42 protein-coding genes (2 of these 42 running past the window's edge) are annotated in these 57,671 nt (G+C 31.4%); 9 read left to right on the top strand and 33 right to left on the bottom strand.

All coding sequences use genetic code 11. The annotated features are described in order from the left end of the window. The 4 genes from QPK35_RS07645 to QPK35_RS07630 form a co-directional block, all read right to left on the bottom strand. On the bottom strand, positions 1 to 522 hold the 5' portion of the coding sequence (locus tag QPK35_RS07645) for a beta-1,6-N-acetylglucosaminyltransferase (protein WP_290033356.1). 390 nt of this gene lie to the left of the window's left edge; the window shows 522 of its 912 coding nt (coding positions 1-522); its start codon is at positions 520 to 522; its stop codon lies beyond the left edge, outside the window. A gap of 106 nt (positions 523 to 628) precedes the next feature. After that, positions 629 to 3,718, bottom strand: a complete 3,090-nt coding sequence (locus tag QPK35_RS07640) for a GH25 family lysozyme (protein ID WP_290033355.1) — start codon at positions 3,716 to 3,718, stop codon at positions 629 to 631. Positions 3,719 to 3,844: 126 nt separating this feature from the next. Next, positions 3,845 to 4,873, bottom strand: a complete 1,029-nt coding sequence (locus QPK35_RS07635) for a hypothetical protein (RefSeq protein WP_290033354.1) — start codon at positions 4,871 to 4,873, stop codon at positions 3,845 to 3,847. Between the two features lie 166 nt (positions 4,874 to 5,039). Beyond that, the gene (locus QPK35_RS07630) at positions 5,040 to 5,591 is read right to left on the bottom strand and encodes a hypothetical protein (protein ID WP_290033353.1); all 552 of its coding nucleotides are present in this window, start codon (positions 5,589 to 5,591) and stop codon (positions 5,040 to 5,042) included. 174 nt (positions 5,592 to 5,765) lie between these two features. On the opposite strand from QPK35_RS07630, the gene QPK35_RS07625 reads away from it, so the two are divergent. Further along, positions 5,766 to 8,747: an LTA synthase family protein gene (locus tag QPK35_RS07625; RefSeq protein ID WP_290033352.1), complete on the top strand. Its 2,982-nt coding sequence runs from the start codon at positions 5,766 to 5,768 to the stop codon at positions 8,745 to 8,747. 32 nt (positions 8,748 to 8,779) lie between these two features. Here QPK35_RS07625 and QPK35_RS07620 read toward each other — a convergent pair whose 3' ends face one another. The 4 genes from QPK35_RS07620 to tyrS all read right to left on the bottom strand — a co-directional run bounded on the left by QPK35_RS07620 (position 8,780) and on the right by tyrS (position 13,989). Beyond that, positions 8,780 to 9,805 (bottom strand): glycosyltransferase, encoded by a 1,026-nt coding sequence (locus QPK35_RS07620; protein WP_290033351.1) that lies wholly within the window; start codon positions 9,803 to 9,805, stop codon positions 8,780 to 8,782. A gap of 105 nt (positions 9,806 to 9,910) precedes the next feature. Further along, positions 9,911 to 10,711, bottom strand: coding sequence for an NAD kinase (locus QPK35_RS07615; RefSeq protein ID WP_290033350.1), 801 nt, complete (start codon positions 10,709 to 10,711; stop codon positions 9,911 to 9,913). A 168-nt stretch (positions 10,712 to 10,879) separates the two neighbouring features. Further along, the gene (gene yjeM, locus QPK35_RS07610; RefSeq protein ID WP_290033349.1) at positions 10,880 to 12,466 is read right to left on the bottom strand and encodes a glutamate/gamma-aminobutyrate family transporter YjeM; all 1,587 of its coding nucleotides are present in this window, start codon (positions 12,464 to 12,466) and stop codon (positions 10,880 to 10,882) included. Positions 12,467 to 12,735: 269 nt separating this feature from the next. Then, the gene (gene tyrS / locus QPK35_RS07605; protein ID WP_290033348.1) at positions 12,736 to 13,989 is read right to left on the bottom strand and encodes a tyrosine--tRNA ligase; all 1,254 of its coding nucleotides are present in this window, start codon (positions 13,987 to 13,989) and stop codon (positions 12,736 to 12,738) included. A gap of 340 nt (positions 13,990 to 14,329) precedes the next feature. Here tyrS and QPK35_RS07600 point away from each other — a divergent pair, with 340 nt between their 5' ends. After that, positions 14,330 to 14,677, top strand: a complete 348-nt coding sequence (locus QPK35_RS07600) for a YlbF family regulator (protein ID WP_290033347.1) — start codon at positions 14,330 to 14,332, stop codon at positions 14,675 to 14,677. A gap of 41 nt (positions 14,678 to 14,718) precedes the next feature. On the opposite strand, the gene QPK35_RS07595 is transcribed toward QPK35_RS07600, so the two are convergent. The 14 genes from QPK35_RS07595 to QPK35_RS07530 form a co-directional block, all read right to left on the bottom strand. Then, positions 14,719 to 15,969, bottom strand: a complete 1,251-nt coding sequence (locus tag QPK35_RS07595) for an LTA synthase family protein (RefSeq protein WP_290033346.1) — start codon at positions 15,967 to 15,969, stop codon at positions 14,719 to 14,721. 5 nt (positions 15,970 to 15,974) lie between these two features. Next, the gene (locus tag QPK35_RS07590) at positions 15,975 to 17,702 is read right to left on the bottom strand and encodes a hypothetical protein (protein WP_290033345.1); all 1,728 of its coding nucleotides are present in this window, start codon (positions 17,700 to 17,702) and stop codon (positions 15,975 to 15,977) included. A gap of 2 nt (positions 17,703 to 17,704) precedes the next feature. Beyond that, on the bottom strand, positions 17,705 to 19,030 hold the full coding sequence (locus tag QPK35_RS07585; protein ID WP_290033344.1) for a Na+/H+ antiporter NhaC family protein: 1,326 nt from the start codon (positions 19,028 to 19,030) through the stop codon (positions 17,705 to 17,707). A gap of 289 nt (positions 19,031 to 19,319) precedes the next feature. Further along, positions 19,320 to 20,231, bottom strand: a complete 912-nt coding sequence (locus QPK35_RS07580) for a hypothetical protein (RefSeq protein ID WP_290033343.1) — start codon at positions 20,229 to 20,231, stop codon at positions 19,320 to 19,322. Positions 20,232 to 20,233: 2 nt separating this feature from the next. Continuing rightward, positions 20,234 to 20,848, bottom strand: a complete 615-nt coding sequence (locus QPK35_RS07575; RefSeq protein ID WP_290033342.1) for a hypothetical protein — start codon at positions 20,846 to 20,848, stop codon at positions 20,234 to 20,236. Then, entirely contained in the window at positions 20,845 to 22,446 is a 1,602-nt protein-coding gene (locus QPK35_RS07570) for a cellulose biosynthesis cyclic di-GMP-binding regulatory protein BcsB (RefSeq protein WP_290033341.1), read from the bottom strand. Before QPK35_RS07570 ends, QPK35_RS07575 begins: the two co-directional genes overlap by 4 nt. A 38-nt stretch (positions 22,447 to 22,484) precedes the next feature. Further along, positions 22,485 to 23,741 carry a glycosyltransferase family 2 protein gene (locus QPK35_RS07565; RefSeq protein ID WP_290034273.1) on the bottom strand — a complete coding sequence of 419 codons (1,257 nt, stop codon included), beginning with the start codon at positions 23,739 to 23,741 and terminating at the stop codon, positions 22,485 to 22,487. Between the two features lie 27 nt (positions 23,742 to 23,768). Further along, the gene (locus QPK35_RS07560) at positions 23,769 to 24,896 is read right to left on the bottom strand and encodes a hypothetical protein (protein ID WP_290033340.1); all 1,128 of its coding nucleotides are present in this window, start codon (positions 24,894 to 24,896) and stop codon (positions 23,769 to 23,771) included. 59 nt (positions 24,897 to 24,955) lie between these two features. Beyond that, entirely contained in the window at positions 24,956 to 25,387 is a 432-nt protein-coding gene (locus QPK35_RS07555) for a hypothetical protein (protein WP_290033339.1), read from the bottom strand. After that, positions 25,377 to 26,897 (bottom strand): glycan biosynthesis hexose transferase WsfD, encoded by a 1,521-nt coding sequence (gene wsfD, locus QPK35_RS07550; protein ID WP_290033338.1) that lies wholly within the window; start codon positions 26,895 to 26,897, stop codon positions 25,377 to 25,379. Before wsfD ends, QPK35_RS07555 begins: the two co-directional genes overlap by 11 nt. A 49-nt stretch (positions 26,898 to 26,946) precedes the next feature. Further along, positions 26,947 to 28,143: a hypothetical protein gene (locus QPK35_RS07545; RefSeq protein ID WP_290033337.1), complete on the bottom strand. Its 1,197-nt coding sequence runs from the start codon at positions 28,141 to 28,143 to the stop codon at positions 26,947 to 26,949. Between the two features lie 217 nt (positions 28,144 to 28,360). Beyond that, positions 28,361 to 29,743: a ClC family H(+)/Cl(-) exchange transporter gene (locus QPK35_RS07540; RefSeq protein ID WP_290033336.1), complete on the bottom strand. Its 1,383-nt coding sequence runs from the start codon at positions 29,741 to 29,743 to the stop codon at positions 28,361 to 28,363. A 168-nt stretch (positions 29,744 to 29,911) separates the two neighbouring features. After that, a complete protein-coding gene (locus tag QPK35_RS07535; protein WP_290033335.1) occupies positions 29,912 to 30,652 on the bottom strand; it encodes an amino acid ABC transporter ATP-binding protein in 741 nt (246 codons plus the stop codon). Further along, a complete protein-coding gene (locus QPK35_RS07530; protein WP_290034272.1) occupies positions 30,652 to 32,052 on the bottom strand; it encodes an amino acid ABC transporter substrate-binding protein/permease in 1,401 nt (466 codons plus the stop codon). The genes QPK35_RS07535 and QPK35_RS07530 overlap by 1 nt, the downstream gene beginning before the upstream one ends. A 436-nt stretch (positions 32,053 to 32,488) precedes the next feature. On the opposite strand from QPK35_RS07530, the gene QPK35_RS07525 reads away from it, so the two are divergent. Then, positions 32,489 to 34,207, top strand: coding sequence for an APC family permease (locus QPK35_RS07525; protein WP_290033334.1), 1,719 nt, complete (start codon positions 32,489 to 32,491; stop codon positions 34,205 to 34,207). Between the two features lie 33 nt (positions 34,208 to 34,240). Here the strand turns inward: QPK35_RS07525 and QPK35_RS07520 are convergent, their stop codons facing one another. From QPK35_RS07520 to oxc, 4 genes are all read right to left on the bottom strand, one after another. Beyond that, positions 34,241 to 36,193 (bottom strand): M13 family metallopeptidase, encoded by a 1,953-nt coding sequence (locus QPK35_RS07520; RefSeq protein WP_290033333.1) that lies wholly within the window; start codon positions 36,191 to 36,193, stop codon positions 34,241 to 34,243. Positions 36,194 to 36,300: 107 nt separating this feature from the next. Further along, the gene (locus tag QPK35_RS07515; protein WP_290033332.1) at positions 36,301 to 37,992 is read right to left on the bottom strand and encodes an APC family permease; all 1,692 of its coding nucleotides are present in this window, start codon (positions 37,990 to 37,992) and stop codon (positions 36,301 to 36,303) included. A gap of 417 nt (positions 37,993 to 38,409) precedes the next feature. Then, positions 38,410 to 39,108: a DUF4396 domain-containing protein gene (locus QPK35_RS07510; protein WP_290033331.1), complete on the bottom strand. Its 699-nt coding sequence runs from the start codon at positions 39,106 to 39,108 to the stop codon at positions 38,410 to 38,412. A 145-nt stretch (positions 39,109 to 39,253) separates the two neighbouring features. Then, entirely contained in the window at positions 39,254 to 40,933 is a 1,680-nt protein-coding gene (gene oxc, locus QPK35_RS07505) for an oxalyl-CoA decarboxylase (protein WP_290033330.1), read from the bottom strand. Between the two features lie 400 nt (positions 40,934 to 41,333). Here oxc and QPK35_RS07500 point away from each other — a divergent pair, with 400 nt between their 5' ends. After that, the gene (locus QPK35_RS07500) at positions 41,334 to 42,095 is read left to right on the top strand and encodes a sulfite exporter TauE/SafE family protein (protein ID WP_290033329.1); all 762 of its coding nucleotides are present in this window, start codon (positions 41,334 to 41,336) and stop codon (positions 42,093 to 42,095) included. Between the two features lie 181 nt (positions 42,096 to 42,276). Here the strand turns inward: QPK35_RS07500 and QPK35_RS07495 are convergent, their stop codons facing one another. From QPK35_RS07495 to QPK35_RS07480, 4 genes are all read right to left on the bottom strand, one after another. After that, positions 42,277 to 44,274: a SpaA isopeptide-forming pilin-related protein gene (locus QPK35_RS07495; protein ID WP_290033328.1), complete on the bottom strand. Its 1,998-nt coding sequence runs from the start codon at positions 44,272 to 44,274 to the stop codon at positions 42,277 to 42,279. 313 nt (positions 44,275 to 44,587) lie between these two features. Then, positions 44,588 to 44,812: an MDR/zinc-dependent alcohol dehydrogenase-like family protein gene (locus QPK35_RS07490; RefSeq protein ID WP_290033327.1), complete on the bottom strand. Its 225-nt coding sequence runs from the start codon at positions 44,810 to 44,812 to the stop codon at positions 44,588 to 44,590. A 136-nt stretch (positions 44,813 to 44,948) separates the two neighbouring features. Further along, positions 44,949 to 46,247 (bottom strand): adenylosuccinate lyase, encoded by a 1,299-nt coding sequence (gene purB, locus QPK35_RS07485; protein WP_290033326.1) that lies wholly within the window; start codon positions 46,245 to 46,247, stop codon positions 44,949 to 44,951. A gap of 6 nt (positions 46,248 to 46,253) precedes the next feature. Further along, positions 46,254 to 47,543, bottom strand: a complete 1,290-nt coding sequence (locus QPK35_RS07480) for an adenylosuccinate synthase (RefSeq protein WP_290033325.1) — start codon at positions 47,541 to 47,543, stop codon at positions 46,254 to 46,256. A 321-nt stretch (positions 47,544 to 47,864) separates the two neighbouring features. Between QPK35_RS07480 and QPK35_RS07475 the strand changes: the two genes are divergently transcribed. Both QPK35_RS07475 and QPK35_RS07470 read left to right on the top strand, forming a co-directional pair. Continuing rightward, positions 47,865 to 49,046 carry an AEC family transporter gene (locus tag QPK35_RS07475; RefSeq protein ID WP_290033324.1) on the top strand — a complete coding sequence of 394 codons (1,182 nt, stop codon included), beginning with the start codon at positions 47,865 to 47,867 and terminating at the stop codon, positions 49,044 to 49,046. Between the two features lie 133 nt (positions 49,047 to 49,179). Continuing rightward, a complete protein-coding gene (locus QPK35_RS07470) occupies positions 49,180 to 50,460 on the top strand; it encodes an Ig-like domain-containing protein (protein WP_290033323.1) in 1,281 nt (426 codons plus the stop codon). A gap of 37 nt (positions 50,461 to 50,497) precedes the next feature. Here the strand turns inward: QPK35_RS07470 and QPK35_RS07465 are convergent, their stop codons facing one another. Further along, the gene (locus QPK35_RS07465; RefSeq protein ID WP_290033322.1) at positions 50,498 to 51,856 is read right to left on the bottom strand and encodes a DUF805 domain-containing protein; all 1,359 of its coding nucleotides are present in this window, start codon (positions 51,854 to 51,856) and stop codon (positions 50,498 to 50,500) included. A 269-nt stretch (positions 51,857 to 52,125) separates the two neighbouring features. On the opposite strand from QPK35_RS07465, the gene QPK35_RS07460 reads away from it, so the two are divergent. After that, on the top strand, positions 52,126 to 52,662 hold the full coding sequence (locus tag QPK35_RS07460; RefSeq protein ID WP_290033321.1) for a DNA-3-methyladenine glycosylase I: 537 nt from the start codon (positions 52,126 to 52,128) through the stop codon (positions 52,660 to 52,662). A gap of 105 nt (positions 52,663 to 52,767) precedes the next feature. On the opposite strand, the gene QPK35_RS07455 is transcribed toward QPK35_RS07460, so the two are convergent. Further along, complete coding sequence (locus tag QPK35_RS07455; RefSeq protein WP_290033320.1) at positions 52,768 to 53,946, bottom strand: Ig-like domain-containing protein; 1,179 nt, start codon at positions 53,944 to 53,946, stop codon at positions 52,768 to 52,770. 451 nt (positions 53,947 to 54,397) lie between these two features. After that, entirely contained in the window at positions 54,398 to 56,317 is a 1,920-nt protein-coding gene (locus QPK35_RS07450) for a glycosyltransferase family protein (protein ID WP_492775580.1), read from the bottom strand. A gap of 429 nt (positions 56,318 to 56,746) precedes the next feature. Here QPK35_RS07450 and QPK35_RS07445 point away from each other — a divergent pair, with 429 nt between their 5' ends. Further along, positions 56,747 to 56,992 (top strand): hypothetical protein, encoded by a 246-nt coding sequence (locus tag QPK35_RS07445; RefSeq protein ID WP_290033318.1) that lies wholly within the window; start codon positions 56,747 to 56,749, stop codon positions 56,990 to 56,992. A gap of 104 nt (positions 56,993 to 57,096) precedes the next feature. Beyond that, positions 57,097 to 57,671, top strand: the start of a protein-coding gene (locus tag QPK35_RS07440) for an APC family permease (RefSeq protein ID WP_290034271.1). The gene runs 841 nt beyond the window's last position; 575 of the gene's 1,416 nt are visible here — the first part of the coding sequence; the start codon lies at positions 57,097 to 57,099; the stop codon falls past the right edge of the window.

Raw genomic sequence — 57,671 nt, 5'->3', positions numbered from 1 at the left:
CACATAATGTTGTAAAATACATTGACCAAAATCAATATATTTTAGCCATCGCTTACCTTTGATAAAAGTTCTTCCTTTACCAATATACTTTTGAAAGAAATGATATACATCATAACGTAGCATAAAACGAAAAGCATTTCTGTTCTTTAGTTTATCATTACATTCAACAAAAATTTTGCCATTATGTTCTTCAAAAAATTGCATTATATAATCCATAGATTTAATTGGTAAATCCATTCCTGAAATAAAGTGGAAATAATCATAATCTCCTGCATTAATTGCTTCTTGAAGTAGATTCATTTCTGCCAATTCTTGTGTAAAATCTCCCCATGCAACATCTACACGAGGAATCATTTTTACCTTTGATTTTTTACAAATTCCTGCATAATCTTCAGGATTAAATCCTAAATCTGTTTTATCAGCATGTATAAATATATCTGCATTTTCATGATCTAAAAGTTTTAAAAGTACCTTTAACTGATCATAATGTTTATATGTAAGAATTAAAAATGCGTGTTTCATGCTTTAAAACACTCCTAACTTAAATTTTCTTCTATTTATTTTAATATAGTAATGCGTTGCTTACAATAAAAAAGAGATTGTTTTTACAATCTCTTTTTATTTAATACTAATTTTCTAAAGCACCAGTTTGTTCATTGAAATAATATGTCTTTCCATCTATTTCTTGAACACCATATTGCATTTGACCATTTGCATTATAGTAACATGTCTTATATCCAATGTTTGTCAATCCTGTGGCCATTGCTCCAGTAGATTTATCAAAATAGTACCATGCATTATTTATTTTCTTTTCACCATATTGCATTCGACCGTTTGCATCATAGTAACATGTCTTATATCCAATATTTGTCAATCCTGTAGCTGCTTTATTAGTGCCTTTATCGAAGTAATACCATGAGCCATCGATCTTCTTTTCACCACTTTGAAGAACACCATTTGCATCTGCATAATAGATATTTCCATTATCCTTGATTAATCCTGTCTGCATTGCTCCAGTACTACTATTGAAATAGTATTTCTTTCCATCTATTTCTTGAACACCATATTGCATTTGACCATTTGCATTATAGTAACATGTCTTATATCCAATGTTTGTCAATCCTGTGGCCATTGCTCCAGTAGATTTATCAAAATAGTACCATGCATTATTTATTTTCTTTTCACCATATTGCATTCGACCGTTTGCATCATAGTAACATGTCTTATATCCAATATTTGTCAATCCTGTAGCTGCTTTATTAGTGCCTTTATCGAAGTAATACCATGAGCCATCGATCTTCTTTTCACCACTTTGAAGAACACCATTTGCATCTGCATAATAGATATTTCCATTATCCTTGATTAATCCTGTCTGCATTGCTCCAGTACCACTATTGAAATAGTATTTCTTCCCGTCTATTTCTTGAACACCATATTGCATTTGACCATTTGCATTATAGTAACATGTCTTATATCCAATATTTGTCAATCCTGTAGCCATTGCTCCAGTAGATTTATCAAAATAGTACCATGCATTATTTATTTTCTTTTCGCCATATTGCATCTGACCATTTTGAGGATCATAATATACTGTTTTATTTTGACCATATGAACTTAAATTTTGGAATCCAGTTTGCATTATTCCAGTAGTTTTATCAAATAAATACCAGTGCCCATTATAATGAAGTTGACCATATACTTTTTGACCATTTTCATCAAATCCATAAATATGATCGTCTCCAAACTGTGCCATACTTTGTGGTCCTACTAGCATTGCTCCAGTAGTTTTATTGAAATAATATGTTTTTCCATTAATTTCTTGTTTACCATATTGCATTTGGCCTTGACTATTATAGTAGCAAGTTTTATAGCCAATATTTTTAAGTCCTGTGACCATTGCTCCAGTAGACTTATCAAAGTAATACCATGAACCATTCACTTGTTGTTCACCATATTGCATTTGACCTTGACTATTATAATAACAGGTTTTATAACCAATATTTTTAAGTCCCTTAGCCATTGCTCCAGTAGACTTATCAAAGTAGTACCATGAACCATTTACTTGTTGTTCACCATACTGCATTTGGCCTTGACTATTATAGTAACAAGTTTTATAGCCAATATTTGTAATTCCCTTAGCCATTGCTCCAGTCGTCGTATTAAAGTAGTACCAATGACCATTAATTTGTTGTTCACCATAAACCATGTTTCCATTTCCATCATAGTAACATGTTTTATTTTGACCTGGAATGCTTACAAAACTATTCTTTACAGCTACTCCATTTTTATAATATTGCCAATGTCCATTTACTTGCTTTTCGCCAGTGTATGATGTTTGTAATGGTTTAACGTTAATACTTGAATCAACATTCATACCTTTCCAATTATCAGTAAATTGCCACATTAAAACACCATCCATACTTGGAAAGTAATTAAAATTAGGAGAATCTGTTGAAACTTGTGAACCATTTGGGTATGCCGCTACCCACAAGCAAGTCCCAAACTTACTAATAATTTGTGAAAGATTAAAATATGATGTTAGCATTGATGATGATGCATACAACAATGGAATATAACCTGCATCTTTTATTCTTTGCATAAATTCAATTGCAGCTGCTGTGTTTGCACTAACACCCCAGAAACCTTCTTCAAAGTCTAATGCTAAATAGGATCCTGCTGGTAATCCTAATTGCTTTGCGGCATTAATTGCATAATTAGCTTCTGTGATTGCTTTAGACTTATCTCCACCAAAATGAGCATAATGATAACCTTGAACCATCATTCCATGAGATTTAGCAGAACTAATTTGTCCTTTTGCATTAGGGTTAGTATAGTTTGTACCTTCAGTTAATTTAACAATTGCAAACTTAGCTCCAGCATTTGCATACTTAGTTAAATCTGTACCTTGATAACTTGATACGTCAACACCCATTGATCGATTAGGAACATAAGTTGCTTCTGAACGACTAGTATCACCAGCAGTCATCACCTTATCTTCAGCAACTACTCCATTATTATTTTCCAAAATTTCTTTATTTTGTTCTAAAACCTCAGATGTAATATCAGTTTTTTCTTCAGTAGAATTGCTTTCTGATGAAGTATCTGATTGATCAGCTTTATCTACAGTTGAAGAAGATGATGATTCTGTTGAACTACTTTCATCTGAAGTTGTTGCTGATGATTCAGCACTTTGACTACTACTTGATAAACTTGATGAATCAGATGGTGATTCATTTTTATCACTTTGAATAGCTGAATTTTCACTTGAACTACTACTTACTTGACTATTTGAAGAGCTACTATCTTGACTACTTTCAGCCGCCTTAACTGATGAACTTTCCTTAGTAGCATTTGAGGAACTTGAATCACTTACTTGTTCACTTTGTGATGATGTAGCTGATGATGAGGAAACAGCTACAGATGAAGAAACTTCGCTTGATGAACTTGCAGTTTCTTGCTTACTTACACTTGAACTATCTTGACTACTTGAGCTTACTGATTGACTTGAACTTGATAATGTAACTTCACGTTGTTGCAAACTACTTGCAGATGTAGCAGATTCTGTTTGAGCAGAACTGCTTGTTGATACTAAATTAACATTATCTGCTTTTACAACATTTGCATTACCATCTAAAAAAGTTAAACCAAAGAAAACAATTGGTGCAAATACCCAATTTTTTCCAGCTTTGTACATCTTATATCTTTTCTTACGTTCCAATTTTTTTTACCTTTCTAATTTCTATAAGCAATTCCTTTAATATTTATCTATTCTCACACAAATAATATCTAATATCTAGCAATTAACTTAAAATTTGAATTGTCTTAATACTATTCAAAAAAGGTCTTAATAAATTAATCTATTTTTAACATTCTTAACTTGATAAAAAATAACTCCAAACCAACTTAACAACGCAATAAACATCATTACATAGTATAACACTATTGGTTTATAGCTCACTTCTATTCTATTGACATTCGTCCTTGCCAAAATTTCTACAGTTCCTCGTTTACTTTGATTGAATTTTACTTTTTTACCATTATCACTTACAGAGGTAAGTTTATACGCTATAACTGGTAAATCAATCTTATCTCCCTTTTGAGCATGTATCATATAAATAATCTTATTAGGTTTATACTCTGCTATTAATTTTGATTCTTTTCCATTTACGTACACAATATTATTTATAATTGATGTAGCATTATTATATGCTTTTTCAGAATAATAATCTGTTTCTCCCGTTTGAGTTAAATAATCAAAAATAGCATTGTAATTATATTTATCTATAACCACATCATCTGGAATGGTTTGTTTACTTTCAGTCTTTTTCAAATACTTCTCAGAAACATTTTGAGTAATTCGATCAAGTGCTGGTTGCACTGTTCCAAAATATCCACAAACACTTATCAAGACAAATGAAATGATTACTAATATTTGTTTATAATTATTGCTTGTAATGCCATCTATAATATTACAAATAACAAATGAAGCAATCACTGACAAAAATAATCCTGCGTATGGAACCAGTCTAAATGGAAACTGTATATTTCCAATTGTATTCATTATTAATTCGTTATGAGATAATGATGTCCAATCAATAAATGTTGTAGAACAAAGAGCTAAAGTTACTCCCAATACATAAATTAAGAGATTTGTTGCATCATTTTTTACAAATAACCATCCTACAAATAATGTGATTATAAGTAAAATTCCTAATGATCGCCCATTTAAAACATCTCCACCACATACATTCTGAAATGAACTAGTAACTAAATCACTAAAATTATTCAAAAACCAAAATTGTTCTTGAGGAGCGTGAATGTCACCACCTAGATAATCTGTTAAGAAAGGAATAAATTCCCATCCACTTAACAATATTGCTAAACATCCACTCTTTATTAGAGATACAAAGCGACTTTTAGTGATTTTGGCAACTATTAATTTGCAAATAAATAAAAACAAACATAAAAATGTAGCAATATAAACACTAACGATATGGCTATAGCATAATAAAGACATTCCTACAGCTAAAATTGGCCATTTATGGAAATCTCCCCACAATACATGGTATATATATACCTAAGAAAACTAATGGCAAGAAAGTATATGCAATATACTCTCCCCAAACTCCATTCCATAAACCTAAATATAGATGATATGGTATAAGCGTATATATAATTGAAAATATATAGCTTCTCTTTCTATTTTTAGAAAAACTCATCATAGAATAGAATGCTACAATTAGTGTTAAAAACATAAATATTCCAATCCAAATGTATATTGAAGTGATTGGATTAAATATTAATCTTAAAAATGCTAGTATATATAGAAATAATGATGGATAAAATAAAAAAGTTCCCACTCCACTATGACTAAAAGTATGTGTAGCAATATATGTGAACAGACTACCACTTTTCAAATTTTCATAAATTTCATTTGCTCTTGATAAATGAAAACTACTATCTGAAACAATATTAAATTTATTGATTTCTATAAATGATTGCATAAAAATAAATGTCAATATCAAGAATGATATAACAATACCAGTATTAATTAAAATAGTTTTTTTTAATGTATGCTCTTCTTGTTTCAACAATACATCCTCATTTCGATTTATAAATTCATAAATATATTATACCAAAATATATAATGTTTTATTTTATCTCGTCTGAATTAATAAATAATTATGATATAATAGTGCGTGATTGTTTATTCATTAATATATAACATTTATATATTTAATTTTTATATTTGTGAGGCCTTTTATATGAATATCAAAAAAAATATAAATTTAATTTTGATAAGTTTTTCTAGTTTATTCCTATTTATATTTAGTGTGCTCTTTTTCCAAAATGTAAATGTAGCCACTTCTCTCAATACAGTTAATACAAATTTTATTTGGCAATTCTTTTTAGGAATATCCAACTTAGGTATTGATATTTCTGTAATCCTTCTTGGATACTATCTTAGTCATTTTAATACTTCATTAAGTACAGTTATTAAGAGTTGGATAACAATTTGGTTTAGTAGTTTAATCATACTTTTAATTAAACTTTTTGCTAATAAATCATTCGTGCTATCTGATTTTTATAATGCACTTTTTCCTATTTTAAGAAATACATACCCAATTCTTACAGGAATTTTATTTGGAATTATATTAATGCCTTTATTAAAAAAATGTGCTGCTAAAATCCACTTATTTTATCTTCCTGCACTTATAATCCTAACAATCCTTCCTACAGTATTTAACGAAAAAATCTTAGGAACAAATGACATAAATTCTACAGTTTATGGATTATTACTAATTTGTTGGGGAATTGAAATTAATAATCTAAAAGATAAGAAAATAGATAGAAAAAATATTATTCAAGGTGCTTTTATCATTATTTTTAATGAATTAATAATTACTATTATGCCAGCATTGTCTTGGAGTCAGCACTTTAATTTATCAACTGCTGATCGTTTTTCTGTTTCAAATTCTGGTTTTCAAATTTTAACAGCTTGTATAGTTGTCACTATCTTAAGTCATTCTCTTTTGAAGAATTTAAAAAAATATTCAGATACAGTTATTTATTTCATTATACTAACTATCATATGCGGAACATCTGATATCTTTAAAGGAATAATTTCAAATTATAATAATAGTACGTACAATAAAATAATTCACAAAGTTTTAATTCCTAATTTAGAGCAAACTCTATTGATAATCTTAGGATGTTTTGTTATTGCATGCGTAATTTATCTATTAGAAAAGCTTTCTCGAATTACATTAACAATTGATAAACATTGGAATAATTGTAATATATACAATATCCAAGAATGGGGTCCTAATAAATATCAAAACTTTAAGTTATGGATTAAGAATCATCGATTGTATTTAATTGGAATCCTTTGTGCATATATACTTTCATATATTTCGTTTGTTGCTGTTAGTGATAATTTTAAAGTACACTCAAATCTCACAATCCTTTATAATGTGTTTACATATACTTTTGGTCCACGACAAATGCTAGTTATATTAAATACATTAGTTGTAATTGGCGTATTTAGATTTATCTTTGCATTAACAAATCGCTTTTGGATTTCCTCTATTTCAGTAGGAATAATATATATTATTGGAATTATAGCTAGTTATTTAAAAATCCAATCTCGAAATGAACCAATTATACCATCGGATTTATCTGAGTTAGTTGCTATCAATGAGTTACTTAAAATGATAAATTTTAAACTCATTATTATTACTGTGATTGGTATTATTATTGCAATTGGATCAATTATATATTTAGAACGAAAGAAAAAGGTATCAGGAAAAAGCTTAAAAAATCGAATTTTTTGGATTTTATTAATCCCCATACTTTTTTTAAGTGTTAACTTTTTAAATGTAAAAAATAATCCAATTTCTATTATTTCAAAAGGTTTAGGTAATGAGCCTGTTTTTGAGGATCAATGGACTGGAGTTATGAAAAATGGTCCTATAATTCAATTTTTAAATAATATTGGCATTACAATAATGGATAAACCTCATGGTTATTCAAAAGAAGAGATGCAAAAGTTGTATTCTAAATATTCTCAAGAAGCAAAAGAAATTAATAAACAACGGAATAATTCATTTAAAGACCAAATTGTAATCTTTAATTTAAGTGAAAGTTTCGCTGATCCGACCCGATTATCAGGTGTTACTTTTAGTAAAGATCCTATTCCTAATATTAGAAATATTAAAAAAAATAATACCTCTGGGTTAATGTTAAGTTCTACTTATGGTGGAGGAACTGCCAATATTGAGTATATGACGCTTACAGGATTAGCTACATGTAATTTTTCACCTATGCTTTCAACACCATATACTCAGTTAGTAGATCGATTAAAAGTTGTTCCTTCGTTTATTCAAAGTTTTCCTGAATCTATAGCTATACATCCTTATTTAGGTACATTTTATAGTCGAAAAGAAGTCTATAAAAAAATGGGATTTGACCGATTCTATTATTTAGGAAGTAAATATAAAATTATAGATCAGAAAAAAATTGATAACAGTCCTTACTTATCTGATGAAACTGCATATGCTAATGCATTAGCTCAAATAAAAAAAGCTAAGAGTGGATTATTTATTAATTTGATAACAATGCAAAATCATATGCCATATGATAAAAAAGTATATAATAATTCAGAAAAAATGGGCGCATCTGGTTCAAATGTAAACAGCGATATGCAGTTTTCATTAAATAATTTTGCATATGGGATTAATAAAACAGATGATGCGGTTCAACAATTTATGAATGAATTAGATCAAATTCAAAAGCCTGTTACTTGGGTCTTTTACGGAGATCATTTACCAGGAATCTATACTAATGCTAACTTGCAAAAAGATTCTTTAGCTCTTCATGAAACTGATTATTTTATTTATTCTAATAAATATGCTCAGGAACATTTAGGTGCAAAACGTCTTACAAAAGCTAATATAGTTACTCCTAATGATTTTCAAGCTATGGTTGCTGAACAAACAAATACTAAAGTTACTCCATATCAAGCATTATTAACTGAAGTTTACGATAAATTACCATCATTTTCTGTAAAAACAACATCTTCTGATAATGAAGATGATTTAGTTCAATTTACTACAGATGATGGGAAAATAATCCCATATAGTGATTTGACTGATGAACAAAAAGAAATCTGGCATGATTATTTATTATTCCAATATGATATTTGTGCTGGAAAACAATATACTGTCAAAATGGGATTAAAAGATTAATAAATAAAAAGTGATAACCAATTTATTGGTTATCACTTTTTATTTTTACTTTTAAGTAATTTTTCAACTGCACTTTTTATGAAATATCCTTTACGCAATCGATTGGCTAATTGCATCGCATTCTTCTGCATTTTACAATAATCCTCATCTGACAATTGCGGTAAAATTTGATCTAAATCTTGTAGTTTTTCCACCGCAATTCCAACATGATATTTTTGAACCAAATCACTTAAAGCACTTTGATTCCATACAATTATTGGCATCCCTGAACTTAAATATAGTGATGCTTTATGCGGATTATTATATTTTAGATACTCACCATACATACCATTACACTTATCTAGTCCATTCCCATCCCAAATCAATCCAAAGCTTTCATTCAAATGTGCTGATAATTGATCTGGCGGAAAAACGCCACGATAATATACGTTTTGGGGATATTGTAATTGCTTATGAGGCCCATATAAATTAATTAGTTGATTTAAATTCCATTTTTCTAAAAATGGTGCTTTCGCAAGATTTCCTGCAAAGGCAATTCCTTGGTGGTTCTTGTGGACAGTCAATGGAACCGCATTTTGATAATCAAATATTTCCAGGGAAATCATTGGAACATTGACGCCCATTTGTTTTAATGCTCGCTTCATCCGCTCATTATGAACAATCAAGCCATCTGTTTGATTGAAAAAGTTAACTTCAAATTTTTGAAAACCAATTCGATCTTTGAAAATTCGCAACGATTCTAAATCATGAATGATCACGTAAAAACGACTGACATTTTTCTTTGCAGTCTTCAAAATTTTTTTCATGAGGATTTTCGAATAAATCGGATATTGAAAGAAAACTGTTGCATCTTGTCCCTTTAAATTTTTAAGTGCTTGTGGAATATCATGCCAAATCAAGCGTTGTTTCTGGATATGTCTCCAGAATCTTGATTGACAATTAAAAGAACACAAATTTTTAAATCCAAGTTGTTTCAAAAAATAATCTATATCGGTTCGTGCTTTCGGACCAGCATTATTTTTACTTAAGTCTAAAGACGAAATAATATAATTAGTCATAAACAAATACTTCCCACCATATATTTTAACAATCTATATTATATCAAAATACGATATTGCGTAAAAAGCTTAAAAATTAAGATTTCATTATTTATTAATTTCAAATCAAACCTCACCAATAAATGACTTTTGTACTCTCTTCCAAAAATTAATATGGCGATACTTAACAAATCTGATATCTTGTTTGCATAAGGCGAATTCAATACGCGAAATTTGATTACATTGATAACTTTCCGAATCAACAGTCAAAAAGTAATCAGATTTAGCTGAAGGTACAATGGTTAATTTGTCTTCTGGGCCAATAATCATTGGTGAACCTAATGTTCGAAACATAATATTATTAATTGAAGCTACTTCTGTTAGTTGCAGTATTTTCAAACTAGAATTTACAATTGCTCCTCCAACGGACTTATTATATGCTGTTGATCCCGTCGGCGTTGAAATACATAACCCTTCGCCACGAAAATGTTCAAATAGCTGATCACCAAGATAAACATCAGCAATCAACGTTGAAGTAATTTTTTGTAAAATTGATTCATTCAATGCTAAATATGTTTTTGGTTGACGATTAGTTTGATTAAAATGCACTATTATTTTCAATAATGGGTATGAAACTGATTTACCATCATCCTTTTTGAGACTTTCAACTAGTTGTTCTATTTCACTATTTTGCCAATCCGTATAAAAACCCAAATGACCTGTATTTACTGCAGTAAAACGAATTTGATTTAGTTGCTTAATATAATGATGAAATGCAGCTAGCAATGTACCATCTCCACCTAAAGTAATCACAACGTCTGGTTCTTTATCATTAATTTCAAATCCATTTTGTAAAAGCAACTCAGTTAATTTATGTTTTGTTACTTGTGAAGATGTTAATTTATTAGTATATATTCCAACTTTCACTTTATTCCTTCTTTCATTTAACATATTCTATAAACAAAAGAGGAGGCCCTAACTATTGTTACGACCTCATCCGTTATATTCTTATTCTATTTTAATATAATCGGTATTTTTTGAATATAAAAATGAGGTTATGAAAAAACATAACCTCATTCAAATTACATTTCAATATTATAAATCATGTGAATCCTTTGAATCTTCCTCTGATTCATCAATTTCAATTGGAACCACTTCTAATTGCCCTCGTGCTTCAACATATGGCATTGAGAGTTTCTTTTCTGAACATGCATAAATTGTCCAACCAACAATTCCAAAGAATACAGGACCAAAGGCTGTCCAAAATGCTGTTGAATAATCATGTGAGAAAATTGGTTCAATACATGTAAAGATAATTCCAGTTGCAACCACTAACCACACAATGATTGAAACTACGACTGCAAAAGTCTTGTTCTTATAAAATACAAATGGACGATCAATATTTTTCTTCATCTTAAAGAATGGGAATGCTCCAATTAAGAATAAGTATGGTGCTGCTGAAGAAACGTTCATCATATCCATCAATACTGTATAGAATTGGTTAGCTGCATCACCACCAAATGCAATGAAAAACATAATCGTACATACGATTGTTGCTTGGAGCCACATTGCGTTTGCTGGCATCCCCTTTTTATTTAATGCTGTTAACTTTTCTGGTAATAATCTTGAATCACTTCCAAGAATAAATGACTTAATTGGTGAATATACCATTACGAACGCTGCACCAATACCAGTAAGTACATCAGTTAACCCTGCAAAGTGTGAGAATAAACTTCCAATTTTCACCGCACCGACTGATGATAGTCCAAAGACCTTACCAACTTCTACCCCTAAGTTGTTGATCAATATATATTCACAGTTTGCCAAGTTAACGTTCTTGCTCCCCAAAATAGCTGTCCAGTTAGTTGAGAATCCACACATTACAATCATGAAAATGTATAGAAATGTCATTAATGCCATTGCAGTAATAATTGCTTTTGGAAAAGTCTTTTCTGGCTTATGTACAGAATCAATCACCCCAGAAGTTGTTTCCAATCCAGCATAAGCAAAGATTGCATATACTAAGAATGAAATAACTTCAATTGGACTATTAAAGTTGGCATTTGGTGAAACTGTCAAACTCTTAAGTCCTGTAATTTCTTCAGCTAGAACCCCATGGTGTGCAATTAACACGATGATACTAAATAAACTAAACAAGATTGAGATTGCAAATGCAAATACACCACCAATAGATGCCACCTTAGCAATCTTATCAACTCCGTGTACTGCAATAAATGTTACTAATAAAATAAACATAATCCCTAAAATTCCAACTACTTGTGTTGAAGATAATCCTGCAAAACTCCAGTATTGCGTTTCATCTTTTCCAAAAATCATAGTTGAAACAGATACAATGAAAAATTGAGTAGATGATACTAACCAAACCATCCATGATGCTAACCAAATAAAAGTTCCAATGAAAGCAACTTTTTCATTAGTCGACCCCTTCAACCATGAATAGATTCCTCCACTTGCTGCTTTAAATGAAGCACCATATTCTGCAAACATTAATGCAGCTGGTAAAAAGAATGCTAGTGCAGCAATTACATACCAAATTACACTAGAATACCCCATTTGATAAAAGGCTGTAATTGAGTTACTAAATCCAAAAATTGACGAGAAGATCATCAATACTAAGCTACCATACATAATCTTCTTGCTTTGATCTTGCTGACCGTCCATAATAATCATTCCCCTTCTGTAAAATTATTTACATTATAACACTATTTTAATTTATTTCTAATTATTTTTTTATTTTTAATTATTTAAATGTAGCGTAGTATGATTTAACTCATTTATTAATCGAATTACAAAATCCTATGTAATCAAGGGATTAAAGCAAAAAAATAAGTCTATGAGATAAATCATAGACTTACTAAATTCGATCATAAAATTATTAATTTACCCAGATTTTTTGCGTAAATTAAAGTTTTTTAATGATACAAATAATATTATTTAACTTTTGCTAAGAAGTACTTCTTCTTTCCACGACGAACAACAACATACTTACCATCAAATGCACTTGTTGGATCTAATTCGTAATCAAGATCTTGGATCCGATCTCCATTAATCCGAATTGCACCATTCTTAACATCTTCACGTGCTTGACGTCTTGATGGTTCAATACCATTATCTACCAACCAGATTACTAAGTTTTGTTTTTCGCGTGAAACTTCAACAGAAGGCATTTTACTAAATGCTTGTTCTACTTGGCTAGCTGTAAGTTCTTTAATTTCTCCACTAAAGAGAATTTGTGAAATCTTTTCAGCTTCTTCCATAGCTTCTTTACCATGTACAAATTCTGTAACGGCACGTGCCAATGCACGTTGAGCTTCACGTTTTTCTGGTTGTGTTTCCACTTTTTCAGCTAATTCATTAATTTCATCATGACTTAAGAATGTAAAGTATTTCAAATATTTTACTACATCACGATCATCTTGGTTTAACCAGAATTGGTAGAATTCATATGGTGATGTCTTTTCTGCATCTAACCAAACTGCTCCACCAGCTGTCTTACCAAATTTAGTTCCATCAGCTTTTAACATCAATGGAATTGTTAAACCAAAGACTTTAGCATCTTGACCTTCTTTTTTATGGATCAAATCAATTCCTGCAGTAATGTTACCCCATTGATCAGCACCACCAACTTGTAATTGAACATCATGTTTTTGATACAAGTTCAAGAAGTCCACTGATTGTAAAATTTGATATGTGAATTCAGTAAATGAAATCCCGTTTTCTAAACGACTAGCAACTACATCTTTTTTGATCATTGTATTGATACTAAATTCCTTACCATAATCACGTAAGAAATCTAATAAATTAATCTTTGAAAGCCAGTCATAGTTATTTACAAATGAAATATGACCGCTACCACCAAATAAACGTGTTACTTGTTCTGTTAAAGCTTTTACATTATGTTCAACTTGTTCCATTGTTTGTAATTGACGTTCTGTCTTACGTCCACTTGGATCACCAATTGAACCTGTTCCACCACCAATTAAGATATATGGGTGATAACCGGCCATTTCAAAACGTTTTAACACAATAAATGGAATTAAGTGTCCAATATGTAAACTGTCTCCTGTAGGATCTGTTCCACAGTAAAGTGAAATCTTCTTATCTTTTAGAACTTCACGTAAACCTTCTTCATCGGTTTCTTGGTTAATCGCACCGCGCCATTTTAAATCTTCTAAAATGTCCATTTCATAACCTCCTGGTAATTTCTTAACTTGGAAATAAAAAATCGCCCCAGTAGTATTCAATACATACTGGGACGATTAACTCGTGGTACCACCCAACTTTGCTACAAAGCCTCTCGTTAGATAACGCTAACGTCGCTCGCATCACTTCAATGAAAGTGTAATTCGAATCTTAATCACGGGTTAGCTTCCAGCAACCGCTAACTTTCTGAACCGTTGGATGAGACCTACTAAATTTCCGATGCTAAATATTCTTCTTTATTAAACCACGATTTCATGTATTGGTCAATCTAAAATCAAATATGTTAAAATTTACATATAGACATTTAAGGGGGCTACTATTATGGCTGTAAATATTTATGACGCAGTAAACGAAGTTGCAAAGGAATTGCCACAAACAGAAGAATTTATGGGTGTTCAAAATGCTTTCGCCGCATTAAAAAATGATGCAGTAGCATTTGATTTATACGAACAATTCACAGGACTTCAAACAAAATTACAATCATCACAAGCAGCTGGTCAACAACCTGCAGAAGATGACATGAAACAATTACAAGAATTGGCACAAAAGATGAGCAACATGGATGCTATCACAAACTTAATGAAAGCAGAACAAACTTTAAACCAATTATTAAACGATATTAACTCAATCATCTTAAAACCAATCAATGGCATTTACGAAAACAAATAATTAATGCTAAATAAAAAAGTATCCAATTATGGATACTTTTTTTATTTATACATTAAGTATTTAACTGAATATTGTTTACCAACCGTTAAATCATACTGAATCAACTTATAATCATGCCACAATTCTTTTTGCTTTGCAGTTAGATCACTATTTGTAATAATTTTTCCATCTTGATTTACCATAACAGGTTCAGAATTTTCATCATCATTTAAAACAAATGGTATTGCTGTTGCAGGTAATTCTTGATATACATGTGTTAATAGAGCAAGGAATGGTGTTACTTTACTATTCGTTTGTTCTGCTACCATTGCTGAAAACTCATTTGGAGAAACATAGTTAGTATATGTCGTTAATCGTTTTGCTCCTAAATGTTCTTGAGCATACTTATTAGAATAAATGAAATAATCTGTTTCATGTAATTCTAAGCCATATTTTCCCATATCTGATGATAAAAAGTTATATATTCCAGGAAGATGATCACCATAAAATACCCAAGTTACAGGCTTTTCAATTTTATCTAGCTCTTTCATGAATTTTTGTGCAGCTTCATCAGTATAATTTAATCCACAAGCATAATTATTTAAATTTATTTGTGTAGCTGAATCAAATATTGAGCCTGATGCATTAAACTTATCTGCATTTTTATATACATTTTTATTATATGGCGAATGGTTTTGCATAGTAACCAAATTAATAAATAAGCCACTCTTATTCGAGTTATTAATTTGTTTCAATGCATTGTCATATGCAGTTTCATCTGATAAATATTTACTATTTTCATTTTTCTTTTGATTTATTATCTTATACTCACTACCAAGGAAGTAATATCTATCAATACCTAACTTCTTATATACAGTTTTACGGTTATAAAAAGTTCCTTTATATGGGTGAATTGCAACTGCTTCAGGAAACTGTTGAACAATTGAAGGAACTGTTTTCATTTTTCCAACTAATTGAGTATATGGAACTTGTAATGTTGAAGTAAAATTACATGTAGCTAAACCAGTTAAAGTCATAAATTCAATATTAGCGGTTCCTCCACCATAGTTTGAACTTAACATTATTCCTGAGGTATTATCTTTCTTAATTTTTTGAATATTAGGAATTGGATTATTCTTCAATTTAACTCCCGTTAAACGTGATGGATCTGCAAAACTTTCACTTAAATTAAAAATAACAATTTGATCTTTTAATTGATTAGTTCTTTCTTTATTAATTTCTTGTGCTTCTTTTTTATACTTTTCGCACAATTTTTTTATTTTTGCTTCAGAATAGCCTTGTGGCTTATCCATAACCTTTATATCAATATTATTAATAAATTGTAATGTTGGGCTCCGCCCCATTGATTAAAGAAGTTTGTAGCATCTCCAATATTCCAAGCCACTGTATAAAGTGGTGACTCTTTATGATTCAATTGATTTGCACCACATGAGATGATTGGTATTACTAAAAGCCAAAAAATTCGTTTAGGCCAACTTCCACGTCCAATTGGTTTTTTCTTTTCAAGTAACAGAATAAGGATAATCGCGACTACAATCATTGCTATTGCTATGATTGTAACGCTGCCATCCACCATCGATAACAATTCTTTCCAATTTTTTAACATTGAAAGATCTGAAGGTAAAACTGTTTCACTTCTACTTTGTACTTTTAAAACATTAGCAATAATCCAGCCAACAAAAAATACCCCACTACTAATAGATGCAAGCCAGAAGCGATTTGTTAAGGCCCAAATAAATTTAAACAACATTAATATTAGCAACATATTAATAATTACAAATAGTTGACGAGTACCCAAAATATATGCAAATACATTATAATCCTCACTTACATTTGGTTTAACTCGAAAATTATCAGTAACTGCTAAAAATGAACAGAATGATAAAAGATATGCAATTGCTAATCCGAATAAATAAATAGCATGTTGTTTAATCCATTTCTTAACCGCTAAAACCTTTGGATTCCACCATGTATTAAAATTAACCAAATCGCAACCGTCCCAAATAGAATTAATTTTTTTATCTAAATGAAACAAGCGTGTAACTACTAAAATTACTAATGTACCTAACAAACAAAAAGCAGCAAAAATTAAAACTTGCTTTGAAACCATTTTTACAACAGTAAAAGGCATGCTTTGAAATTTTTGATTTAATTGAGTGATATTTTGACTTAAATAACCCGTGTAATTGCCACAAATCATCACAAGTGCCCAATAAAAGATAATTGAATTTTTTATCGCTGGTAACTTAATCTTGCTAAATAAATTAATTAAAACCATTGCAGTCAAAATTTGCAACCCACAGCTTGAATTTGTAAATCTTGCAGCTGTTGATAAATCTCTGTGTTGAGCAAATGAAAATGCTGGCATCAGAGCAATTAATATTTCATTTAAAATCACAATTAAAACTTGTATGATAACTGCTTTACGAGTCTTTAATTTATCAGAATTAAATTTTAACCAAATTCCAAGTGCAAACATAATAAAACCGTAAAAAACAAAATTAACGTCTGTACTTCCCCACAATGCACGGTTAAAAAGTGATGGCGCAATAATTGTAATTCCAATTCCACCTAACACTAATTTTGAATAGCGACAGCTAACATAACGGATAATTGGTAAAAATAAGATTCCGATTAAAATTCCAGTTACAATTGGATATGTTCCACGAATAACAGGAAAAATAGCATTATAAAAATTTTCTAAAGTAAAAATATTATTTAATAATAGTATGCTAATTAAAACTGTAACTCCTGTTAGCCAAACCATTATCCAAGATTTGATAGTTAATGTAATTGAATTTCTATATTTAGCTAACATAAACCCTAAACCAATTACAGCTATATCAATTCCAAGATTACTTACTCCTTGAATTAATTGCCAGATATAATTACTATCTAAATTTGCAAAACGATCTAGATTTACATTTGCATCTGTAAATAAATGCTTAAATACAAGCATCATAGTGCCAATAATAATTAATAATTGTAATCCGCCGTGTTTTTTTCGCTTATCAATTTCTATCAATCCTATGACTCCTTAACCTCAATTTTCTTTCTCTTACTAAACAAAATAAAGCAAGTACTTGATACTAACATCAATAAACAGTACCAACTATATGGCACAATGTCCATGGGTGAAATTCCACCTAATCCTGCAGCCACTAATAGTTGACCACCATATGGAATCAAGCCATTAAAAGCGCATGAAAAAGTAACTAGATCACTTGCAATTCTACGAGGAGCAATCTTAAATTTTTCACCAATGTCTTTCGCTAATGGCCCTGCCGTAATAATTGAAACTGTATTATTAGTTGTGATTATATCTAGTAAACTTACTAACGTAGCGATTGCCATTTCGCCACCTTTAGTTGACTTAATTTTGCTTGTCAGTAAATTAATAATCCAATCAATTCCACCAAGATAATCCATTAATGCAACTAAACCGCCAACCAAAATTGCAATTAAAGCCATATCTTCCATACTCATCATTCCATTATGAACAACAGTCATTGATTTAACCAAAGAAAAATCACCATGGAAAACGCCAATTGCAATCCCAGTTAAAATCCCTAAAGTCAACACTAAAATTACGTTCATACCGGTAAATGACAAAATAATAACTAAAATATATGGTAATAAATTTAAAACATCATATGAATGATTACCGGTTAAGCGTACACCTTGATCAATTGGTTGCAACATTAATAAAATCAAATTAATTATAAGTGCTGGTAAAATCATTATAAAATTTGTTCTAAATTTTTCCATCATTGATACAGCTTGTGTCCGTGTTGCTGCAATTACAGAAGCCGAAATCATTGAAAGATTATCACCAAACATTGCACTTCCAATAACTGTTCCACAAAACATTGCCATATTTCCATGCAATTTAGTAGCTAAAGCCACTCCTATTGGCATTAATGCTGCTACCGTTCCCATTGATGTCCCCATTGCAAAACTAATAATGCATCCAATAATAAATAACCCGGGTAATATTAGTTTTACAGGTAAAATATCTAAGCCTAAATTGGTTACAGCATCAACAGCATGCATTCCCTTCGTAACACCGTAAAAACCACCAGCTAGTAAAAAGACAATTACCATTAATATTAATCCATCATCACCACCACCGACACAATACTTAGTAACTCTTTGAGCAAAAGTTGTACGGTCAAACTCACCTTTTTTGTGCATCATCAACGCTACTGCCGAAGCAATAAAAATGCCAATCATTAATGGCATACTATTAAAATCATGCGTTGTAACACCTGTAATGATATATAGTACTAAGAAAGTTAATAAGGGAACTAATCCCCAAAAACTTCCCTTGTTTTTATTTTGTTCTGTTTTCATAGCCTTTCCTCCAATAATACAAATCATATCATGGACAAAAAAACAAAGCCTGTCAATAGCAATCTTTATTACTATTCCCAGACTTTGTGAAAAGGAAGTATATATTTAGGATATTATTTTAGGACTGTAATTTCATTATTAATTGATTCAAGAGGGACAGAATCAACTAACGTTTACTTATGAATTACTATGCTTTAAATATTAAATTAGATCTATGAATTATTTGTGAATACTCTGATATTATTCTTTTAATTTTTGTTGAAAAAACAATTCAAAGATAATTCATAGCCTATCTTTTATCTGCACTTCCTGCTGATACGTCATATTGTAATTCGTGAATTCCATCTTCCAAAAACATAGCTGCATTAGTATGTTCTTCTGGATTGTATTTTACTTTTGAAGCTTCAACTACGATATCAACTTTGCTTAATTGCGGATCTTCTTGCAATCGTTGCTTGATTCTTGCTTTAACTTCATCACGAATACGGCGTTTCCCATCCATACTAATCGTTGAAAGCATTCCCCATGTTGGTGGAATGTGTGTGATATCATACACAAATTCATGACCTGTTTTATAATCATTCAATATTTCAGAAACTATTTTAATTAGCTTTCGTTGATCTTTCTTAGAAAGAATCCCACTTACTGCATTCCAATACTTAATTCTAAATACAAATAGATACAATGAAAAATCATAATCTTCAGATAAAGTTGAAAAAACATCAAAGTGGTCTCTTAGCATATCAACTGTCCGCAAATTAGTTTCTGTATCAAAAGAACGATTTTCATTTACTTTTTCTTTTAAGCTTTCATTTTCTTTTTGTAAACTTTTGATTTGGTTTGTAAGGAAGTATAAAGTAACACAAACCAATGGAGTCATTATGATCCAGAAAAATGCATTACTATAATAGTTTCCTTTTTCAATAAACTCATACGCACTTTGAATTACTATAAACAGAATAAAAGCAATATACGTTGCCAATGCAGGAATCAGCCCAATAAAGTAAGTCAACATCATTAAGAATAATGTAACCACTGTACAAAGCAAATTAAAGACAACGTTCCTATCAATAAACATAACAAAAACTACAATTAAGCAGATTTCAACAATTACTGCTAATAATGCAAGATCAGTACGCATTGAAGCGAGATATTTCCGTGGTGAATTTTCATTTTCACCATTTTTATTATATTTCGTCATTATTATTTTCCACCTCTCAACTTATTCTTACGCAATAGCAAGAAGATCGTACTTAGCATTAAGACAATAAATAATGCACTGATACCCATTAAAGCTAAAAATCCAGGATTTGATTTAATTCGTTTCATTATTGAAACCTTTTGTACATTATTTATTTTCTTCTTGAAGCGGAATGTATATTGTTGGCCATTATCATTGATAACCGCGCCATCACCCTTCAAGACCTTAGCATGAGCCTGTGTATCAATTTGAGTTGAAGCTAGTTCAACTGTCTTTGGAGTAGCACCTGTAACAACTAAAGTAGCGTTATTTTTATTGTAAGGATTGAATAACAATTGAACTGATCCAATTCGCTTACCATAACTTGATTCAATACTTAGTTTTTCATTTGAAACTAAGCGAGTAAATTTCTTATTAAACTTGAAGAAAAGCTTGTCATTCAATTTCTTAATTAATGGAGTATCTTTAGGTGTTCCCAAGACAATCACATTATGGTTTCTCATTTGTGCATCCGACATTTCGTGTCTGTAGAATGTGATTTCACCAGTATTATTTTCAGCATAATTTCCAATCAAACTAAAGATATTTGATAATGCTTTGTAATAAGTATCATTCATTTTTTCTGGAAGTTGAACTCCAATTTGATTAAATGATTGGTTATTAATGAAACATGATGGATAGTTACTGAATAACAAGTTTTGGTTTTCAGCAGTCTTAATAAACACATCTGAATCATTTTCAATGCCCATGGTGTTTGACTATTATTGCTATTATTATCTTTCAAATTCAAATCAAAAGATACACGGATTGTAAGTGAATTATCTAAATTTGTATCATTTGGAATCTTAATTCTAAAGTGATCCCCATTAGCATTTGCTGATGATAAATGTTTGCTTCCAATTGGCTTATCGTTTACATAAACCGTTACTAAAGAAGTCTTAAAATCAAGGTTATCTGCATAACGGAAGTTTAAGTTTACATAACTACCTTTTGAATTAGTTTGATCATGAGGTAATGAAATAAAGAATACTTGCTCTTGATGTCCTGAGCCAGTTAATTTACTACCATCACTTGTCAATGGGAAGTATCCATTGGTTTGCGTATCAGCTGTAAATGTTTGCGTACTTTGACTAACTGTCTTTGTATCTGTAGTTGTCTGTTGCATCAATTCTTGGTTAGCGATGTAACGTCCGGCATTAACCAATGTATCATTATCTTTAGCTGTAACTAATAAGATTTTTTGCTTGTCATTATTGATAAACTTAATATATGCATTGCCATCAGCCACCTTATCTGCTGAAACTTCCTTCTTATACTTCTCAGGCAAGTTTTTATAATTAGCAATTACAATTTGATACAACCGCTTATTATATTCCTTATTATTCAAACTATTCATTTGAACTTTACTATTTGAAGCATTTACTAAGCGACTAACTCCAGTTAAAGCATATGTTGCTGCTGTAAGTTCCTTATTAGATGCGTTCTTTGGCACTAAAATTACACTTTCATTGTTAGCAACAGTATCTTCACCAATAAAGTGAGTATAGAATGAACTAATTTTGTTTTCTGGTTGGTTAACTGTATATGAGAAGTTAACGTTACTACCATCACAAATTGTCAACCAATTAGCCGGAGTTGACTTAGATTGTTGCGTTTGATCCTTATTTATAATTTGTCCTTCAATCGTCAATACATTAGAAGTTTGTAACAAATTAGTTGGAATCTCAGCAGTTACCGTTTGTTGTTCACCATTCTTAGCTGGTTTGAATGAGTAGAATTTCACTCCATTAACAGTCAATGTAATCGTTGATTCTTGATCATTACTTAACTGTGAAACCATGTATGTTAAATTAAAGGTTGCCTTCTTCACATTCCAATAATCAACTTTTGTAAAGTATGTTGTTGAGCGGACATTCTTACCGCTCAAAGTCGTATTTGTATTTTGAAATGGTTGGGCAAATGTTAATACACTATCTTCAATTGAATTACTTGTCTTAGCTTGATCATCACCTTCTTTTTCAGTATTTGTACTTGAACTTACTGAAGAAGTTTGTGCTGAACTCACTTGTTCATTTGCAGCTTGATCTTGGCTTAGTGTTACCTGATTAGAATCATATTCTTGATTAGTCATTCCGCTTGGAGCTGCCTGTGCCACAATAGGGAAGCTAATAACGGCTAGACATCCAGCAATCAGTGTCTTTGTTAGTTTCTTCATTATTGAATCCTCTCTAAATAACTTAATTTTTAACTCTTCTACTTATATCGTTGGGTTTTGTACCATTTCGTAGATGATTCCAAGTGAAAAACACTTTCCTTGATGTATAAATACATTCCTTTTAATGCAACAATCAACCACATTTGTGTGTAAATAATATACATCGCGATAATGACCAGGATATTTCCCCATTTCATCTCGCCTTTCTCAGTTGTAATCGAAACAAAAACACTGAGAACATATAAAATAACAGCCAGTAGCCATAATGAATTACTGAAGCCCGGAACCGTAACGTGTACATATCCGGAAACCGACATCACGAAAACAATATCTGACATCAACAATGCAGTTAACAATAAGAAATATGTTGAAAGGAAATAGAAAATATCGAAACGAATACGTTTTGCTGTAGGATCAAATAATAATTTGACATTTTTAACAATCACATAGATATTTCCTTTAACCCAACGCGTTCGCTGACGAAACCAAACATCAACAGTTTGCGGTTCTTGTTCCCAAGTAACTGCAGCCGGCTGAAACTTAATACGGTAACCCATCTTATAAATTCGGAAACTAATTTCAGTATCTTCCGCTAAGGCTTTTTCGTCCCAGCCGCCAATTGCTTCAATGATACTTCGTCTCACCACAAAATTAGTTCCTGGAATCGTACAAAGCTTGAACATTTGGCTTCGTCCCGCCTGAGCCATCCATTGGAATGATAAAGTTTCAACATTGATAAAACGTGTTAATAAATTAACATCTTTATTTCTAGTTCTGAACTTACCAATTACAGTACCATACTCATCATTTTGTTGCAATTCTGCAACTAAATAGCGCAATGCATTAGGTTCAGGAGTATTATCAGCATCATAAATTGCGATTACATCACCAATTGCCGACTTAAATCCAATATTTAAAGCATTGGACTTACCTTTACCACCAGTAATATTATCTGTGTTAATCACTTTAAAATTCCGCGTTGGATTTTTCCGTTGTAAAGCTGCCAGCAAATCAGCACTATCATCATCACTGTTATCGTTAATTACGATAACTTCATAACGATCGTGTGGATAATTAAAATTCAACAATGCCTGTACCGTTTTCACAATTACAATTCCCTCATTGTGAGCTGGCACCATAATCGAAACAAACGGCGCATCTTGATCATTTAATTCTGGCAATGGTTTACTTGCCCATTTTAAATAATAAATATAACCAGCAACGACTAAAGCAATGGAAACTAATAGTAACGTCCAAATGACTGTTGTTGAAAAAATTACCATTGCATCCCACATATTACTCAATCTCGATTTTCCTTTCTATTATTTTTTTGAATCATGATTCTTAAACATTCGAAGGTATAATTTACGACCTTTCAATAATAGAACCACTAAAACAGCTAATGTAATCAAAATAATTACCGTCAACACATCATTGACCTTATCAACAATATTCCTTGATGTTGACGCCTTTGATTGTTTTGTATTATTAGTTTTTACATTTGTTTGTTTTTGAAGTGCATCGAAATTAATACTATCAACTGGCACATCATTCAGAGTAATCGTTCCGTTAGCTCCACGTAAATTCTGTGTCTGCGTTGAAATTCCAGTATTAAATCGATATAGATACTGATCCGTTGGTGGAAATGGATCATTTCTTATTTCTTTAAATAGCTTTTCATTTTGTTTTACAGTTTTAGGAAATTGATAGCTTATAACCGTTGGTACTGGGAATGTAAAAGCTGTATATTTCCCACCATTCTTATTCCAGTGAACATTCGCTAAAGCATCATTTGAAACATTGAAAAATGTTGTTTTAAATGCTTGAGTTGTGTTTGTCCTTGTATGAAAATGAGGTGAATTTGTCATTCCAGTAAATAAAACTGCATCCCCAAAATCAAGAGCATTCATTTGATAATACTTATCAAAGTTCCAGTAAGTTGGTGCACTAATTCCTAAAGGAAAAATTTGATTCTCTATTGAAGTGCTAACTTCTTGTGTCATCATTTCTTCTAAAGTATCATTATTACCTGAATCAGATGCATTAAGTGCTGGAACATTTAAATATAAAATTGCATGATTGTTATTAGTCATGATTTTCAAAAACTTCAAGTATGCCTTAAAAGTTTTTGTATCTGTATTATCAGTTGTTGAAGTAGTTGTAATAATTACATTATTTTCTAGATCCTCAAGTTCTCTTACAAATTTATCAGCTACTGTAAAAGAACTTAATGGCGTGAAGTTGTCGATAGCAACATATGGAGTATAACTATCTTTTACCCCTAACCACTTAGCAATTAATTGCATTGAAGATAACAATGTTGCCCCTTCACTTGAAAACAATGGAATATATGCATTTTGATCTTTAACAATCCCAAATGGATAACTTTGTTGATCTCCAGTTTTTGAAACTAAATTTGAAACAACCGTTTCCCCATCTTGTGCCTTCAATAATAGTTGGATTTTATTTTGAAAACTTAGCTGTTCTTCATATAATCCATCACTATCTGTTAAAGTAATGACTGTTCATTTAAAGTTACCCATTGCCCTGGAATTTCTTGCTGTTCACTTTTAGTTAAATTACTACCAACATGTAATTTCTTTCCCTTAAAATTCTGCCGGTCTTTTTCAAACGCAGCATTTTCAAAATCCATGCTTGGCCAATTAATCATCGTGACTACAGCTTCGTATTTCCCTTTTTCCAATTGTCCTGCTTGATAGTCATTCATAGAAACTAAGGTAACTTGTCGTCCCATACTCATTAGGATTCTTACTAATGTATCGACGTCCTTTTCTTTATTCTCACGAGCATTACAGCTATCGTACACTAATAAGACTTTAGGAGCATCTTGAACAGCAGTACTTGCCATACTTGTTTTCTCACTCGAAAAAGCAAAAAGACCAATGAAAACAGTCAAAACTACCAATAATTTATTCTTCATTTTCATTGTTTCCTTTCATCTTAGTTAGCAATACCGTTTCTTTATTTATCCAAATATTATGGTGAATACTATCTGATAAAACTAGCAAGACCAAAATATCCAAAATTACAGAAGTCATCATTAACTGACGCGTAATACTTGTTTCACCTGAAACGATAATCGGTGCAAAGAATGACAAGAACATTATCATCAAAAGTCCAATATTCATGAACCAAATTGAAAGGTACAATTTTGACCCCATTTGCAATCCACGCACCATCGAAACTGAATATAATGAAATAACTAAAATTGCAAACAATCCATAGAAACCAATTTTCTTAGGCAAAATCAAACCTTTTATTCCAGCTGCCCATTGGAAGAAAACTTTATTTTCATCAGATTGCTTTACCGCATTTTTCTCAAATGCACTTACATCCTCTCGGGTACTATTTTTACTTTCAAGTCCCATCTGTAAGAGATTCAACGTAACCGTTGGATGTTTTATATAGTACAGAATCAATTTTCCGTAACTTAATTCATCAATGAATCCCTGTTGAATAGTTGATGAATCTGAAGAAACAATCGCATACGGTTCAGAATAAAATGTTCCTCGTAACATTTCATTTTGAGGATCAACTTGAATCTTAGCCAAATCTTTTCCGGGTTCTTTTGAAGCAGGCATTGCCCCTAATGTCATACTTTGATAAATATTTTCATTGTATCCAGGATTAGAATACAAACTTCCCATATATACACTTAATGGAATAAGCGAACTAACTAAAATAATTGCTGATAATTTCCACTTGCGTCCTTTAATAAAGACAATTCCTCCAATTAAACAGAAACAAAATGCCCCTAAAAGAAATGCAATTTGACGGGAAACAAACATTAGTAAGAACACAACAAAAACTTGGCCACCATAAAATTTCATGATTTTTTGCGGATCACTCTGTTGAAAGGCACGTAATCCAAAAGCCACAAAATAAATCACCATAATATAATCAAGTGGTTCAATATAAAATGAATTAAAATAAATCGTATATGTTGTATCACTTAATAAGAAAACCCCTACTAATACAATCATGTAAGCTTTAAATCCGCGTAATCTAAAAGTAAGTCCCTTAAATAGTTGTCTTACACCAATTAAAAATAAAACAACATAAATTGCACTTAAAAAGCGAATATCAAAAATTTGTGTACTATAAAATATTTTGTTCAACAAAATAGCTGCTTGAATTAAAATATTTTGCAGAGATAAATAAACATCCGTATCCGGATTATAATATTGCAAAATAGGAAATTTAGGCACAAAATATTTAAAATAATCCGCATTATTTGTATATTCACGTAATCCATTAGCACGCAAAATCAAATTATAACTTCCATCATCTACTGCACCGTTAATCGGTGGAATAAACAATAAAATCGACAAAATGATTCCCAATAAAATAATTCCTAACCGAATAGGAGGAAACCATTTTTCAAACGGTCCTTTAAGCTCTTGAATCCTTTCTTTGATTTTTACAAACATTCTTTATTTCCTCTTCTATAGATTTTTACTAACCACTTACCTTTATAAATTAATAATCATAAGCTAACAATGCCATTAAGTTGTTATACGAATAAACTTCTAATGTATTCTGATTTCCAATTCCACCATAAATTAAACTTTGTGGATTGTTAATTTGGTAATTACCAACGATTTTAATTGCTTGTTGATATAACTGATCATCACCAATTTCTTTACCAATCATTGCCGCAATCGCATAACTCGCTGCCGATTGACTTTTATCAACTGGTTCGCCTTTTAAGTTATAAGAGTTATATAGTGTTCCAGTTGTTACCGCCGTCTTAATAAATTGAATACTTTCTTCCTTAGCTTGGCCAATTTCACTTAAATAAAGCACTGATAAGAGTGATTCAATAATATTAATTTGTTTATTATCTTCATATTTTCCAGTATTGTAATTATATTTTGTATGATATAGAGGCAATTGATTTGAGATATAACCATTCTTCAAAATACGATATTGGAATTCTAAATCCTTAACTGGAAGATTAGCCACTTTATAGATATATCCCATTTCTTTAATATTTAGATAATAAAGTGAAATCTCATGTGCTGGTTTCTTTGACTCAACATCATAAAAGTCAACTAACATTCCATCTTGGATTGATTGTTTTTTAAATGTAGAAACCAATTTTTGAATTTCTTTTTCATATTTAGGATCTTTAAATCGTTGTTTAGCTTCAATCAAAGAACAAATAATACGCATATCATCAATTGAAGCATTTACTGATGATTTAGTACCATCAGCATTGATTCGATATGTAAATTGCCCTTTAGCATAAAATTGCTTTTTCGTTTGACGATAAAAATCATCAAATTGCTCCTGTGTACCACTTAAAGCCAAATGACGTAACCACAACCCTGAAGATTCACTTAAACGGTCATGTCCTGTTGCCAATTCTGTTTTATTTTGATTTTTATGTGCTTTATAGTTAGTAATGAAACTCCCCTTAATCAACATATGCTTTTCAAGAAAATCCTGTAACTTCTCTTTATCTTCTTTTTCAACTAAAGAAAGCTCATTTGATGTGATCTTAAATGAGCTTGAATTCGTAGTATATGCTTTTTTAACTGGAGAACTTATTTTTGAAACATTATGATTTACGTGGATTGTTTCTTCATTTTTATCCTTAAAAATATAAATACCTGCCAATCCAATCGCAATTAAACTAACTATTAACAAAATAACTTTAGTTTTCTTTTTCATAATCTCTCCAATATTTCTATATTAATAAAATCCCAGTAACTTTTATTTTTGCCACCACTCAATATATCAAAAATGCCCATAAAATAAAGTGTTTCAAGCAATAGTTTAATAAATCCTTTAATTATTAAAGAAAAATTATAAATAGTAAAATATAAGCACTAGTCTGCAATCAATTTGCAAAAGCTAGTGCTTAAAATCAAAAATATTCAATTATTAGTTATGATCTAACAACATTTTTACCGTGCTTTTTATGTGGATGATTAAACGAATCCATCATTTCATCTTTCAAAGCAGCATAGATTGGACGACCACCAAGCCAGTCATTAATTACATATGCAATCAAAGTTACAATCAATAATGGCATCATATGTTTAATACTACCGACCATTTCTGAAATTAACACAACAGCCGTAAATGGGGCTTTTTCAATTGCTCCAAAGTAAGCAGCCATAGCATAGATAACAATATTTAAGAAATAACCTTCCTTCAAAAATCCCATACGAATCATGATACTTGCATATAAGGCTCCACTTGTTGCCCCTAAAACTAAGATAGGCATGAAAATTCCACCTGGAGTTGAAGCTCCGTAAGAAATCATTGAGAATACAAAGCGAATAACCAGCAACAAGAAAACAAAACCAACCGCTGGTAAATGTCCGGTTATATAATCAATAAAATGATTACTTGTTAAATCTAAAATAAAATCATGACTTCCTCCTAGGATTTTGGCATAAAATAACCCAATTGGAATAACCAATAATAAAGGTACGATACTATGCCATGCTTGAGGAATAAATTTCAATTTACCATACCATCTAGGCAAACTTAAAATAACAACTTGATACAAATATCCAAAAAATCCTAAAATAATTCCTAAAATAATTAATTGCCAGTAATCTTTAACTGGAACACTATAATCATAAATAAAATGCAAACTTGGAGTAAGTCCAAAGAATAAAATTGTTACTAAGTCAGATGCAACTGCAGCTGCTAATGCTGAAAGCCAAACAACCGATGTCGCAAAACCTAATGTAATTTCTTCTACTAGGAACAATGCACCAGCAAGAGGTGCACTAAAAGCAGCAGATAAACCAGCTGCAATTCCGCAGGCCAACATGATATTCCGCTCTTTATCACCGCCATGGAATAATTCTTCAGAAAATCCTTGACCAATACATGCTCCCATTTGAATACAAGGACCTTCTCTACCAAGAAATAACCCGGGACAAATCGCAAGTAATCCACCTACAAATTTGCGCCAAAGTGCAGGCCACCATTTCATCTCAATTTCATTATCCATTACCGCCTCAATTTGAGGAACACCCGATCCCTTTACATAAAATAATTGAGAACGAATTACAAATCCTAAGATGATACATAGAATAATTGTTGCTAAAACATACCAAACAATAACATGAGGATGATCTGCCATATAAGGATAAATAAAATATAATCCCTTCATTGTCTTATCAATGATTAACCGAAACACACTGACAACTAACCCAGTGACCAAACCTACTAAAATCCCCTTAAAGACATATAGAATATGATCACTTGTAAATGGTTTATGTAAAATGTCAGAAACTTTTACTTGATGCATAAAATTACGTCCTTTACTTTTTATCACTCTTTTATTTTAGATTAATAGTTCAAATAATTAAAATAATAGCCCTTCGAAAAATAAATTAATTTAACTGTATATAAATGTTTCACGTGAAATAAAAAAGTTCAGTGATTTAATCACTGAACTTTTTATATCATGAGTATTCTAAATACCATGAATTCTTTCTAAAAATGCTTGTGTTCTTTCATGTTTTGGATGTTCAAAGACTTCTTCCGGTGTTCCTTCTTCAACGATGTAACCATCAGCCATGAAGACCACTTTATCAGCAACTTCCTTGGCAAAGCCCATTTCGTGAGTTACGACCACCATTGTCATTCCGTTTTTAGCAAGCTTCTTCATTACTTCCAATACATCGTCAACCATTTCTGGATCAAGTGCTGAAGTTGGTTCATCAAATAGCATGATATCAGGGTTCATTGCTAAAGCACGTGCAATTGCAATTCTTTGTTTTTGTCCCCCTGATAATGATTGTGGATAAGCATTGAATTTATCTTCCAAATCTACCATTTTAAGTAATTCACGTGCTTGTTTTTGAGCTTCCACATCTGATTTATTCTTTAATTCCTTTGGAGCCAACATAATGTTTTCCCCAATCGTTAAGTTATTAAATAAATTAAAGTGTTGGAAAACCATTCCGATATTTTCACGAGCCTTATCAATATCAATTTTAGGATCAGCCATATTAATGCCATCCACAATGATATTTCCTGAACTTGGTGTTTCTAAACGATTCAAGCATCGTAATAAAGTACTTTTACCTGAACCAGAAGGACCAATCATTACAACCACTTGACCATCTTCAACTGTAAAATTAATATCTTTTAAAACTTGGTTCTTAGCAAAGTTTTTAGCTACATTTTGGACTTCGATTTTTGTATTTGTCATTAGATATCTAACCTCCGTTCGATCCACTTAGAAAGTAAGGTGAAAATCGTAATTAGAATGAGGTACATTACCGCTACGATCAACCAAATCTTAAATCCTTCTAAGTTACGTGCAATGATGATCTTACCTGTTTGTGTTAATTCGACAATTCCGATAACTGATAAAATCGAAGTATCCTTCAAAGTAATAATAAATTGATTAATAAATGAAGGAACCATAAGTTTTAACCCTTGTGGTAAAACAACTTTTCGCATTGCTTTTCCAAAAGGTAATCCTAAACTTCGTGCGGCTTCCATTTGTCCAACATCTACGGATTCAATTCCACCTTTTACAAAGGCTGCGATATATGCCCCTTCGTTTAAGGTTAACGTAATAATCCCGGCAACAAAGGCAGGAATTTTATTACCTGTTAAACTTGGAATCCCATTGTAAATAAACAAAGCAAGAACTAGTAATGGCAATCCTCTAAAGATATAGATGATCACTGTTGAAATTCCATTGAAAAACTTGTTTGGAATAACACCAAGTAAACCAACTAAAATTCCAAAAATAGTAGCACAGAAAATTGAAACAATTGTTAATTTCATTGTTTCACCTAAACCACTTAATAAGGCACCTTTATTTTGCTTGATTAAGCCCCAAATTGTTCTTGATTCCTGTGCATTACTTGAACTCTTACTCTTAGTGTAACGGTCAATAATCTTTTGATATTCACCATTTTTCTTTAGTTTTTCAAGTCCTGCATTAAATTTAGCAAGTAATTCTTGGTTAGTACCCTTCTTGACTGCAAATCCTAATTTACCAGTAGCTGCTGGTTTCGTTACAATTTTGAAGTTCAATCCATTTTTAATACCATATTTCAAAACAACGTTATCATCAAAACAGGCTACTGAGTTACCAGTTTTAACATCATTATATACATTGTCTGAGTCATCAAATGTTACTGTTTGAAAACCATATTTATCTTTAATTGAGTTAGCGTAGTTGGCTCCAGATGTCCCTGTCTTAACAGCGACTTTCTTCCCCTTTAATTGTTTCAAGCTGTCAATCTTGCTGTTTTTGGGAACAGCCATCACAATTCCTGATGAATAATATGGATTTGAGAAATCAAATTTTGCTTTTCGTTCATCAGTAATTGTCATTCCTGCCATCATACCATTTACTTGGCCGGCACTAACAGCTTGAACTGCCGCATTAAATCCGACTGGCTTAAAGACAACTTTAAATCCTTCTTCTTTCGCAATTGCTTTCATTAAATCAATATCGATCCCTACATATTGATTTTTATCATTTGTAAATACAAATGGTGGGAAAGTAACATCAGTTGCAATAGTATATGTTTTTTCATCGGCCGCATGTACAACTGAGTCACTATGTAATGCGTTTATACACAATGTCATTCCAATGACCGTTAAGAATAACATTAGTGTTTTCTTAATTTTTTTCATCAATACTAGTTCCTCTCTAACCTGAATTAAATTAACATTAAAATATAATTAAATTATACCATATAAAATTTATTATATTGTTATTTTTTATGAAACAATAACTTTACACTATAAATTTTTAGTTTAATTTTTTTAATAATATTATTAATTCACATTTATTGCATATTACAACTTTAATAAAAAATATAATAAACTCTCGTTTTTTTCTAAATTTTGACCACTATTGCATAATTCAACGTAAATTTTATTCTCTTAATCAAAATATTTTTGTAAAGATAACAAGATCTTTGCGTTTAAATGTCAGATGTTTTATTAATTAAGTGAAAGCAGGTGAATCCTTTATTTATGGGACATCTGCCTATCAATTACAATCAGGGAGGTGAAAGTAATGGCGAAAACAAATACTGATTCAAAAAGTAGTTTGAAATCACCCAAACCACAAAAGTATTTTATGTCTACCATTGCTTTAACAATGTTAAATGTTGTGATGATTGCCGGCTTAGGAAATGATCCGCAACAAGCTTTCTATGGGCTTTCATCAGTTACATACTTTATTATTGGTTTTATTCTATTCTTTATTCCAACTGCACTTGTTTCAGCTGAATTAGCAAGTGGTTGGCCTCAACGTGGGGGAATTTTTCGTTGGGTCGGTGAAGGTGTTGGTAAAGGATGGGCATTTACTTGTTTAATTATTTTATGGTTCCAATCAACCTTTAATTTAGGCGCTGGAATGCCTAACTTTGCCGCTACCGTAATGTTTTTCACACCACATTATCATAAAGCAATTCAGTTTTTGGAACATCCACAACATGAAATTTTAATCATGTGTGGTTTTATTGCATTATTCTGGTTTGTAACTTGGTTAGCAGCACGAGGAACTAAAACTTTTTCTAATATCGCCAAGTATGGTGTTATTGTCGGTACTTTCATTCCACTTGCAATTATGATCATTTTAACTATCGTATGGCTATGCCAAGGTCATAAACCTGCAATGCCAGTTGGAGCTAAATATTTGATTCCACAATGGAACGGTATGGGCACACTCGCATTAGTTGCCGGCGTCCTCTTTAGTTGGGCCGGAATTGATATGAATGCTGCACACATCAAAGAATTAAGACATCCAGAAAAACAGTATCCTATTTCAATTTTCTTTGCTGGAATTGCCGCTTTAGCAATTTTCATCATTGGAACATTGATTATTGCAACAATCATTCCTGCAAGTAAAATCAACATTTTAGATGCACTTTTTGTTACTTTCCATGAATTAGGTTCAATTATTAATTGCCCATGGTTATACATGCTATTTATTTATGCTAACTTCTTAGTAATGATTGCAATGTGGATCACTAATCTCGCCGGCCCTTCATTCATGTTAGGTCAAGCTGGTCAAAGTGGTCTATTACCAAAATGGTTACAAAACTACAATAAACATGGCATGCCTTCAAGAATGATGTACTTCCAAGCAATATGTGTTACAGTGATTGCATTTATGGTTAAGTTACTACCTAATGTAGAAGGATTCTTTATCATGATCACTCAAACAATCACGATTTTATATTTGTTGTATTACATCATCATGTTCGTGGCCTTTATTAGGTTGCGTTATACACAAGCCAATCGGCCACGGTCATTCAAAGTTCCTGGTGGTAAATTTGGTGCTTGGCTAATTACCATTGTCGGGATTGCATCTTCCGTCTTTGGAATTATGCTTGCATTTTATCCACCTGCACAAGTTAAAGAAGAAGTTGGTTCTGGAACAGTCTATGATGTAACAATCGCTTGCTTAGTTGGTGTTGTTTTATTGGTTGCTTTAGGTCTATATCAATTATCTAAACATCATAATAAGACTCATAATAATGATTGGGTCAACGACCAAAATAAATTTGCTCCATACACATGGGAAATTGAAGGCTTGAAGAAGCCACAAAAAGTTGAATCCAATGTACCAACAGACATTATGTCAAAAGGTCAAAATCCAATGGGAGTTCCAATTAAATATCATTTTGATCCAAATAAAAAAGTTGATCTTCCAAAAGATTGGGCACAACCAACCGCAGATATTTCACAATATGCTAAAGAAATGCGTGCAGAAACTAAAGATAAATAAAATAAAAGACCTTCAATTGAAGGTCTTTTATTTTTACCAAATTTGAACTCGTTTACTTGGATCTAACCACATGCCGTCTCCTTCATGAACATCAAAAGTCTCATAGAAATCTTCGAAGTTTTGAGGTTCAACATTTCCTCGAAGTTCTTCAGGAGCATGGACATCAGTAGCTAATAACATTTTCTTATATGCCGTACTTGCTTTCATTCTCCAAACTGTAACCCAGTTAGTAAAGAATTCCTTGAGATCAGCATCTGAATATTGTTTCAATGCTTCTAATGAACAACTCATTCCACCATTATCTGCAATATTTTCAGAAACTACTAATTTTCCATTAACTTTACCACCAGCAAATGGAATGCCATCGAATTCATCAATCATCTTTTGAGTTAACTTAGCAAAGTGAGCAGCATCATCCTTTGTCCACCAGTTAACCATATTTCCATATTCATCAAAATGAGCACCATTGTTATCAAATGCATGTGAAATTTCATGTCCCATTACACAGCCAATCCCACCAAAGTTTTTACTATGAGATTGATTTAGACTGTAAAATGGTTTCTCTAAAATAGCTGCAGGGAATGTAATATCATTTCTTGATGGATCATAACAAGCATTAACTAATTGAGATGGCATATCCCATTCTGTTCGATCCACTGGCTTATGGAATTGTTCAAAATTATCTTTCAAACAAACTTTTTGGATATTTACATAATTTCCAAGTAAAGTTCCGCCTTCTTCAGCTGTAGTCACATGCAATTTTTGATAAACTGGTTTAATTTTTTCAGGAAAGCCTACCTTAATTGCTATTTTATCTAATTTAAAGATGGCTTTTGCACGTGTTTTATCACCTAACCAGTCGTTGTTTTGTAATCGATGCTTATAAATACCGATCATTTCTTTAATCATTTCTGTTGCATCTTTTTTGGCATCTTCACCAAAATATTTCCGACCATAGTAATCGCCCACAACATATTTAAATGTGTCATCAATTACACTGTAAGCAAATTTTGGTTGTGTTAATGACCCTTTAGTCCCTGCTACTGCTCGATGAAACATATCAGCAGTTTGACGAATACTTTCTTTTAAGTAAGGTGCTAATTTATTAATAGTCTTAGTTAACATCCAACTCTTCAAATTCTTGAAAGTTGTATCATTAACAATTTCATCAAAAGCTTCAAAATATTGAGGTTGAGTTACAATAACTTTTCCCGGGTGATCTTCAACCAATTTAGTAATCATCACATCTAATTCAAAGCTATGACTATAATCACGGATTTCTTGTAATGTTTTTGGATTATATTGTTTAGGATAATCCGCTAATTCTTCAGAAGTTAATACATGTGGAACAAGTGAGCGATCAAACTCCATTGCTTCCTTTACAATTTGTGCAGCGTCCGCACTTTCAAATCCAACTAATTCTAATAATTGTTGTGACATATCTGCCCATGTTTTTAGTAACTTAGGCGTATCTTTTCTTGATTTATCATAGTAAGTTTTGTCAGGTAAAATTAAATCTGGACCGTACATGAATACTGTATTCTTAGATGTATCTTTCCAATCTGGCTCAACATCGATTTTAAATGGTAATGGTAAATCATTTAAAACCCAGTTGTGCAATTGTTTGCTAAGATCATTTAGCATTTTTAAACGTTGAATAGGTTGAATTACCGGAATTAATGGTTTAACTCCTTGATCTTCACGTCCCGCAAAGTCAATTGCTAACGCGTGCATTTTCATTGCTTCCGCAAACATGGAATTAGGTGCTTCAAACTTACCATCATGATATGCTTTGAAGTCATCAATCAAACGCTTTTCAACATCTTCATCCATATCTTGAAAACTTCCAGCTGCTGGTTTATCCGCTGGAATTTTTGCCGTCTTGAGCCATTCATAATTAACATGCATGTAAAGGTTATCTTTAGCACTGGCTTGTTCACCAGTTGTGACGGGGGCTCCACCTAATACTTTTGCAATATACTCCATTTTTAAGTCTCCCTTCAAATATCCTAAATAGTAAAACAAAGCTGTTTTGACTATCTTCTGTATTATTGATTATAAATAACCTGTCATTTTACTTCAATTTTTTAATATTATTTGTGATCGCGCATTTCCTTAGCATATTTCTCAATATCCGCCGTTGGTTTAGCCCAATCTTTAGGTAATTTCACCTTTTTGTTTGGATCAAAATGATACTTAACCGGAACACCCATTGGATTTTGTCCTTTTGACATAATATCTGTTGGCACATTGGATTCAACTTTTTGTGGTTTCTTTAAACCTTCGATTTCCCAAGTGTAAGGAGCAAACTTATTTTGATCGTTGACCCAATCATTATTGTGAGTCTTATTATGATGCTTGGATAATTGATATAGGCCTAAAGCAACTAGCAAAACAACTGCAACCAAACATGCAATTGTGACAACATAAACTGTTCCAGAACCAACTTCTTGTTTGACTTGAGTTGGTGGATAAAATGCAATAACAATTCCAAAAATAGATGAAGCAATTCCAACAATTGTAACCAACCAAGCGCCAAATTTACCACCAGGAACTTTGAATGAACGTGGCCGATTGGCTTGGTTATACCGTAATCTAATAAACGCAATAAACATGATAATATAGTAGATTAAATATAAAATCGTAATGGTTTGAGTAACCATAATGAAAAAGCCTTCGACATTTGGTAATAGTTTTACTAAGAACGCAATAATTGTGACACAAAGTGCTTGGAAATACATCATTTTTGAAGGCATACCGTGTTTGTTGTAATTTTGTAACCATTTTGGCAACAAACCACTTTGACCTGCTTGCCCTAACATGAATGATGGACCGGCTAAATTAGTTGTCCACATTGCAATTAGTAAAATAAAGTTAATATAAATGAATACCATGTATAACCATGGAAAGTTAAATGTTTCCCCTAAATCGTGGAAAGTAACAAATAATGCATCCAAGATATTTAGTTTACTTGCAGGAATAATCGTTGCAATAATCAATGTTCCAATGACGAAAATTGCCAACGCAGCAATACCAGCAAATAAAATTGAAAGTGGATACTGTTTCTCTGGATTTCGTAATTCTTTGATGTGTGCAGCATTCATATCAATCCCAGTCCAACTAAAGAGAACACCAGCCACTAACGCTAATGTACCCATACCATTCCATTGTGGAATTAGATATTTTGCTCCGATTGGCATTGCAGGTTTATGACCTTGGCATAACCAGACAATGGTTAAAATAATCATTACACCTAATGGAATAAACGTTCCCACGATAACACCATATTTTGCGATGTTAGAGAAAGTTTTAGTTCCACGTGCTGCTAGCCAAGTAACGAACCAGAATAACGCAATAAAACCACACATGATTAAAATTTCATGTTGTGGATGTTCCAAAAACTGAATTGCTTTATGATAATGTGGAGAGAAAAACATGATTGTAGCAGCAAAGTTAGGCATCCCAGCACCTAAGTTGAATGTCGTTTGAAACCATAAAATTATCAAACAAGTAAACGCCCAACCTTTACCTAAACCTTCGCCGACCCAACGGAAAATTCCTCCACGTTGAGGCCAGCCACTTGCCAATTCAGCTGAAACTAATGCAGTCGGAATGAAGAATAAGATAAATCCAATCAGAAAATATGTAACTGATGATAGCCCATAGAAAGCTTGTTGTGGATCGTTTCCTAAACCAGCAATCATGACAACATTCAGCATTGTTAAAGCAACAGTCGACATAAAATACTTTTGTGGTTTCGGCTGCTTATTATTTGCTTTTTCCATAAAATTCGCCTCCAAACGAGTTTTAAAATGACCCTATAATTAAATAATTGAGTGATGTATGATTTATAAAAGTCACTTCATTCACTCAATTTGATTTTAATCAGCCTGTCAGAGAGCCTCAATGCTAGTTTCTTTGCGTCAAAATTATTGGCATTTCGCATATTTAATTCGCATTCAGATAATTGAAAAATAATGACAACTAACTAGAATATAAAGATAATAGATGTTGTTATTTAGTGTTTTAGAAGATGGGGAGGAAATATTTATGAAGAAAAGTACAGTTATTTTGATTGTCACAATGTTAACCCTAGGTCTTGGTTTAGTAATTTTAGGTCTTAAAAAATTGAATTGTTAATTAAAAACATAAAAAAATAACCTAAGATTTTTTATCTTAGGTTATTTATATGCCATTTATATTTACATTCCACTTTTAATACCTTTGCGAACCAAGAGCCAGTTCATTGGATATGCAGTAATAAAGCCACATGCCATTCCGATACTCATCATTAGCCAAAACTGTGGTTGTAATGGAGTAAAATGCCATTGGAAAATAAATGTTACGATTGCGGACCAACCATACATTCCAACTTGCCATGCAGTCAATGACCAAAAATCAATCCGAAACGCACGCCATAATTTACTAATTGTACTTCCTTGCATCATTGGAGCAATCGCTGCATATTGGAACAACACCCCAATTAATAAAGCAAGGATATAATCGAATAGCCACTCACCAAATATCTTTTGTCCAAATAAATTAAAACTTAATAAATAGTAAAAAATCCAAGAACCAATTAAATCTGAAAGACTACATCCAGCACCACAGTGAAGAGCGTCTACTATAATTCCTTGCCAAAATTGATTATATTTGGAATCTTTTGGAGGCATCTCCATCTTCATATGCATCTTTTCCATTTTCATTGATTTCATATGCATTTTTCGATGTTTTCCTAATGTAAAATATGCCCATAAAATTAATGGTCCTCCCCATAATGCATTAATTGGCCAAACAGCATTCATAATACTCATTTGTTGTGGATGCTTAATAACATCACATAAAATAATAAAAGCAGAAATAAAGCCAATTATAATCCAAATAATTGCTAAAGTTTCCATTTTTATGATCCCCTTCAATATAAAAATGTTAAGATATCAACGCTTCCACCTTATCACAGCTTTAATGGTTAAACAATTATTTATAACTTTTGATCAATATAACTCAAATAAAAAGAAGGGATTATTCATCCCTTCATCACTATCTTTAATGCTTTATTCCTAATTTAGGATTCAAATTGCCAATGTGCCCTGATTCCTTACCTAATGTAGGATCAATTACTGCATTGATAATCGCAGGTTTACCTGATTCATAAGCTTCATTTAAAGCCTTATCTAATTCTTCTGGAGTTGTAACATTATATGCTAAACCGCCAAATGCTTCTGAAAGCTTATCATAACGACCCTTTGCGTCCAACGTAATTGGGGCAGGATCACTACCTGCTGGATCTTTTTCAGCTCCGTTGTAAATTCCACCATTATTAAAGATTACAATTGTTACAGGTAAGTGTAAACGACAAATAGTTTCAATTTCCATTCCATCAAATCCAAACGCACTATCGCCTTCTACACAAACTACTTTTTGACCAGTTTCAATTGCAGTCCCAATAGCATAACCGAGTCCAACACCCATTACACCCCATGTTCCTGAATCAAGACGATGCCGTGGTTTGAAAATATCAATTACATTCCGTCCAATATCCAATGTATTTGCACCTTCACTTATTAAATAAGTATCGGGATTCTTGCGGATCAATTCTTTAATCGGACGCATAGCACCGTAATAACCCATTGGTGAACGAGGAGTTGTTAGCCGTTTTTGCATTTTAGCAAAGTTTTCATCTTTTTTGGCTTTCAACGCATCTAGCCAAGTTTGTGAGGCTTTGATACCTGCTTCTTTAACCGCTGGATTTAATCCTTCAAAAACTGCATTCATATCACCAACTAATGGGGCAGCAATCTTCTTATTAGAATCAATCTCATCTGGATCAACATCAATTTGAATTAACTTGGCGTTTGGATTGAATTTATTTCCATGTGATAACATCCAATTCAAACGTGCACCAACCAACATAATAACATCAGCTTCACTAAATGATAATGAACGTGCTGCGGCTACGCATGATTCACTATCATCTGGAAGTAAGCCCTTCGCCATTGACATTGGAAGGTATGGAATCTTAGTTGTTTCAATAAATTCCCGTACACCATCTTCAGCATGAGCAATCGAAGCACCTTTACCCAAAATAATCAAAGGCTTTTTGGCTTGTTTCAAAACATCAACTGCACGTGTAACTTCCTCTTTTGCAGGTCTCAATTTAGCAAAATCATTTTCCTTAATGATTGTACTTTCAGGATCAATGTTTTCATCTAAAATTGCACCAATTGTATCTGCTGGCAAATCAAGATATACACCACCAGGACGACCAGTTGTAGCTGATCGAATTGCACGTGCAACTGCTAATCCCATATCTTCTGGACGATCTACTCGATATGCTGCTTTACAAAATGGCTTTGCAATATTGTATTGATCTAATCCTTCATAATCTCCCTGGTTTAAATCAATAATATGACGTTCTGATGAACCAGATATCATAATAACTGGGAAACAGTTCTTTGTAGCTTCTCCTAATGCCACTAACCCATTCAAAAATCCAGGAGCTGAGACAGTCAATGCTAATCCTGGTTTTCCAGTTAAAAAACCGGCTGCAGCAGCTGCATTAACTGCTGAATCTTCACGTCTAAATCCAAAATAACGCATTCCACTTCGTTGCGCCATACGTGCTAAATCAGTAACTGGAATACCTACAACTCCATATATATTTTTTAAATTATTCTTTTTTAATGCTTCAATTAGTAATTCTGCACCTGTAATTTGTTCTGTCATAATCTATTCTCCTTATTTATTTTGAAATAGCTTAAAGAGAACCACTCTCTTAATTTTTATCTTATTCTTTTGGTCATAGAAGTGATAATGATATGAATAAAATTTGATATATTTGAGTGGCATTTTTTAAACTAGCAAAAGTTCTTTGTATCTCATTTAAGGCAAAGAGATTTTGATTGAAACTTAGTTTCGTTGAGGTTATGATAAAGATGGTTGGAAGATAAATACTTTCAACCTACCTCAATTTCGCTTTACACAGGTATACGAATTTCCATCCTATTTAGAGTAATGCGCACTCCGTACTCGGGTAAGCTTATTTTGTTTCGGCCTTACTATCACGCCAAAGATAGTAAGGTTTTTTTATTGGATAAGGAAAATTTCATGTGAAAGGAACATATAAATGAATATTTTAATGTTAACTTTATGTGGTTTTATCATTGGATTCATTCTCATTTCAGTTGGAATGGGAGCAGCTTTATACATTGGCTGTTTGATCACATTTTTTCATCTTCCTGACAAAACTGCGGCGGCTAGTGCTTTAGTAATCACTTTGCCAGCTTTAATTGTTGGCACTTATTTTTATCATCGAAAAAATCTCATCAATTATAACCAGGGAAATAAATTATTAATTTGGGCAATATGTGGAACCTTAGGTGGAAGTCTTATCGTCCCTTTTATTAACCAACATTACTATCAAATCATTATCAGTATCATTTTAATTGTTTTAGCAATCACAATTTTATTTCATGTATTTGTTGATCCTCATCTAAAACATCAAAGTTATGTCCATCATAAACTTCATCGAGTAATGGCTAATTTTGCTAGTGTAATCAGTGGAATTATGATTGGACTTGCAGGAATGTCAGGTGGAGGACCATTAGTTGCTGGTATGTTACTCTTAGATGCCCCAATGGCTCAAGCCGCAGCAACTTCATCATATATTAGAGTATGGACTACACTATTAGGAATTGGATTACATTTTAACACCATGAAAATTGCTTGGAACTTAGTCTTTTATATGATATTAGGAACAACTGTTGGCGCCTTAATCGCACCTTATATAATGCAAAAAATAAATACTGAAAACAACTGGATTAATCGAATTTTTAAACCAATAATTGCACTTATTCTTCTATATATGGGAATTAAATCATTTATCTAAAATTTATGATTTATATTCCAATAAAATCTTCAAACTATTGTAAACAGTGGGTTCTTGACCCCCCCATCTTTTTTTATAATAAAGTTAACCGCTATACATCATTCCCCTATGTTCACAATCCAGATGTTATAGCTAAAAAGCGAATGCGTTAATTACGCATTCGCTTTTCCTTTATAAATCATTATTTAACTTTAAAAATAATTGCTCCAGCTGCTATTGTCATTGTAACTATTCCAATAATGCTAATAGTATTACCTAATTTTTGATTTTCACCTGTTTGTGGTAAAGATGCTTTACTACTTGCATTTTTGCTTGATTTTACAGAATTTACATGTGAGCTTGCTTTTTCACTCTTACCAATTAAAACTACTGGATCATCATTTTTATTATCAAATGATGTTGGTGCCTTAGTTGTACTAATTACTGGTGATTTTGTTGTAGTTGATGATTGTGGATCATCAATATTTTTACCAGTATCAGTTATAGTAGATTGACTACTTGAAACACTGTTAATTAATTCACTTGGCACTAAGTTTGAGCTTGATGATGGTAGCACTGAACTACTATACATTGGCAAACTTGATGATAATATTGAGCTCTGACTTGACTGTACAGGAACTTTTTGTCCTGTACTTGAACTACTTATAATTGGTTGATTACTTGAACTTGAAGAACTACTTAAGTTTGAACTTATTGCTGGTACTGAAGTAGAACTACTTGTAGAAGCAATTATTGATGAACTACTGCTACTGCTTGATGACATACTTGGAATTACACTTGAGCTTGAAGAAGCAGAACTACTTGATGAACTTAAGCTTGAACTTGAGCTTATTGCACTTGATGAACTTAAAATACTACTACTTGAACTTAATATACTACTGCTACTTGAAGCAGAAGAACTTGAACTAAAAATTGATGATAAACTGCTTAAACTAGAACTTGAAGATAATATTGAAGAACTGCTTGAGCTTGAAGAAACTGCTTTTTGATTAAATGCTGTTAATTTAATATGCAATTTCTCTGGATTAGTATCATCGATAGTAAATTTAATTGGTGTAGTATTCAATTGATAACCTTCAGGTGCTTTAGTTTCAACAAATTGGTAGTTTCCGTCTTTAATATTAGCAATTAAAATTTGACCATTTTCATCTGTAATTAAATCTGATTCAATTACATTTCCCTCTTCATCTTCTAAATTAAAGACTGCCCCTTGAAGTGGTTGATTAGTTTCCTCTGATAATTTTTCAAGTTCAACAGAACCATCATAACCATCAGCTACGCCTAATCCACCATAACGCATTATTGCAGCTGCCTTTTCTGAACTTGTATTATTCCAATTAATAATTCCAGTATTTTCCCATTCGTCAGTTGAATTTGTTACTGCATCAGAACTTAATTTAGTCTGATATTTTATATAAATTGGATAATTAATATCACCAAAGTTAAGAGTCACATTTCCGTTTTCATCTTGAGTAAGTGTTGGATCTAACTGTTCACCCAATTCTTGACCATCAACTTTATATGCGACAATCGTATCAGTCATAATTGTTTGACCATTTTGTGGTTTATCAACAAAAGTTACATTTGAAATTGTTTTTCCTGCTGGATTAAGTACTACATTCCAGTACAATTGAGTTGGTTTTCCATCAGGTCCTATTTTCGCATCATTAACCCAACCACCTTTATCAATCATCCAGTTGTTAATATCTGTTTGTTGTTCAACTTTTCCTTCACCATAGAATGTTAATGTTCCATGACGATTATATCTAAATTCAGTAGGAATATTAGAAAAAGTTACCGTTCCTGTACTTGAATTAGCTTTAATTTTAGCCTTTCCAACAGTTTGACCTTGTGCATCAGTAATATTAAAAGTTACATCACTACACACACGAATATTATTAGGAATTTCAAAAGTTACAGTATCACCTGATTCAATTGTTTCAGAATCAGGAATTGACCAATGATATGTAACCTTAAAGTATTCATACTTGTTTAATTCTTGTGTATCAGAAACTTGATTCCCTTTAAGATCTTTTATCACTGCTTGATTTTCTGCTAAGCCGTTAACAGCAACATCGCTAGCATTTATACGGCATTGGAAAAATACTAGCATACCTATAATGACACCCAATGTTGCAAAAATTGAGCGTAAAAGGTGTAGCCTTATATCCTTTTGCATATTTATATATCCTCTCCTATAAAATCCTGGTAACAAACAAAAAAATCTGCTTACTTTTAACTGATTAAATCTGACCCCAGTATTTTAGTTTAAGAATTTTATCAACCATTTCCATAAATATAAACTTTTTTAATAAAATTTAAAAAAAATAAACTATTGTTAATTTAAATTGAGTTTTTTTAATTTATATATAAAACTTTTAATCATTTTAACATTAAATAAAGATAATAAGTTAAATGTTAGTGTTTTATATTGTGTCACTAATACAAAAAACAAAATAAAAAGGCTGTGACTAAAGTCACAGCCTTAAAAATTAAGCTTCAGCAGTTATAATTCGTTCGACTTGATAACCCATTTTAGCTAAAAGATTGTTCAAAGAATCTAATTTTAATTTACTTGAATCAACATTGGCTTTAATTTTGCCATCTTCGAGCATTCTTTCAACCTTAACAACACCCTTTTGTTGTTTAATGGTCTCCTCAAACTGTTTTAATCTTGATAGATTACGTAATTTAAAAATCATTTTTGTATCACTCATTTTCATTATCCTTCTTCCCACTTTGAAGTGCTTTTGGATAATAGATGCTTTCAATCAAATTAATTGCACTAATTATTTCAAAAGCACTTAACACAGAATAACAAGAGTGATCCTAAAAGTCAAAAAATTAAACTATTTAGTTTTCGTCAGGAAATACTTTTTGATAAATATCGTTAATGTAACGTAAATGATAATGATAATCAAAAGCGTCATCAATTTCTGATTGTGGTAATACATCAGCAATTTTACTATTTTCTACTAATTGCTTAAATTGCTTATGTTCATTCCATGATTTTGCAGTTAATTTTTGAACCATATCATAAGCTTGTTCACGTGACATTCCAGTATTAATTAATTTCAAAAGTAGACGTTGACTATAAATTAATCCATATGTTCTTCCCATATTTTCTTTCATTGTTTCTGGGAAAACATCTAATTTTTTCAAAATACGATTGAAACGAGTTAACATGTAATCTAATCCAATTGTTGTATCAGGCAAAATTACTCGTTCTGCAGATGAATGTGAAATATCACGTTCATGCCATAATGCAACATCTTCATATGCTGTTACAACATTTCCTCTTAATACCCGAGCCATTCCACAAATATTTTCTGAACCAATTGGATTACGTTTATGTGGCATTGCAGAAGATCCTTTTTGACCTTCATTAAAATGTTCTTCAACTTCATGAATTTCTGAACGTTGCAATGAACGAATTTCAGTTGCAAATTCTTCTAAACTTGTTGCAATCAAGGCTAAACTTGCAATATATTCAGCGTGTAAATCACGTGGCAAAATTTGACTTGTAACAGGTTGACGGTTAAGTCCGAGTTCTTCCATAACACTTTCTTCAACTTCAGGTGGCACATTAGCATATGTTCCAACTGCCCCGCTGATTTCCCCACATTCAACACCTTTAGCAGCATGTTCAAAACGTTCAATATCACGTTGGATTTCTGTATACCAACGACACATCTTTAAACCAAATGTCATTGGTTCAGCTTGAACACCATGAGTCCGACCAATCATTACAGTGTCTTTGTATTTCAAAGCCATTTCTTTTACTGTAGCTTTAAGTTCAGCTAGATCTTGACGTAAAATCTTATTAGCTTGTTTTAACAAATATCCTTGTGCAGTATCAACAACATCTGTACTTGTTAAACCATAGTGAACCCATTTCTTTTCTTCACCTAAAGATTCAGAAACTGTTCGTGTAAATGCTACGACATCATGATGTGTCGTTTCTTCGATTTCAGCAACACGTTCTGCTGTAAAAGTTGCATTTTCTGCAATCTTCTTAGCATCTTCTGCAGGTACTACTCCTAATTTACTCCACGCATTTGTAACTGCTATTTCTACTTTTAACCATGCATCATATCTGTTTTCGTCTGTCCATATTTTTGCCATTTCTGGACGTGAATATCTTGCTAACATTATTACTTAAGCCTCCCATGCATCCTTCAAAATAATTGTTTGTTCTCGACTTGGACCTACAGAAATTGTAATAATTGGTAATCCAGTTAATTCTTCAATCTTCTTCAAATACTTTTGAGCATTTGCAGGAAGTTGATCATATTCTGTTAAGCCACTTAAATCTTCATCCCATCCATCTAGTTCTTCATAAATTGGTTTGCAACGTTCCAATTCTTTCAAACTTGCTGGATAGTAATTAATTTGCTTCCCATCTAATTCATAAGCCTTACAAATCTTAATTTTCTTAAGTCCACTTAAAATATCAAGTAAGTTTAAACTTAAACAAGTCATCCCTGAAACTCGACGCGCATGTTGCATTGCAACTGCATCAAACCAACCAATTCTACGTGGACGACCAGTTACAGTTCCATATTCATGTGCAGTTTCACGAATATAATCTCCAGTTTGATCAGTTAATTCCGTTGGAAATGGACCTTCACCAACACGAGTAGAATATGCTTTACAAATTCCTACCATATTATCAATATTTTGTGGTCCCATACCTGCACCAACTAATGCTCCACCAGCAATTGGGTTAGATGACGTTACATATGGATATGTACCATGATCTAAATCAAGCATGACCCCTTGAGCTCCTTCAAACAAGACCTTCTTACCTTGTTCTAAAGCTTCGTTAACTAAAACAGAAGTATCTGTAACATATTCTTTTAATTGTTGACCATATTCATAGTATTCATTAAAGATTTCATCAAAATCAAATGGTTCTACATTATAGATTTTTGTGAAGAGTGCATTTTTTTGTGCTAAATTTTCTTTTAACTTAGCTTCAAATGTATCTTTCTCTAATAAATCACACATTCTAATGCCAATTCTTGCAGCTTTGTCCATGTATGCAGGACCGATTCCATTTTTAGTTGTTCCAACTTTGCTTTTTCCACGTTGTTCTTCTTGAGAAATATCTAATTGAATATGATAAGGTAAAATGACGTGTGCACGACTTGAAATTTTAAGATTTGAAGTGTCTATATGTGCCTGTTTAAGAGTGGCTAATTCAGCTAATAAGGCTTTAGGATTGACAACAACACCGTTGCCGATAATGTTTGTCTTATCGGATTCGAAAATCCCTGAAGGAATTAATTGTAATTTGTATGTATGCTGATTGAATGTAATAGTGTGACCAGCATTATTACCACCTTGAAAACGAACTATCATATCGGCTTTTTGCCCTAAATAATCCGTCATCTTTCCTTTTCCTTCGTCGCCCCATTGGCTTCCCATAATAACAATTGATGACATAATTAACTCTCCTATGTAATTAATAACTGTTCCTTGTAAGTTTACAAGAATATATTTGTTTCGTCAATACCAAAATACGAATATTATACTTTTATATTAATTATATCTAGTATATATATTAACATTAATTATTTTAAAGTAGATTAATATAGAATAAATAGAACATTAATTAAAATTATTTCACTATTTCAATTCTTTTCAGTGCTAATAATGGAAACTTCAGGCGAATGCCTTATTATAATGATAAGAGCTCTTTAATTTGTAATTAAAGGAGATTAACTGTTAACTAATATCTCCTTATCCACTGGGGAGTAGATAATAATGATTTTTATTATTAAAAATGATATTATTCCAATTCTTATCATTATGTTACTAGGGTATATCTGCGGTAAATTTCACGTTTTTGATGATGATCAAAGACAAGGACTAAATAAGTTAGTTCTAAATATTGCTTTACCTGCAGCATTATTTATTGCAATCGTAAAAGCTACTAGAAAGATTTTTGCTCAAGATATTGTTTTAACAATCATTTCTGTAGTTGGTGTAACTGGATTATTCATGCTAAGTTACTATTTAGATAAATGGATGTTTCATCGTTCAACACAAGAAGCTGCTGTTTGTGCGCTAATTGCTGGATCTCCTACAATTGGTTTCTTAGGTTTTGCGGTTCTGGATCCTATCTATGGTAATAACGTTACTACTAACTTAGTTATTGGAATTGTTTCAATCGTCGTTAATGCAATTACAATTCCAATCGGATTAGCCTTAATTAATCAAGGCCAAGCTAAATTACGAGCTAGTGTCGCTAAAAAAGGTGGCAGCAGTTTAAATAACAAGCCCAGCCCTAAAAAAGCTGATCCTAAAAAAACACAAACTATGTTAGTTGATACACAAAGCATTCCTGAAGGGGTACCAGTAACTGATGCTGAAGCTAAAGCATTACGAGAACACGGAATAAAACGTGAAATAGACCTTGCACGGGCAGAATACGAATATACCAAACTTGAAGATGCTGATAAAAAGCCATCCGTTTGGCTATCAATTTTAAATGCTATTAAACAACCTGTTGCTGCTGCACCTTTATTAGCAGTTATTTTTGTTTTAGTAGGAATTCATATTCCAAATTCATGGACACCAACCTTTGATTTAATTGCTAAAGCTAATTCGGGGGTTGCTGTTCTCGCTGCAGGTCTTGCCTTATCAACTGTAAAATTTTCTATTGATAAAGAAGCACTTTGGAATACTTTTTATCGACTATTTCTAACACCAGCAATTATTGTTGCCACTGCATATTTATGTGGTATGGGATCAGATCCAAATAAAATCGCAATGTTATGTTTAGCTGTAGGTTTACCACCTGCATTCTCAGGAATTATTATTTCTAGCCGTTATAACATCTATGTTAAAGAAGGTGCAAGCTCAGTTGCTATTTCAACTGTCGGTTTTGCCCTTTCATGTATTTTCTGGATTTGGGCATTACCACTAATTGCACATCTTTTCTAAAAATAAATATTAGTTAAAACTCCCAAAACATTGGGAGTTTTTTAATTAAAATAATTTAATTAAAAAATATGATATTTTATCGAAAAAATGTCTATAATTAGAATTGTGAGTAAATTATAGAGAAGGTAATAATATGAGAGTGCATAATTTTTTGTTAGTTATTTTTATTATCCTTATAGGATTAATTTATGGTGTTTCTAAAGTAAGGGCAGCTGAAATTATTGCAACAGGAACAAATGGATCAGAGGCAATCGTAACTACTGGCTCAGGAAGAGTTATTACTGATACTTCGAAGTTAAGTAAATATCGCAGTTACAATATTGACTGGAATTTCAATATTCCTGACAACGTTTCTATACAACAAGGAGACACATTAAAATTTCAATTACCCACTAATATGGCAGCCAACGCTAATTTGAATTTTGATGTAAAAAATTCCGAAAATATAGTAATTGGCAATTTCGTAATCAATGAAGGTGATCAATCCGGAACTTTAACTTTCAATAATTACTTTAAAACTCATAACGATTTTGATCGTCATGGATCAATTCACATTACAGCTAATGGTTCCGTTGCTAGTTCTGAAAATGAAGACAACTGGAATATTAATAAAGTAGCCTGGGTTGATAATCAAGACCACATTTTATGGAATATTGCTGTTAATGCTGAAAAAGGTTATTCGCACCTTACAATTAAAGATACTGCTGATAATAGCCAAACAATTTTAGAAAATTCTATTGTAATTCAACAAGGCTACTACACCGAAGAAGGACAATTCATTGCTACTAAAACCTTACCAGTCGACGCAACTGTTACTGGAAATCAAATGACAATCAATCTTAATAATATAAATGGTATCGTCAACATCACATATCAATCAAAAAGTAACAAAATTGGGACTTTAACCAATGATGTTCAAGGATTTCCTTCAGGTGGCCAAGGTGGCAAACCACAATCAAGTAATTGGGAATGTAAAACATCTATCTTCTATGATGGTGATGGCAACATTTCAGATGAAACTTCATCCAATCAAACAAAAGTTATTTCATCATCACTAAGTTCAAATTCAGAAGAATCAAGCAGTACTAGTTCAAGTGTTATTAATAGTTCTTCAACTCAGAGCACTAATGTACAATCTACTAATTTAATTTCCCAACCATCAAAGAGTTCTAATTTTGAGTCGAGTTCTAGTAAAATATCAAGTTCATCAAATTTATCAAGTAGTTCTTCTATTTCAAAAATTAGTTTAAATGCGAAAAAAACTACTAGTTCTAATTTAAAAAATGATCCTACCGAAAAAAGTCATAAATTGGTTCTGCCTAATTTAGGAAGTTCAAATGGCATTCTTTTAGAAGCTATTGGAGTTATTTTGTTACTTAGTACAGTGATTACTTTTTATCATAAAAACAATTAACAAAAAAAGAAGCGTTATAACGCTTCTTTTTTATTAATTAATTCTCTGCTTGAAACTTATTAAGTTTGCTTTGATTCCAAATGACTTCTTTTTGTTGAATATCAGCAACTTTTGTTTTTTTATTATCATGGTTGATTTGAATACCATATTTAGTAGCTAATTCTTGCTTTTGCTTACTATTATTTTCACCTGAATCTAATAGTTCATAATAATCACTACTTTTAATTTGTTTACCGTTTAGTTCAATTAAAAGCACATCATTTTCAACATCGCATCCTCTATCTGAATCACATCCTTCATTATTTTTTAATGTGACTTCTGATGGTGAAAGAACTGCAAACTTAACTTCATGAACACCAGTAACGCTATCAGCTAAATCAGTAAGCATCTCCTTCTTTACTGAACGAACTTCTCTTCGATACCGACTGCGGATTTCAGTTAAGGTTTCAGTTTTTTGCTTTTGCGTAATCATAACTGTTATTCCCGCAAAAGCCAAACCAATTAAACTAGAACAAGTTAAGATAAGTATTTTTTGTTTAAGTGAACGTTTTGAGTAACACATTAAAACTAAAGCAATCCCTACTACTATACTAATTGCAAAATAGAATGCAGCAGATTGGCGCCAATTAAATGCATAAAAATGAGTTACGCCACCTTCATCACCATCAAGACGAGGAGCCGTTAAAAGTCCATTTAAAAATAAATAAAATAATCCATTAAATGCTATTGCACTTACCATCCGTTTTTTGGTCTTTACTTTTAACGCATTAAAAAAAATAATTTCTGGAATTAAGAAAATAACAAATGCTAGTCCAAATGTAAATATAATAGCCCATGGGCCTGCTCCAGATAAAATAAAACGAGCTTCCCATACCGATACTTTAAATGATGCAAAAAGATAAACTATTACTAACAAATCATATGTAAGTTTGAATGCTCTACTCTTATTTTTAAAATTGATTTCTGGTAAAGGAGTTGCTTCAATCTCTGTGTCAGTTTTTTTAAAAATTAAATAAAATGAAAGAATGATTGAATAAACCACATAGATTCCAGGGAGTAAAAATAATAAAGCTCCTTGAATGATGACAAGACAATAATTCACATTATCTTTAACACCTAAAGCACGTAATCGGCGTGCATTCAAAGCCAATAAAGGAATGAAAAAGGCTATTCCTACAAGAAATGAAATACCATAATAAAAACAAAAATTTCCCTTAACTGATAATAATATAATGCATTTTAAAATATATCCTGAAAGTGAAGACACTACCAAATAAATCAAGATACCCCATAGTAATTCTGGTCGAGTTGCCGTCCCTTTAAAGTTGAAATAACCTTTCCAAAAATTTTTCCAACCTTCAACAAAAGATCCGTCTTTGCTTGAAAATTTATCCATTTAAAATCCACCTTTTCATCGCTATCATTTAAAAATTAGCTTATTCTAATTAATAATGTACAAGATATCTGAATCCCTCTAATTAAATATCAACATTATAAATAATTCGTTAAGCTAATCATTTATAATTTATCATATTCTAACAAGAAGCGAAATGCTTTTTTATTACTCATTTTACTTAGTTATCATTAAAAATAATATTTTCAATATATAATGGTTCACTATTAATTTTCAAAAAGATAAAATAAAAGTAAAAAGAGGTGTTCACTTTGCGTTGTTCATGGGCAAACCAAAATATATTAACTCAAAAATATCATGATAATGAATGGGGAATCCCCTGTCATAATGATCGTATGCTTTTTGAATTGCTTACACTCGAAATTTTTCAAGCTGGCTTAAATTGGAATTTGATTTTACAAAAAAGACTCGCATTTAAACATGCATTTGATGATTTTAACGTAAATATTGTAAAAAACTATAATGAAGATAAAATTGAAACTCTTTTACAAGATAAAAATATTATTCGTAACAAACGTAAAATTGAAGCTACAATTAATAATGCTAAAATAATTTCTGAGCTAGACAATTCTTTAAATGAATACATTTGGTCATTTACTAATTTCAAAACCATTAAACATCATTATGCTGATTATCATAATATTCCACCTCAAACCGAGTTATCGAAAGAAATCAGTAAACAAATGAAAAAAGATGGTTTTCTGTTTACAGGGCCTGTAACAATTCAATCATTTATTCAGGCCATTGGAATGATTAATGATCACGAAACCACTTGCTTTAAATATTAAAATTCATATTCTCATTACAAACAAAAAGGAAGATATAATCACAAATTATATCTTCCTTTATTAAATTAACATCCTACACCATTAAAGAAATAGTGGTGATGATGTTTATGACAATGTGGGGGGGCACACTGGTCTTTGTGGACGACATGGGTGGCATGGGTGACATGGATGTTGTGGATGACATGGTCTTTGTGGACGACAAGGACGATGTGGATTATTTGGTCTACAGTTTGTACTTGATGATGAAATCATGCTAGAACTAATAGTTGAACTAGATGAGCATACACTTGAACTAGAACTTGCACTCACACTTGATGAATTTGCACTTGAACTAGAACTCATAATTGAACTACTTGAAGAAGCATTTTGTGTACCTGCTGCAGTAGCGTCACCACCAACTTCAATTGTTGAAGTCATTGTTGCTGATCCTAATTGATCACAACTTGCATCGACATTATTTACCAGTGAAACTTCTCCATTAGATGTATTTGCATTTGTTTGATATACCAATTGAACAGCTTTATCTAATTTATCAAACTTAACTGTCATTTCTGTATTGTTATTTGATAATTTAACTAAACCTTGTTCTACTGGGTTTGTTACTTTTTGATCCGCTACGAATTGGTTATTTACGACATGACCGTACCATAGTTGAATTGAGTTAACATCATAAGTTTGATTGTTTTGTAATGTATCTTTGATTTGTACATTAGTTAAACTCTTTGATTGTGGGTTATAAACAATTGTCCAATTAGGTTTATTTTGTGAATCTAACCAGCCAGCCTTGTTTAAAAACCATTCATTTGCTTCATTTTCTTGAGTACCATTAACTTTAATATTTAAAATACCATGAATATCTTTGACGTTATTTTTACCAAAGTAATCATTAAAGGTTAATGTACCTGTTGATGAATTTTTAGCAATTTCAAATTCACCAACTACATGACCTTCCTCATCTGTTACATCAAATTTTGTATCAGCAACACGAATTTGAACATCACTTGGTAAAGTAAATGTCACAGTATCTCCAGCTTTAACTGTGGTATTTTCAGGTAATGACCACTTATAAGCTACATTGTAATATGTATACTTGTTTAATTCTTGACCAGTTACATTTTTTCCATTAGCATCTGTAACAACTGCATCATCAGCACCCGCCCCATTTGCTGATAATTGCGCAACTTGCACATTACTACCACTTAAGAATAAAAATCCTAAGATAGTAGCTACTGCTAACAAAATAGCTTGCACATTTTTTTGTGCTTTCACTAAAAGTTGTTGCATTTGTAGCACTCCTTTTTTATAAAATTGTTAACAATATTAATATATCATAAATTACGGAAAGTAAAACATTTAATTTATAAAAATAATCAAAATTAAAATATTAACAATTTTCTCCTTCAAAGTTAAAATCACTTACTAATTACGATAAAAATCAAAAATTAAACAAAATAATTATCAAAAACAGCGAATTTATGCATATTTTTATTGACTCACAAAATATATAATCATAAAATCGTATTGTATATATAATTAAACATTTCTAAAAAAATAATATATCTTTGTTAAGAGTTTCTTTACTCTTACTTTTATATTTTATTGTATTAGAAAATTTCCCTATAAACTATACAGTTATATATACCTAGTATTGAGATAAACGCCTTTATAGGCGTTTATCTTTTTTATACACAAAAAAGCCTGCTTACTGCAGGCTTTTGCTTAATTCATTTTCTAATTATTTTTCAAATTTATAAATCAAATACTTATTTCCTTGGTGTTGAATTTTATATTTCGATAACTGATAACTTGCTGGTGATACAATCCAACAAATTTGATCTGTATTACTAGCATTTTTAATTTGAATAATATAAGAGCCTTTAGTTATTTTTCCATCATAAACTAAACTCTTCGTTTCTTTTTGCAAAGGATATTTTTTCTTGGTTTTAGTATTAATTAGTTGCCCCTCTAACTTAGTTTTTTCTGGTATTAATACTGAAAAATATGAGACATTTACTGGTAAAAATACCTTTTCGCTTATCTTTTCTCTAGGTGATAACTTCACTGTTTTAGTTTGATATTTTTCTGATAATTGACTTCTCTGTGCTGTAATCACATAGGGATTAAGTTCAATATTATCTTTTAGACGACTGAAAAATAAATTATATCCGCAAAATATCAATATCAAAAATGAAGTTACTAATAATCCTTTACGATTCTTTAGGTTCATCTTTACTTGCTTTATTGGCAATGATACTAATATTAAATACAAAAAAATTAATGGCAAGCCATAGCGACTTTCTGTTTCCCAGATTAAGGTGTGAAATCCAATTAACCCTAATATAGTCAATTCTATAAACAGCCAATTTCGATTAGAAATATCATTAATATCGAATAACAGAGTCTTTTTAAGTAATAGATACATCAAGATAATAATAGCAGTTCGCATTAAAACCGATATAAATCCTGAAATAAATTTTTTATACCTTAAAAACCAAGTTGGCGCTGAATACGTCCCACCAATATAAGCATTCTGAATTGTTCCAAAATTCTCTAAAATTTCCATTTTACTAATCCACTGTTGAAACAAGCCAAAAAAGCCTAATTTATTAACTCTTTCTTTTATTAAATCAAATGATTCAGATGTCCTACTCTTATACTCTACATCTTCTAATTTTTCGATGTCTTCATAAGAATATGTTCCTGATGTCTTTTCATTCAAGCCCATATAAATCCAATTGCTAATAGGCAATTTATACTGTGTATCTGGTGAATAACCAACTGCTGTTTCTATTTCCTTATTAATTATCGGTGTCAAACATAATCCTACAGTAACACAAATAAATGGCACTATTAATGAGCCTCTGCCGTTTACTTTTTTTAATATAACAATTAAAAACAAAGCAATTTCAATCACAATAAAATTAGGCTTGATTATCATTCCTAATGCAGCAATTATCGTTAATAAGAAGCCATATATCCACTTAATGTAATGTGAAACATTTTTCCAATTAAGCAGTAAGTATATTAAATTTACAAAACAAAATAAAAGAATGCCATCAGAATAAAAAACTTGCAATAAATATGTATAAGCTAATGGCGTAGCCCAAAAGAATAGCATTACTCCAACTTGAAATAAAGAACTAGATGTAACTAGTCGAATAATTTTTAACGTCATAAAAATCGTTATATCTAAGATAGTTATCGTTAAAACATTAATCGCAATATTGGTTGGAATACTTACCAATTGAGTTAGTTTTAGCCAAACCGATAATAATACCGATAGTACTACATTATTAGGTGCATAACTAAAGTAACTATTATAATCCCAATCTATATGATCATGACTTAATAAATCCGCTTGATATATAACTCTAAATGGATCATGATAAATCGTCATCTTAAAATTAATCAGCACTATAACCTGGAAAATAATCATTAATAAAAATAACGTCTTTATTATTTTAGAAGCATTCTTTTTAATATAATTTCTTATTTTTGAAAAGTTTACATTATTTTTTAAAATATAAATTCCAATAATCAATATGACAATAAATGTTGATTGAATAAGGTTTTGCGGATAAAAAAAATTTGACCAAATACCAATGATCAAACAAATTGCTAATAAACTGTTAAAAAATAAAATAATTTTTTTCATCATATATAATTTTTAAAATAACCTATTCCCCTTAATAATTCAGCTATACCATTCTAATTAGTATTAACTTTTTACCATTATAATATCTTTGTCATCGAATTAATATAATTTTATACTTAATTCATTTCCTTTATAATCCTGAATAAATTCATCATCAAAGCTACAAAAGTAAAAAAACAATTAAAAAAGGATACGATAAAGTAACGATTATAATACGTATTCATTAATTATTATTTAAAAATAAATTTATTTCGATATGGATAACGATAAGAATATTGATATTATCGCTTTTTTCTTATTATTACAAATTTAGTATAAATAAAATAAGTGTGATATTATAATTACACAATCACTACTCTTTAATGCTCTCATCGCAATTTTGCGATAAGAGTTTTTTTATTAATTTTATTGGTTATAGGTGAAGAATTAATGTTTGTAATAGCAAAAAAAGATGATCATACAATATACTCTGAATGGAGTCATTTTAACAAGGACGATATTCATGTTTGTTGGCGTACACTACAACAAATTAAAGATGTTAATAGTTATCGCAATGATAATACACATACTAAATTATTTTTGACTAGATATCACGCAAAGAAATTTATCAAGGAAAATTTAAAAGAGCTTAAAAACTTAGAAGTACTGTTTCTTTTTTCACGTAAATTAATTTAATAATTTATTTTCTATTGTTATACTTAAAATTTTTTTATAAAATGGCCTTAGAATGAACTAAAAAGGAGTGTGTCATTTTGGATATATTTAAGGAACGTACTAAAATGCCTTGGCCAGTACTGGCTTTTTTAGATTTCGTTGTAATTGTAGGTTTTGATGATATTTTATATCCTCTCCAAAACCAAGGCCTTTCAGTTGTATTCAATTGGGTTCTAATCATTATTTTATTTGCTTTACCATATGAATTAGTAGTCGCACAATTAGGATCAACGTTTGACGATGAACAAGATGGAGGATTAGCTTCATGGATACGTCGTAGTACCCATAGTAATTTTTTAGGCTATTGTACCGCATGGATTTTTTGGGCATCGTGTATGCCATACATTGTTGATGTAGCCAACTCAGCTGTCGTCTCTATAAGTTGGATTCTTCTCGGAAACTCTTCTCTTAACTCATTAATGTCCAATACAATGTTTGGATTATTAACTTTTGCGATTATTTTCGTATTCATTTTAGGACAAAACCTAATCAAAAATTCCCTAGAAATAATTTCAGCAATCGCTGCTCTATCAATGTTTTTAATGACCATGCTTTTTGTAGGGATGACTGGATGGGCCATTCTTCACGGCGCAAAGATTGCCACGCATCCATTCAACCTAAAAGCATTTATCCCTTCATT

Source organism: Ligilactobacillus cholophilus, assembly GCF_030389495.1.
In the GTDB taxonomy this organism is placed as follows: Bacteria; Bacillota; Bacilli; order Lactobacillales; family Lactobacillaceae; genus Ligilactobacillus; species Ligilactobacillus cholophilus.
Note: the sequence above shows the minus strand (reverse complement) of the source record. Positions and strands in the feature narration are given on the sequence as shown.

Bases quoted from the DNA above. Each gene is read 5' to 3' on its own strand.
- QPK35_RS07625 (WP_290033352.1), top strand. From the start codon at position 5,766: ATGAATATCAAAAAAAATATAAATTTAATTTTGATAAGTTTTTCTAGT.
- QPK35_RS07620 (WP_290033351.1), bottom strand. From the start codon at position 9,805: ATGACTAATTATATTATTTCGTCTTTAGACTTAAGTAAAAATAATGCT.
- yjeM (WP_290033349.1), bottom strand. From the start codon at position 12,466: ATGGACGGTCAGCAAGATCAAAGCAAGAAGATTATGTATGGTAGCTTA.
- tyrS (WP_290033348.1), bottom strand. From the start codon at position 13,989: ATGGACATTTTAGAAGATTTAAAATGGCGCGGTGCGATTAACCAAGAA.
- QPK35_RS07600 (WP_290033347.1), top strand. From the start codon at position 14,330: ATGGCTGTAAATATTTATGACGCAGTAAACGAAGTTGCAAAGGAATTG.
- QPK35_RS07595 (WP_290033346.1), bottom strand. From the start codon at position 15,969: ATGGATAAGCCACAAGGCTATTCTGAAGCAAAAATAAAAAAATTGTGC.
- QPK35_RS07585 (WP_290033344.1), bottom strand. From the start codon at position 19,030: ATGAAAACAGAACAAAATAAAAACAAGGGAAGTTTTTGGGGATTAGTT.
- QPK35_RS07580 (WP_290033343.1), bottom strand. From the start codon at position 20,231: ATGACGAAATATAATAAAAATGGTGAAAATGAAAATTCACCACGGAAA.
- QPK35_RS07575 (WP_290033342.1), bottom strand. From the start codon at position 20,848: ATGAATGATACTTATTACAAAGCATTATCAAATATCTTTAGTTTGATT.
- QPK35_RS07570 (WP_290033341.1), bottom strand. From the start codon at position 22,446: ATGAAGAAACTAACAAAGACACTGATTGCTGGATGTCTAGCCGTTATT.
- QPK35_RS07565 (WP_290034273.1), bottom strand. From the start codon at position 23,741: ATGTGGGATGCAATGGTAATTTTTTCAACAACAGTCATTTGGACGTTA.
- QPK35_RS07555 (WP_290033339.1), bottom strand. From the start codon at position 25,387: ATGAAGAATAAATTATTGGTAGTTTTGACTGTTTTCATTGGTCTTTTT.
- wsfD (WP_290033338.1), bottom strand. From the start codon at position 26,897: ATGTTTGTAAAAATCAAAGAAAGGATTCAAGAGCTTAAAGGACCGTTT.
- QPK35_RS07545 (WP_290033337.1), bottom strand. From the start codon at position 28,143: ATGAAAAAGAAAACTAAAGTTATTTTGTTAATAGTTAGTTTAATTGCG.
- QPK35_RS07540 (WP_290033336.1), bottom strand. From the start codon at position 29,743: ATGCATCAAGTAAAAGTTTCTGACATTTTACATAAACCATTTACAAGT.
- QPK35_RS07535 (WP_290033335.1), bottom strand. From the start codon at position 30,652: ATGACAAATACAAAAATCGAAGTCCAAAATGTAGCTAAAAACTTTGCT.
- QPK35_RS07530 (WP_290034272.1), bottom strand. From the start codon at position 32,052: ATGACATTGTGTATAAACGCATTACATAGTGACTCAGTTGTACATGCG.
- QPK35_RS07525 (WP_290033334.1), top strand. From the start codon at position 32,489: ATGGCGAAAACAAATACTGATTCAAAAAGTAGTTTGAAATCACCCAAA.
- QPK35_RS07520 (WP_290033333.1), bottom strand. From the start codon at position 36,193: ATGGAGTATATTGCAAAAGTATTAGGTGGAGCCCCCGTCACAACTGGT.
- QPK35_RS07515 (WP_290033332.1), bottom strand. From the start codon at position 37,992: ATGGAAAAAGCAAATAATAAGCAGCCGAAACCACAAAAGTATTTTATG.
- QPK35_RS07510 (WP_290033331.1), bottom strand. From the start codon at position 39,108: ATGGAAACTTTAGCAATTATTTGGATTATAATTGGCTTTATTTCTGCT.
- oxc (WP_290033330.1), bottom strand. From the start codon at position 40,933: ATGACAGAACAAATTACAGGTGCAGAATTACTAATTGAAGCATTAAAA.
- QPK35_RS07500 (WP_290033329.1), top strand. From the start codon at position 41,334: ATGAATATTTTAATGTTAACTTTATGTGGTTTTATCATTGGATTCATT.
- QPK35_RS07495 (WP_290033328.1), bottom strand. From the start codon at position 44,274: ATGCAAAAGGATATAAGGCTACACCTTTTACGCTCAATTTTTGCAACA.
- QPK35_RS07490 (WP_290033327.1), bottom strand. From the start codon at position 44,812: ATGAGTGATACAAAAATGATTTTTAAATTACGTAATCTATCAAGATTA.
- purB (WP_290033326.1), bottom strand. From the start codon at position 46,247: ATGTTAGCAAGATATTCACGTCCAGAAATGGCAAAAATATGGACAGAC.
- QPK35_RS07480 (WP_290033325.1), bottom strand. From the start codon at position 47,543: ATGTCATCAATTGTTATTATGGGAAGCCAATGGGGCGACGAAGGAAAA.
- QPK35_RS07475 (WP_290033324.1), top strand. From the start codon at position 47,865: ATGATTTTTATTATTAAAAATGATATTATTCCAATTCTTATCATTATG.
- QPK35_RS07470 (WP_290033323.1), top strand. From the start codon at position 49,180: ATGAGAGTGCATAATTTTTTGTTAGTTATTTTTATTATCCTTATAGGA.
- QPK35_RS07465 (WP_290033322.1), bottom strand. From the start codon at position 51,856: ATGGATAAATTTTCAAGCAAAGACGGATCTTTTGTTGAAGGTTGGAAA.
- QPK35_RS07455 (WP_290033320.1), bottom strand. From the start codon at position 53,946: ATGCAACAACTTTTAGTGAAAGCACAAAAAAATGTGCAAGCTATTTTG.
- QPK35_RS07450 (WP_492775580.1), bottom strand. From the start codon at position 56,317: ATGAAAAAAATTATTTTATTTTTTAACAGTTTATTAGCAATTTGTTTG.
- QPK35_RS07445 (WP_290033318.1), top strand. From the start codon at position 56,747: ATGTTTGTAATAGCAAAAAAAGATGATCATACAATATACTCTGAATGG.